The organism is Mesorhizobium sp. USDA 4132 (assembly GCF_056279545.1).
Genome location: NZ_JBWCCP010000002.1, coordinates 1,194,812 through 1,250,461 on the forward strand (window position 1 = coordinate 1,194,812; position 55,650 = coordinate 1,250,461).

The 55,650-nt window shown below is 60.9% G+C and carries 56 protein-coding genes, 3 tRNA genes and 3 pseudogenes (2 of these 62 only partly in view); 27 read left to right on the forward strand and 35 right to left on the reverse strand.

All coding sequences use genetic code 11. From position 1 onward, the window contains the following. The 9 genes from ACZ9IU_RS28315 to ACZ9IU_RS28355 form a co-directional block, all read right to left on the reverse strand. Positions 1-552: the start of an MFS transporter gene (locus tag ACZ9IU_RS28315; protein ID WP_040124558.1), read on the reverse strand. It extends 672 nt beyond the left edge of the window; only the first 552 of its 1,224 coding nucleotides appear in the window; it begins with the start codon at positions 550-552; its stop codon lies off the left edge, out of view. A gap of 227 nt (positions 553-779) precedes the next feature. Then, positions 780-2,291: a tripartite tricarboxylate transporter permease gene (locus ACZ9IU_RS28320; protein ID WP_040124557.1), complete on the reverse strand. Its 1,512-nt coding sequence runs from the start codon at positions 2,289-2,291 to the stop codon at positions 780-782. A gap of 7 nt (positions 2,292-2,298) precedes the next feature. Beyond that, on the reverse strand, positions 2,299-2,778 hold the full coding sequence (locus ACZ9IU_RS28325; RefSeq protein WP_040124556.1) for a tripartite tricarboxylate transporter TctB family protein: 480 nt from the start codon (positions 2,776-2,778) through the stop codon (positions 2,299-2,301). A 44-nt stretch (positions 2,779-2,822) separates the two neighbouring features. Continuing rightward, on the reverse strand, positions 2,823-3,320 hold the full coding sequence (locus ACZ9IU_RS28330; protein WP_040124555.1) for a nuclear transport factor 2 family protein: 498 nt from the start codon (positions 3,318-3,320) through the stop codon (positions 2,823-2,825). A gap of 15 nt (positions 3,321-3,335) precedes the next feature. Beyond that, entirely contained in the window at positions 3,336-4,169 is an 834-nt protein-coding gene (locus ACZ9IU_RS28335) for an amidohydrolase family protein (RefSeq protein ID WP_051900403.1), read from the reverse strand. Between the two features lie 65 nt (positions 4,170-4,234). Beyond that, positions 4,235-5,215, reverse strand: a complete 981-nt coding sequence (locus ACZ9IU_RS28340) for a Bug family tripartite tricarboxylate transporter substrate binding protein (protein ID WP_040124553.1) — start codon at positions 5,213-5,215, stop codon at positions 4,235-4,237. 346 nt (positions 5,216-5,561) lie between these two features. Continuing rightward, positions 5,562-5,631 (reverse strand) — tRNA-Phe (locus ACZ9IU_RS28345). A 58-nt stretch (positions 5,632-5,689) separates the two neighbouring features. Then, positions 5,690-6,007 (reverse strand): BrnA antitoxin family protein, encoded by a 318-nt coding sequence (locus tag ACZ9IU_RS28350; protein WP_040124550.1) that lies wholly within the window; start codon positions 6,005-6,007, stop codon positions 5,690-5,692. Continuing rightward, positions 5,983-6,267 (reverse strand): BrnT family toxin, encoded by a 285-nt coding sequence (locus tag ACZ9IU_RS28355; protein ID WP_040124548.1) that lies wholly within the window; start codon positions 6,265-6,267, stop codon positions 5,983-5,985. The genes ACZ9IU_RS28350 and ACZ9IU_RS28355 overlap by 25 nt, the downstream gene beginning before the upstream one ends. Positions 6,268-6,385: 118 nt before the next feature. Between ACZ9IU_RS28355 and ACZ9IU_RS28360 the strand changes: the two genes are divergently transcribed. Beyond that, positions 6,386-6,982, forward strand: a complete 597-nt coding sequence (locus ACZ9IU_RS28360; protein WP_437179072.1) for an IS30 family transposase — start codon at positions 6,386-6,388, stop codon at positions 6,980-6,982. 280 nt (positions 6,983-7,262) lie between these two features. On the opposite strand, the pseudogene ACZ9IU_RS28365 reads toward ACZ9IU_RS28360, so the two are convergent. The 4 genes and pseudogenes from ACZ9IU_RS28365 to ACZ9IU_RS28380 form a co-directional block, all read right to left on the reverse strand. Beyond that, positions 7,263-7,394, reverse strand: a pseudogene (locus ACZ9IU_RS28365) (NAD-dependent epimerase/dehydratase family protein); the annotation flags it as partial. 22 nt (positions 7,395-7,416) lie between these two features. Beyond that, the gene (gene rffA / locus ACZ9IU_RS28370) at positions 7,417-8,190 is read right to left on the reverse strand and encodes a dTDP-4-amino-4,6-dideoxygalactose transaminase (protein ID WP_498957828.1); all 774 of its coding nucleotides are present in this window, start codon (positions 8,188-8,190) and stop codon (positions 7,417-7,419) included. Positions 8,191-8,332: 142 nt separating this feature from the next. Then, a complete protein-coding gene (locus tag ACZ9IU_RS28375; protein ID WP_040124547.1) occupies positions 8,333-9,178 on the reverse strand; it encodes a hypothetical protein in 846 nt (281 codons plus the stop codon). Between the two features lie 89 nt (positions 9,179-9,267). Continuing rightward, positions 9,268-9,477, reverse strand: a pseudogene (locus tag ACZ9IU_RS28380) (CatB-related O-acetyltransferase); the annotation flags it as partial. A gap of 637 nt (positions 9,478-10,114) precedes the next feature. On the opposite strand from ACZ9IU_RS28380, the pseudogene ACZ9IU_RS28385 reads away from it, so the two are divergent. Next, positions 10,115-10,255, forward strand: a pseudogene (locus tag ACZ9IU_RS28385) (IS481 family transposase); the annotation flags it as partial. Positions 10,256-10,332: 77 nt separating this feature from the next. Here ACZ9IU_RS28385 and ACZ9IU_RS28390 read toward each other — a convergent pair. The 10 genes from ACZ9IU_RS28390 to ACZ9IU_RS28435 form a co-directional block, all read right to left on the reverse strand. Further along, positions 10,333-10,408 (reverse strand) — tRNA-Phe (locus tag ACZ9IU_RS28390). A gap of 166 nt (positions 10,409-10,574) precedes the next feature. Further along, positions 10,575-10,784 (reverse strand): DNA gyrase inhibitor YacG, encoded by a 210-nt coding sequence (yacG, locus tag ACZ9IU_RS28395; RefSeq protein WP_040124545.1) that lies wholly within the window; start codon positions 10,782-10,784, stop codon positions 10,575-10,577. 130 nt (positions 10,785-10,914) lie between these two features. Beyond that, positions 10,915-11,535 (reverse strand): Maf-like protein, encoded by a 621-nt coding sequence (locus ACZ9IU_RS28400; protein WP_040124544.1) that lies wholly within the window; start codon positions 11,533-11,535, stop codon positions 10,915-10,917. A gap of 26 nt (positions 11,536-11,561) precedes the next feature. Continuing rightward, positions 11,562-11,780 (reverse strand): translation initiation factor IF-1, encoded by a 219-nt coding sequence (infA, locus tag ACZ9IU_RS28405; RefSeq protein ID WP_004435948.1) that lies wholly within the window; start codon positions 11,778-11,780, stop codon positions 11,562-11,564. Positions 11,781-11,932: 152 nt separating this feature from the next. Further along, positions 11,933-12,526 (reverse strand): arsenate-mycothiol transferase ArsC, encoded by a 594-nt coding sequence (locus ACZ9IU_RS28410; RefSeq protein ID WP_498957829.1) that lies wholly within the window; start codon positions 12,524-12,526, stop codon positions 11,933-11,935. A 2-nt stretch (positions 12,527-12,528) separates the two neighbouring features. Then, positions 12,529-13,002 (reverse strand): UPF0262 family protein, encoded by a 474-nt coding sequence (locus ACZ9IU_RS28415; RefSeq protein WP_040124541.1) that lies wholly within the window; start codon positions 13,000-13,002, stop codon positions 12,529-12,531. Between the two features lie 3 nt (positions 13,003-13,005). Further along, positions 13,006-14,319 carry a histidinol dehydrogenase gene (gene hisD, locus ACZ9IU_RS28420; RefSeq protein ID WP_040124539.1) on the reverse strand — a complete coding sequence of 438 codons (1,314 nt, stop codon included), beginning with the start codon at positions 14,317-14,319 and terminating at the stop codon, positions 13,006-13,008. 67 nt (positions 14,320-14,386) lie between these two features. Next, positions 14,387-14,821, reverse strand: coding sequence for a DUF2948 family protein (locus tag ACZ9IU_RS28425; RefSeq protein ID WP_040125739.1), 435 nt, complete (start codon positions 14,819-14,821; stop codon positions 14,387-14,389). Positions 14,822-15,308: 487 nt separating this feature from the next. After that, complete coding sequence (locus ACZ9IU_RS28430) at positions 15,309-15,488, reverse strand: hypothetical protein (RefSeq protein WP_197569354.1); 180 nt, start codon at positions 15,486-15,488, stop codon at positions 15,309-15,311. A gap of 140 nt (positions 15,489-15,628) precedes the next feature. Further along, positions 15,629-16,153, reverse strand: a complete 525-nt coding sequence (locus tag ACZ9IU_RS28435; protein WP_051900397.1) for an NAD(P)/FAD-dependent oxidoreductase — start codon at positions 16,151-16,153, stop codon at positions 15,629-15,631. A 26-nt stretch (positions 16,154-16,179) separates the two neighbouring features. On the opposite strand from ACZ9IU_RS28435, the gene ACZ9IU_RS28440 reads away from it, so the two are divergent. Continuing rightward, positions 16,180-17,079 carry a helix-turn-helix transcriptional regulator gene (locus ACZ9IU_RS28440; RefSeq protein WP_040124538.1) on the forward strand — a complete coding sequence of 300 codons (900 nt, stop codon included), beginning with the start codon at positions 16,180-16,182 and terminating at the stop codon, positions 17,077-17,079. Positions 17,080-17,141: 62 nt separating this feature from the next. Beyond that, positions 17,142-18,020, forward strand: coding sequence for an NmrA family NAD(P)-binding protein (locus ACZ9IU_RS28445; protein ID WP_040124536.1), 879 nt, complete (start codon positions 17,142-17,144; stop codon positions 18,018-18,020). A 104-nt stretch (positions 18,021-18,124) separates the two neighbouring features. Here ACZ9IU_RS28445 and ACZ9IU_RS28450 read toward each other — a convergent pair whose 3' ends face one another. From ACZ9IU_RS28450 to ACZ9IU_RS28460, 3 genes are all read right to left on the reverse strand, one after another. After that, positions 18,125-18,967, reverse strand: a complete 843-nt coding sequence (locus ACZ9IU_RS28450) for an oxidoreductase (RefSeq protein WP_040124534.1) — start codon at positions 18,965-18,967, stop codon at positions 18,125-18,127. A gap of 138 nt (positions 18,968-19,105) precedes the next feature. Beyond that, positions 19,106-20,398, reverse strand: coding sequence for a UDP-N-acetylglucosamine 1-carboxyvinyltransferase (gene murA, locus ACZ9IU_RS28455; RefSeq protein WP_040124532.1), 1,293 nt, complete (start codon positions 20,396-20,398; stop codon positions 19,106-19,108). A 113-nt stretch (positions 20,399-20,511) separates the two neighbouring features. Further along, on the reverse strand, positions 20,512-20,763 hold the full coding sequence (locus tag ACZ9IU_RS28460) for a hypothetical protein (protein ID WP_040124531.1): 252 nt from the start codon (positions 20,761-20,763) through the stop codon (positions 20,512-20,514). Between the two features lie 152 nt (positions 20,764-20,915). On the opposite strand from ACZ9IU_RS28460, the gene ACZ9IU_RS28465 reads away from it, so the two are divergent. The 9 genes from ACZ9IU_RS28465 (at position 20,916) to ACZ9IU_RS28505 (ending at position 31,194) form a co-directional block, all read left to right on the forward strand. Beyond that, a tRNA-Thr gene (locus ACZ9IU_RS28465) sits at positions 20,916-20,990 on the forward strand. Between the two features lie 1,073 nt (positions 20,991-22,063). After that, positions 22,064-23,854 (forward strand): ABC transporter ATP-binding protein, encoded by a 1,791-nt coding sequence (locus ACZ9IU_RS28470; RefSeq protein WP_040124530.1) that lies wholly within the window; start codon positions 22,064-22,066, stop codon positions 23,852-23,854. Between the two features lie 88 nt (positions 23,855-23,942). Beyond that, on the forward strand, positions 23,943-25,190 hold the full coding sequence (locus tag ACZ9IU_RS28475; RefSeq protein WP_040124529.1) for a glycosyltransferase family protein: 1,248 nt from the start codon (positions 23,943-23,945) through the stop codon (positions 25,188-25,190). Positions 25,191-25,358: 168 nt separating this feature from the next. Then, on the forward strand, positions 25,359-25,835 hold the full coding sequence (locus tag ACZ9IU_RS28480) for a cupin domain-containing protein (protein WP_051900395.1): 477 nt from the start codon (positions 25,359-25,361) through the stop codon (positions 25,833-25,835). After that, the gene (locus ACZ9IU_RS28485) at positions 25,832-26,941 is read left to right on the forward strand and encodes a DegT/DnrJ/EryC1/StrS family aminotransferase (protein ID WP_040124528.1); all 1,110 of its coding nucleotides are present in this window, start codon (positions 25,832-25,834) and stop codon (positions 26,939-26,941) included. The genes ACZ9IU_RS28480 and ACZ9IU_RS28485 overlap by 4 nt, the downstream gene beginning before the upstream one ends. Next, positions 26,938-27,711: a class I SAM-dependent DNA methyltransferase gene (locus ACZ9IU_RS28490; protein WP_040124526.1), complete on the forward strand. Its 774-nt coding sequence runs from the start codon at positions 26,938-26,940 to the stop codon at positions 27,709-27,711. The genes ACZ9IU_RS28485 and ACZ9IU_RS28490 overlap by 4 nt, the downstream gene beginning before the upstream one ends. Positions 27,712-27,713: 2 nt before the next feature. Then, positions 27,714-28,940: a glycosyltransferase gene (locus ACZ9IU_RS28495; RefSeq protein ID WP_498957831.1), complete on the forward strand. Its 1,227-nt coding sequence runs from the start codon at positions 27,714-27,716 to the stop codon at positions 28,938-28,940. A gap of 182 nt (positions 28,941-29,122) precedes the next feature. Continuing rightward, entirely contained in the window at positions 29,123-30,523 is a 1,401-nt protein-coding gene (locus ACZ9IU_RS28500) for a sensor histidine kinase (protein WP_040125736.1), read from the forward strand. After that, positions 30,520-31,194, forward strand: a complete 675-nt coding sequence (locus ACZ9IU_RS28505; RefSeq protein ID WP_157885292.1) for a response regulator — start codon at positions 30,520-30,522, stop codon at positions 31,192-31,194. Before ACZ9IU_RS28500 ends, ACZ9IU_RS28505 begins: the two co-directional genes overlap by 4 nt. Here ACZ9IU_RS28505 and ACZ9IU_RS28510 read toward each other — a convergent pair. Next, a complete protein-coding gene (locus ACZ9IU_RS28510; RefSeq protein WP_080719324.1) occupies positions 31,168-31,758 on the reverse strand; it encodes a hypothetical protein in 591 nt (196 codons plus the stop codon). The genes ACZ9IU_RS28505 and ACZ9IU_RS28510 overlap by 27 nt on opposite strands. Positions 31,759-32,293: 535 nt before the next feature. Between ACZ9IU_RS28510 and ACZ9IU_RS28515 the strand changes: the two genes are divergently transcribed. The 3 genes from ACZ9IU_RS28515 (at position 32,294) to ACZ9IU_RS28525 (ending at position 33,797) form a co-directional block, all read left to right on the forward strand. Then, on the forward strand, positions 32,294-33,115 hold the full coding sequence (locus ACZ9IU_RS28515; protein ID WP_051900389.1) for a DUF1236 domain-containing protein: 822 nt from the start codon (positions 32,294-32,296) through the stop codon (positions 33,113-33,115). A 22-nt stretch (positions 33,116-33,137) separates the two neighbouring features. Then, on the forward strand, positions 33,138-33,326 hold the full coding sequence (locus tag ACZ9IU_RS28520) for a hypothetical protein (RefSeq protein WP_040124522.1): 189 nt from the start codon (positions 33,138-33,140) through the stop codon (positions 33,324-33,326). A gap of 72 nt (positions 33,327-33,398) precedes the next feature. Next, a complete protein-coding gene (locus tag ACZ9IU_RS28525) occupies positions 33,399-33,797 on the forward strand; it encodes a DUF1236 domain-containing protein (protein ID WP_040124521.1) in 399 nt (132 codons plus the stop codon). A 97-nt stretch (positions 33,798-33,894) separates the two neighbouring features. Here ACZ9IU_RS28525 and ACZ9IU_RS28530 read toward each other — a convergent pair whose 3' ends face one another. From ACZ9IU_RS28530 to mscL, 5 genes are all read right to left on the reverse strand, one after another. Next, on the reverse strand, positions 33,895-34,686 hold the full coding sequence (locus ACZ9IU_RS28530) for a polysaccharide deacetylase family protein (RefSeq protein WP_040125734.1): 792 nt from the start codon (positions 34,684-34,686) through the stop codon (positions 33,895-33,897). Between the two features lie 125 nt (positions 34,687-34,811). Then, on the reverse strand, positions 34,812-35,144 hold the full coding sequence (locus ACZ9IU_RS28535) for a hypothetical protein (RefSeq protein WP_040124520.1): 333 nt from the start codon (positions 35,142-35,144) through the stop codon (positions 34,812-34,814). A 111-nt stretch (positions 35,145-35,255) separates the two neighbouring features. Beyond that, entirely contained in the window at positions 35,256-36,290 is a 1,035-nt protein-coding gene (gene galE, locus ACZ9IU_RS28540; protein ID WP_040124518.1) for a UDP-glucose 4-epimerase GalE, read from the reverse strand. A gap of 159 nt (positions 36,291-36,449) precedes the next feature. After that, positions 36,450-37,619 carry a pyridoxal phosphate-dependent aminotransferase gene (locus ACZ9IU_RS28545; protein ID WP_040124517.1) on the reverse strand — a complete coding sequence of 390 codons (1,170 nt, stop codon included), beginning with the start codon at positions 37,617-37,619 and terminating at the stop codon, positions 36,450-36,452. Positions 37,620-37,736: 117 nt separating this feature from the next. Continuing rightward, positions 37,737-38,162 carry a large conductance mechanosensitive channel protein MscL gene (mscL, locus tag ACZ9IU_RS28550; RefSeq protein WP_040125733.1) on the reverse strand — a complete coding sequence of 142 codons (426 nt, stop codon included), beginning with the start codon at positions 38,160-38,162 and terminating at the stop codon, positions 37,737-37,739. 197 nt (positions 38,163-38,359) lie between these two features. Here mscL and ACZ9IU_RS28555 point away from each other — a divergent pair, with 197 nt between their 5' ends. After that, the gene (locus ACZ9IU_RS28555) at positions 38,360-41,875 is read left to right on the forward strand and encodes a hybrid sensor histidine kinase/response regulator (RefSeq protein WP_040124516.1); all 3,516 of its coding nucleotides are present in this window, start codon (positions 38,360-38,362) and stop codon (positions 41,873-41,875) included. Between the two features lie 198 nt (positions 41,876-42,073). Continuing rightward, a complete protein-coding gene (locus tag ACZ9IU_RS28560; protein WP_040124515.1) occupies positions 42,074-43,309 on the forward strand; it encodes an OpgC family protein in 1,236 nt (411 codons plus the stop codon). Between the two features lie 159 nt (positions 43,310-43,468). Here ACZ9IU_RS28560 and ACZ9IU_RS28565 read toward each other — a convergent pair whose 3' ends face one another. Next, positions 43,469-45,001 (reverse strand): UxaA family hydrolase, encoded by a 1,533-nt coding sequence (locus ACZ9IU_RS28565; protein ID WP_040124513.1) that lies wholly within the window; start codon positions 44,999-45,001, stop codon positions 43,469-43,471. Between the two features lie 33 nt (positions 45,002-45,034). Further along, a complete protein-coding gene (locus tag ACZ9IU_RS28570) occupies positions 45,035-45,736 on the reverse strand; it encodes a FadR/GntR family transcriptional regulator (RefSeq protein WP_040124512.1) in 702 nt (233 codons plus the stop codon). 278 nt (positions 45,737-46,014) lie between these two features. On the opposite strand from ACZ9IU_RS28570, the gene ACZ9IU_RS28575 reads away from it, so the two are divergent. The 9 genes from ACZ9IU_RS28575 to ACZ9IU_RS28615 all read left to right on the forward strand — a co-directional run bounded on the left by ACZ9IU_RS28575 (position 46,015) and on the right by ACZ9IU_RS28615 (position 55,001). Beyond that, a complete protein-coding gene (locus ACZ9IU_RS28575) occupies positions 46,015-47,580 on the forward strand; it encodes a sugar ABC transporter ATP-binding protein (protein ID WP_040124511.1) in 1,566 nt (521 codons plus the stop codon). Between the two features lie 9 nt (positions 47,581-47,589). Then, positions 47,590-48,618, forward strand: a complete 1,029-nt coding sequence (locus tag ACZ9IU_RS28580) for an ABC transporter permease (protein WP_040124509.1) — start codon at positions 47,590-47,592, stop codon at positions 48,616-48,618. Between the two features lie 97 nt (positions 48,619-48,715). Next, positions 48,716-49,657 carry an ABC transporter substrate-binding protein gene (locus ACZ9IU_RS28585; protein ID WP_040124508.1) on the forward strand — a complete coding sequence of 314 codons (942 nt, stop codon included), beginning with the start codon at positions 48,716-48,718 and terminating at the stop codon, positions 49,655-49,657. Between the two features lie 75 nt (positions 49,658-49,732). Next, entirely contained in the window at positions 49,733-50,746 is a 1,014-nt protein-coding gene (locus tag ACZ9IU_RS28590) for an aldo/keto reductase (protein WP_040124507.1), read from the forward strand. A 3-nt stretch (positions 50,747-50,749) separates the two neighbouring features. Then, positions 50,750-51,568 (forward strand): amidohydrolase family protein, encoded by an 819-nt coding sequence (locus tag ACZ9IU_RS28595; protein ID WP_040124505.1) that lies wholly within the window; start codon positions 50,750-50,752, stop codon positions 51,566-51,568. 4 nt (positions 51,569-51,572) lie between these two features. Further along, positions 51,573-52,580 carry a zinc-binding alcohol dehydrogenase family protein gene (locus ACZ9IU_RS28600; protein ID WP_040124504.1) on the forward strand — a complete coding sequence of 336 codons (1,008 nt, stop codon included), beginning with the start codon at positions 51,573-51,575 and terminating at the stop codon, positions 52,578-52,580. A gap of 11 nt (positions 52,581-52,591) precedes the next feature. Continuing rightward, positions 52,592-52,921, forward strand: a complete 330-nt coding sequence (locus ACZ9IU_RS28605) for an L-rhamnose mutarotase (protein WP_040125732.1) — start codon at positions 52,592-52,594, stop codon at positions 52,919-52,921. A gap of 50 nt (positions 52,922-52,971) precedes the next feature. Beyond that, positions 52,972-53,706: an SDR family oxidoreductase gene (locus ACZ9IU_RS28610; protein ID WP_040124502.1), complete on the forward strand. Its 735-nt coding sequence runs from the start codon at positions 52,972-52,974 to the stop codon at positions 53,704-53,706. Positions 53,707-53,723: 17 nt separating this feature from the next. After that, positions 53,724-55,001 carry an L-fuconate dehydratase gene (locus ACZ9IU_RS28615; protein ID WP_040124501.1) on the forward strand — a complete coding sequence of 426 codons (1,278 nt, stop codon included), beginning with the start codon at positions 53,724-53,726 and terminating at the stop codon, positions 54,999-55,001. Here the strand turns inward: ACZ9IU_RS28615 and ACZ9IU_RS28620 are convergent. Then, on the reverse strand, positions 54,998-55,650 hold the 3' portion of the coding sequence (locus ACZ9IU_RS28620; RefSeq protein WP_244447604.1) for a mannitol dehydrogenase family protein. 781 nt of this gene lie beyond the right edge of the window; the window shows 653 of its 1,434 coding nt (coding positions 782-1,434); the start codon falls outside the window, past its right edge — the gene reads right to left on this strand; its stop codon occupies positions 54,998-55,000. The two genes, ACZ9IU_RS28615 and ACZ9IU_RS28620, sit on opposite strands and share 4 nt — an antisense overlap.

Below are 55,650 nucleotides of genomic sequence, written 5' to 3' on the forward strand. Positions count from 1 at the left end.
GGCACTCGCCGCAAAGGTTACGCCGACATTGACTTTACTGATCAACAGCCCGGCGATGATCGGGCCAACGAACCGGGCGAGGTTGAAACTCAGTGCATTGACCGCCACTGCCGCATGCAGATAGTCCGCAGGCACGATTTCCCGAATGAGCGATAACCGCGCCGGCTGTTCGAGACTGCTGGAAATTCCAAGGATCAGGGTGAGCCCGAGCAGCACTTCGACGGTGGTGAGCCCCAGCCACGAGAGCAGGGCCAGCGCCACGGACTGCAGGATGGCGACCGATTGGGCCGAACGCAGTACCTTGATCTTGTCATGCGCGTCGGCGAGCGAGCCGGCAAAGCTGCTGAGGAAGATCGACGGCAGCATGTCGGCGGCGGCAATCAACCCGAGCCAGAATGGCGACTTGCTGAGCTCCCATGCCAGCCATGCGACGCCGATCTTCTGCATCCACATGCCGAGGACGGAGATGATGCTCCCGATGGCGAAACGGCGGTAATGCGGGTCCTTCAGGGTAAGCAGAGGGTTGTAGCGTCCGACCTTGTCAGCGCTCATCAGCACAGCCGGAAAAAATGGAAACTCAGCAGATATTGCAAGTTTCACCTGTGAATATCGGGGTTGGTCGATGGGCGGGAAACGCCGTCCGGCTGTTTGCCGGATTTCGATGAGTTACAACCCGGACGGTCGAGGGGTCCACCTTCGCCGCGCGGCGATTTCACGACATGAAACACGATCGCGCCATAACACGTGGTAAAATCCGCCCGGCAACGATGGAGAAGCTCTCAATCCTCTTCTGCAAAAACGACCCTGCGGCGGTTGCGGATCGCCGGAAACAGCACCGCAAAGAGTGTCACTGCCGCGACAAACAGCAGGCCGGCGGTGAGCGGCCGCTGGAAAAACACCAGCGGATTGCCGTCCGCCAGCAGCATGGCACGCCGCAGGTATTCTTCCAGCAACGGTCCAAGCACAAAGCCCAGCAGCAGGGGCGCGGGTTCGCAATCGAGCTTGGTAAGGCCGTAGCCGACCACTCCGAAAATCGCCATCACGACCAGATCGAACGGATTGTTGCCGACACTGTAGACGCCAATCGCCGAGAAACCGATGATCGCCGGGAAAAGGTAATGGTTGCGCACCGAGAGCAGCTTTACCCACAGCCCGACAAGCGGCAGGTTGAGGATCACCAGCATCAGATTACCGATCCACATCGAGACGATCACACCCCAGAACAGAACCGGCTTCTCATTGACGAGATTGGGGCCCGGCGCCACGCCTTGCAGCATCAGCGCGCCGATCATCAGCGCCATGATCGCGTTCGAGGGGATACCGAGCGTCAGCATCGGGATGAAGGAGCTCTGGGCGCCGGCATTGTTGGCCGATTCCGGACCGGCAACACCGGCGATCGCGCCGTGGCCGAACAGTTCGGGATGGCGGGAAATCTTCTTTTCCAGCGCATAAGACGTGAAGGACGACAGCATCGCGCCACCACCCGGCAGGATTCCGAGAATGCAACCGAGCCCCGTCCCCCGCAGGATAGGCCAGGCTGACTCCTTGATATCCGCCCAGGTGGGCATGAGGCCGGTGACGCGCGTGGTCAGCACATCCCGCTCCTGCTCCTTTTCATCCTCGAGACCACGCAGGATTTCGGCGATCGCATAGACGCCGGAACCGAAGGCGATAATCGGAATGCCATCCGCAAGGTCAAGCGTGCCGAGCGTCAGGCGCATGCTGCCGGTATAGACATCGGTCCCGACGCAGCCGAGCAGCAGGCCCAGCACGATCATGACAAGTCCCTTCAGTACCGAACCGTGCGCCAGCGCGATCGAGGCCACGACCCCCAGCACCATTAGCGCAAAATAGTCCGAGGGACCGAAGCTGAGAGCAAGCGAGGTCAGCGGCAGCGCAAACAGCGCGATAACGAGCGTCGCGACGCAGCCGGCGAAGAACGAGCCGAGCGCGGCGATGGCGAGCGCTGCCCCTGCCCTGCCCTGGCGCGCCATCTGGTAACCGTCGATGGCGGTCACCGCCGATGTCGCCTCGCCAGGCAGGTTGATGAGGATCGCGGTGGTGGAACCGCCATATTGGGCGCCGTAATAGATGCCGGCCAGCATGATCATCGAGGCCTCCGGCGCAAAGCCGAACGTCACCGGCAGCAGGATGGCGATCGTACCGAGTGGACCGATGCCCGGCAGCACACCGACGGCCGTGCCGAGCAGGCAGCCGATGAAGCAGAACATCAGATTGGAAGGCTCAAGAACCGCCCCGAAGCCGAGCGCGAGATTGGCAAAGATATCCATGGCGTTTCTAACCCGTGATCAGGTCGCCCCAGAGGGCGATTGGCAGGTTCAGGAGATAATGGAACACCGCCACGCAAAAGACGGTGAAACCGACGGACAGCAGAAGGGATTGGCGCAGGGTGGCAAACCGGCTGGCAAAACTGGAAAAGAAGATCGTCAACGCCACTGCGGCCACCAGACCCAGCGACTGGATGGACGCTGCAAAGACCAGGGGGGACCCCATGATCAGAATGGACGCCTTGACCGGGGCGAACCGCAACGGCTGGGCGCCTGCGGGGATCGGCGTGAAAGCCACGGCCAGGGACAGGAACCCGAGCACGATCGAGAGCATGACGGGAAAGAACCCGGCCCCCATCTCGGCCGCCGTACCGATCTTCAACGTTTCATAAGCGTAGATGCCGACAGCCACGCTGAAACCTACGAAAATGGCGGCGAAAGTGACATTTCGGCGACTGAGCGGGCGGTGCTGTCGCGTTGCGATGGCCATGCTGTTTTCCTCCTCAACGGCATTCGATCGGTACGATATGGAAATTAGCTCTGAGCCTGCGAGCTGCCCTCCGGCAGCAGGGCCTCCCGCAGATCTGCCGGCATCGTCGTCGTCGGCTCCTGCCCCTTGAACAAATGGGTAAACACCTTCGACTGGATCTTCCAACCATCCGGCCAATCGCGCACGACAACTTCGAGAACGTCCGAAATGCTGTTTGGCCCGTTGATGGGCAGGACCGGCAAGCCATCGACCGCATAGATGGTCATGATATATCGGATCGTCGCCCGATCTCGGCTCTCGATCGAAACGATCGGGTTGTTGATCAGATGGCGCGCAACACGTTCGCCCCGGCTGCGGCGCCAGTCGTAAAACGCCTTTATCTGCTCCCGGCCGACAAAAGCGGAAGGGCCTGACCCGAACACGCCATCCTCGGTGAACATCATATGTGCACCGGCACCCCAATTGGTGTCGACATCGTTCCAGTACTCGGTGACGAGGGACAGGATTTCGGCCTTGGCAGTCAATTCCGCGAGTGCATCCATTTCCGGTTCCAGCTTTTACATGAAGTAGAGTTCGAGGGCATTTCGACCGCCGATGCGTCGCCGCATGACCGGGTCAGGCACCCATTCGGAAAGCGCCGCCACGGTCTCTCCGTAGGTCACGTTGTTTTCGTAGGCGGCAAAGGGCCAGTCGCTCGCCCAGACCAGCCGCTCCCCGCCCGTCCGCTTCACCAGCTCCCGCGCGCAATCCACGGCGGCCGAGGGCGGCTTGAACCGATAACCCGCCGAAAGCTTGACCCAGGTATTGCCACGATCGATCGCGTTGAGGACGAGGCGAAATCCGGGATCGTCCACACCCTTGCCCGCCTCCGGCATGCCCATATGATCGATCACCACGCGCGCGCCCGCTGCCTCGATCTCCTCTATCATCCGCGGCAGTCGATCCGCCCGTTCGATCAGGTGCACGTGCCAGCCGAGATCGGCGACCCGCCGCAGCAGCCGGCGATAGTCCGGCGAGGTGATATCCGGCGCCTCCGCAAGCGTTCTCCACATCAGCCGGATGCCGACGAAGCCGTCGTCGCGCATCCGCTCCAGCTCGTAGATGCCGATGGACGGAGAGACGATTGCCGTTGCCCGCAGGCGGCGATATCTGCGCAAAGCATCACGAACGTAGTCGTTGTATTCGCCATGCAAGCTGGCGGCAGCCACCACCCCGAGCGAGATGCCATGGTCGTCGAGCAGCTTGATCAGCCGCTCGGTGCCTGCATCTTCCGGCGGTCGGTGCCAGGCGTCAGGCGCCAGCGGCAGGTCCGTCGTATAGATGTGAAAATGTGCATCCACCAGCGGCGCGTCGGCGGGCCGATGTGACCGGACAAGGGTATCACTCGACATCGGATGCGCTCCCGGATTTCGTCAATCTGCCGGCCGCCGCTCTCGGTCTCGGAGAGACCGAAGGACTATTCGCTCCGGATCTTGTATTTGGTGATGATGTTCCGCCACAGCGCTTCTTCATCGACGACGATCCTGTGGAACTCCTCGGGTGTGGTCGGCGCCGGGACCTGGCCCGCAACGGCGAATTTCCGGATGGCGTCGTCCGACTTCAGATATTCCGTGAGCACGTCGTTGATCTTCTTGACGACCGCCGGGGGCGTACCCTTGGGCGCCATGATGCCGCCCCACGGTACGGCAACGAGATCGAGCCCCGCCTCCTTCAGGGTCGGAACGTTCGGCAGTATCTTGACCCGGTTGGCGGAGATCACCGCGAGCGGCTTTAGAGTGCCCGCCTCGATGTGTTTGATATAGGCATCACCGAGATAATCCACGGAGAGATCCAGGCTCGCCGACAGCATGTCGGTCACGATCGGCGGGCTGCCCTTATAACTGACAAGCTTGATGTCGATCCCGGCCATATCCATGATCGCGGTCTCGATCATGTGACCGTAGGAGCCGATGCCGTTGTTGCCGGCGCTCACCTGCGAGGGGTGCTCCTTCACATAGGTGATCAACTCGCTGAAATTGTTGGCCGGAAAATCCTTGCGGGCCACCAGCACCATGTCGCCCACGGAAAACTGGATGATGTGTTCGAAATCCTGCAGCGGCTTATAGGCCAGCCCGGGCATGGTGTTGGTGAAATTGGCAGCCGGTCCCGGATAGGCGGTGACCAGCGTATAGCCGTCCGGCTTCTGGCGGGCCACGTAGCCCGTGCCGATCGCACCGCCAGCCCCCGGCTTGTTTTCGACAATGACCGTTTGCCCGATGCCCTTTTCCAGCGCCGCGGCCACCAGCCGCGCCAGATAATCGCTGCCTGCCGAAAAGGCGTGAACCAGAGTGACCGGCTTGTCCTTCGGCCATTCCGCCGCCAGCCCGGCACTGCTCGCTGCGTTCACACCCGCGAACGCCAGCAAGGCAAGACCGATGGATGTCAGTATCCTGCGCATTGTTTCTCCTCCCTCAACCCGGATCGGCGCTTGATGCTTCTTGTTCCGGTGGATTTGGATCATAGACAAAAGCCGAGCCTCGGCTATTGCAGCGGGGCATCTGTTTCAAAGGTTGAAATAGGGATCTGCAATCGGTGGAGGCCAGGGCGAGCCTTTTCGAGTTCGTCAACGTGGGTGACGTGGGAGAAATGGTCCCGGCAATGACCTTGAGGAGGATGAGGACTTGCGTCGATCAGCTCACCGGCGGAGAGCCGTCTTCGTTGAAGCTCTGCCAGATCTCGGAAGCACATGAGCGCGACAGGCAAATCGCAAACCGCGATAGTGACTTGATTGAGCTTTGAAATAATGGTGCTCGGAGGCGGATTTGAACCACCGACACGCGGATTTTCAATCCGCTGACACACCCGATAAGCTATTGAGGAACTTAAAGTGAATACCGCGCTGCGCTAAAAATGCGCTAGTTTTATGAGCCGGCTATACACCTGAAGCTTTTCGCAAAGCTTCGTTTATCCGACCCTGCCAACCTTTTCCGCTTGCGCGAAATTTAGCGATTACATCTTCGTCCAATCGGAGAGTGATTTGCTTTTTGGGATGCTCCAACGATGGGCGCCCACGCGATTTGCGATGCTCCTCCATCGCCTTGAAGAACTTTGCCGGTAGCACGTCCATCGCGGGGCGCATGTTGTCGAGCTCTTCCGCGGTTAGCTCGGGAAAATCGACAGCATCCCAATCTTCCTTCGTGTAACCACGACCCGGTTCAAAACTCTTCATTTTTTGATTTTTGGTGGCCATGGGAGCTTCCTTCTTTCCTTTTCACTTGCTGGGCGAAAGTTGATAATCGATATTGCTTCAGTTCCGAGTGTCGCAAAAATGGCTGCGGCTGTCCCATCGCGAAAGTAACCGATGGCCTTCAAGCGTCTTTTGCCAAGAGCATCTGGTTTGCCTTCCTCTGTGACGGCGCTCGCCCAATCGAGATCGCTTACGTCAGCAAAATCGAAACCATGCTTTTCGAGGTTGGCCAGCCGCTTGGGCTCGTCCCACATTTTCTTCATAATTTAATGTAGCTAGGGATATCAAGCCGCACTTAACAGCACGCACAGCGGCTCCATATCGCTTGGCGCCTTCATATAACTGCTAAGAAAACGCCTTAAAAATCAACCTGATCCAGCTTTGCACAGCAAGCCAGCGCGACGTCTCCGACGCCTGCCGCGTGGATCCCGCAAGCCGCGTGACGGGCTCATCCCGTTTGAGTGCCGGATCTCGCAACGGCCTGATTTTGTTGATGATAGGTCCGAGTTCGGCCACTGGGAAGGCGATCTGCTGATCTTCAAACGCGAACTTGGCGAGGCCAACATCACTTCGCTTGTCGAGCGCAAGAGCCGTTACACGGTGTTGATCAAGAACCGCAGTCGCCACTCGCGGCCGATCATGGACAAGATCATCGACGCGTTCTCGCCCCTGCCATCTTTTGCCCGTCGCAGCTTTACCTTCGACCGCGGTACCGAATTTGCCGGCTTCCGGGCTTTGGAAGACGGGATCGGCGCCAGGAGCTGGTTCCGCGACCAAACTCACCCTGGCAGAAAGATGCCGTGGAAAACGCCAACAAGCAGGATCCGCCGCTTCCTGCCCGGTAACACCGACCTATCGAACATCACACAGCAACAGCTCGTCGACCTCGACCATCACCTGAATGCGCAACCGCGCAAACGCCTCGGCTATAAAACACCGGCCGAAGTGTTTATCGCCCATTTGCGCGAAGGTGGCTGATCCCCTACCCTGCAATCGGCAATGACGCACTTGGTGTAGATTCTCCAAAAAATCGCTCCGGTCGAGAGGGCGGCGTGATCACCTCGGCCTGGTCGGTCACCCCAGAGGACAAGCGCTTCGCAGAAGGTCAGCTGAGCCATATCCGCTCGGAAGCCGAAGCCTATCGTAAGGCCTGTGGTGTGGCTGGATCCGCTGGCGCGCTTAGCCCTCGGCGAGTGGAGTGCGCACAGGTCTAGCCCTGGGCTCTAGACGCTCGTCGTCGGACGATTTGATCGCGTCACCGCCACTCTGCGAGGTTTCCGGCATAGGTCAGCTTATCGACATTGACGACCAAGTCGCCGGTATTCTGGATGATGTGACGGACAACCGCCGAACCGATAAAGCCGGCTCCGCCGGTAACCAGAATTTTCATTCCCGTCGACCCTCCTGGTGGGTCAGCCGATGGCATTATTCAAAACCTTGACGACATGTTCCTGCTGCTCCGCGGTCAGGTCAACCCACAACGGCAAACGCACAAGCCTCTCCGACTGCATCGTGGTCATCTCCAACCCGCCCTGCGTGCGGCCATACCGTTTCCCGGCAGGCGACGAATGCAAGGGCACATAATGGAAGACCGAGAAAATCTCATTCCTCTTCAACTCATTCAGCACGTTTTGACGATCAATCTCCGGCGCCAGCAATACGTAGTACATGTGGGCATTGTGCTGGCAATCATCCGGCACGATGGGCCGGCGAAGCAATCCCTTGGCCTCAAGCGGTTCCAGAAGCGCGTGGTAACGTTGCCAAATGTCCAAACGGTGATTGGTGATGCGCTCGGCTTCTTCAAGCTGGGCACATAGAAAAGCCGCGATCAGCTCACCCGGCAAGAATGAAGAACCCACCTCCTGCCACGTGTATTTATCGACCTCGCCTCGAAAAAAACGACCACGATCCGTGCCTTTTTCGCGGATGATTTCAGCGCGCACCGCCAAAGCGGGGTCGTTCACCAGCAGGGCTCCGCCTTCCCCTGAAATTACATTCTTGGTTTCGTGAAAGCTGTACGCCCCGAGATTACCAATGCTGCCTAGCGCCCGGCCTTTATAAGCCGCCATCACGCCCTGTGCCGCATCCTCCACGACCTTGAGACCATGTCGTTTGGCAATGTCCATGATGGCGTCCATCTCGCAGGCTACACCCGCATAGTTTTGGGCGCTATGCGATGCTGTCACTCCTGTGCCCGGATTGAAGGACTCTCCACTTTGAGCGTGGTATGCATGATGATTACCCAGTCTGAAGGGTTCAGATCAATCCGTATCGCACTGTTTCTCCGCTGCGCCTCGTCGCCACTATCGCCATTCCGCTTCAGTCCCACTATTGCCTCAGGAAAACCTCGTCGAAATCAACTTTCGGGAACACGTCCATGTAATGAGATGGATTTTCATTGGCATTGTAGATGTTTTTTCTAATGGAATAAAGATATTTATACTTCCTGAAAATGTCCGCGTGTCTACGCATCTGGAATTCAGCGTCAGCAAAGTCGAGGTTTGCTTGATCTGGCTTCATCGCGTGCTCTTTGGTATGGTCGAAGAAGTATACGAGCTTGCCATTGAACCAGTCATGGTCGAAGCCAATTAAGTATATCTCGCTGAAGCCCAAGTAAACTGCCAGCGTAACAGCGGTTTCGGAAACCGACCAGATTTTCGGTATCTGCGAAAGATCAACAGGGAGATTGAAGTTGCCATTCCACGAGATATAATCAACCCAGTGGACACTTCGATTACGAAACAGTCCATTTTGATCAATCATGTTTCGGTCACCGATATGCAGCACCATTGCAGCGTCGGAAGTCTTTTGTTCCATCTCACGGAGCCACGACACGAACTTTTCCGTCGAGTACAGCTCACCATGACTTGAAAGCAGTGGCGGCAAAACGTGGTAGCGGGGTCTGATGGTCTCGAAAAGCGGGTGGACGAAAGTGTTACTCACACTGATGACGGTCTCACCCTGCAGTTTATTTAGATCCTGTCGCGAAATCGATGATCCCGCTCCAAGGACGAAGCAGCGTTGCCCCGAGTGGAGGTTCTCGAGATCTCGTGTCGACAGCAGTGCTGTACGCTCTTCTCCCGGCTTCTTGAGCCAATTCTTCCGCCGGCGGATGCGATCCTTAAGCTCCGCTCGCTCAGCGCGATTGAATAGCAATCTCAAAACATTTGTCACGCGAGCTTGTTCTCAAACAACGGATGACTTTCCCCATTTGCCGGCATGCGCAACTGGGCGGCTCGCCGCCGCAGCTCTGCTTCCGGCCAATCCCACCACCTGAGCTTTAGGAAGCGCTCGATGACTGACGAGGAAAATCGATGGCGAATGAGCTTCGCCGGCACGCCCCCAACAATGGAATAGGGATCAACGTCATGGTTTACAACTGCTCCCGCGGCGATGATTGCCCCGTCTCCGATCCTCACACCGTCCATAATAAGAACGTTCGCTCCAATCCAAACATCGTTCCCAATCTCTACCGGTTCGGCATCTTCTTCAAAGTAGTCAGTCTCGACGAAGCTAACTCCAGCCTGTTTCTTGGTTGAGTAAAATACCGGATGGGTTGTCGCCCAATCGACTGGGTGCCGACCAAAGCCGCCAATTTTTGTTTCAGGCCCAATAGAACAGAATTGGCCGATGGACGCATTAGAGATTGAAGCTCCTGCAATGTAGGTGAAGCGTCCGAGCTTCGTTCGCGATAAAATCGTATTTTTATGTAAGACGTTATACTCAGAGAAGGAAGTGTATTTATCAAACCGACTTTGTTTAGAGACCGACAATCCTTTGTGAGCCGACAAGATTGATTTTCGCCAATTTCGACGTGACAACCAATCGTGTAAAAACATCCTTGAAACTCCAATCTAACGCAGGTGAAAATGTGGAAGCTACCCCGATTGGATAGCCGCTTAGCTTAGCTTTTGTCAAATTATGTTTTCCTAAAACACACAAGAAGCTAGCTGGATGCCATATGAGTTATGGCGCGTGAATGCATAGGGCTTAACCGTCGATGCCGACGATTGGAATCTCCAAAAACCTTAACTGTCGGCGTGGATGCGCTCTGCGCCTTTACCGCCGACTTCAAAGGCGAGTTCAAGCTTGGCGGCCAATACTGTTACCCGCAGCGACAACGGCTTGCCATTCGCGAGCCCAAACGGGCTCTATAATCTGTCCAAGCTGTCGGTGTGGTGACTGAGGCTCGGCATCGCCTTCGAACGCGTCAGGCCGGGCCGTCCCCGACGAAACGGGCGGCGTGAGCAACCCCTTCGGCACGAGGTTGTCACCCATGTCTTAGGAACGAACTGTTACCTATGTATCCAGGTCGGACAAGAAAAAAATGGTGCCCGGAGGCGGATTTGAACCACCGACACGCGGATTTTCAATCCGCTGCTCTACCAACTGAGCTATCCGGGCATCGAGGCCTGAGGCCTTCCGGCCGAGGCCGGCGGGGGGTCGTGTCCCCCGGAGCGAGCGGGGTTATAACATCTTGTTCGGCCATGTCCAGCGCCAGAACCCACTTTTTTGACAGGTTTGCGAAAATCGCCAATTCCTGAACAAAAACAGGCACGACCTGCCCGGCTCAGTCGTCCGAGCCGTCGGCCTTGGCCTCATCGTCCGAGACCGGAATGGCGTAGGAACCCGTCAGCCAGCGCGACAGGTCCAGCGTGCGGCAGCGGTCGGAGCAGAAGGGATAGTGGTCGCGGGCGGACGGCTTGCCGCATTCCGGGCAGGGCCTCGTCTTCCTGAGCGGCTCGACCTTGCCGCCGGTCTTGATCGGTTCTGATGTCATCTCTGAATACTCCTTTCTACAGGGGGCATGGCGCATTCGGCAGCCTTCCAGCGCCGATGACACCCCACGGGCGCAGCCGGAGCATCTTTCGGCTTGCTCCATCGGCCTGCACCGTCTGAACCCGCCTCTATCAGCCTTCCGGCCAGGCCGCGGCCACGTCGAAGCCTTCGCCGGCCAGAAGTCCGGTCACCTCGAAAAGCGGCAGGCCGACGACGTTGGTGTAGGAGCCGACCAGCTTCTGCACGAACGATCCGGCAATACCTTGGATCGCGTAGGCACCCGCCTTGCCGCGCCATTGCCCGGAGGCGATATAGTTGTCGATCTCGCGGGTGGAAAGCCGCTTGAAGCGCACCTTGGTCTGCACCACCTTCTGGCGGAACTGGCCGCCGGGGGTGATCAGGCAGATGCCGGTATAGACCCAGTGTCCGCGCCCGGAGAGCAGGTGCAGGGCAGACGAGGCCTGCTCCGTATATTCGGTCTTTTCGAGAATGCGGCGACCGACGGCGACCACCGTGTCGGCCGACAGGATATAGCTGTGCCTCCAGGCCGGATCGTTGCGGATGGCGCCGAGCGCCGCTTCGGCCTTTTCCGTCGAAAGCCGGCGGGCGAGCGAGCGCGGATGTTCGGATTTCTTCGGCGTCTCGTCGATATCCATCGGCATCAGCCGCGCCGGCGCGATGCCGGCCTGGTTGAGGAGGTCGAGACGGCGCGGAGAACCGGAGGCCAATATCAGCTTTTGTTCCAGCGCCATGAGAGCCCGCCGCGAATGAAGGGATTTTACTTGAAGCGGTAGGTGATACGGCCCTTGGTCAGGTCGTAGGGCGTCATTTCGACAAGCACCTTGTCACCGGCGAGAACGCGGATGCGGTTCTTGCGCATGCGGCCGGCGGTATGGGCGATGATCTCGTGTTCGTTTTCGAGCTTCACGCGGAACGTCGCGTTGGGCAGGAGTTCGGTCACGACGCCCGGGAATTCGAGGACTTCTTCTTTAGCCATCTATAGTTTTTCTTCCTGTGTTGGGTTGGGCCGGCAACGCTTTTCGCGCCCGCCCGGAAATTTGCGCGGAAACTACACAATCGTGTCCGCTTTGTGAACCTCGCTTGCGCGCTATTCTCAATGTCGTTTCAAGTCACATCCGGCAGGCCGTTTCAGGCGGTCTCGGCGGGGTGCCGACTGATGCCGGAAAGCCGCTCGTCGATCAGCCGCCAGAGGTGGTCTCGAACCTCACGATAGGCATCGAGCATCTGGTCGCGGGTGCCGGTCGCAGCGGTCGGATCCATGGTCGGCCAGTAGACCACGTCGACGGCATTGGCCCGGGTCAGTTCCAGCGCGGCATGGTGGGCTTCCGGCGTCAGCGTGACGATCAGGTCGAAAAAATCGTCCTCGAGCTCTTCGAGCGTACGCGGCTGGTGGCGGCCGATCGAAAGGCCGACCTCCTCCAGCACCGCATCCACGAAGGGATCGCGCTCTCCGGAGCGCACGCCCGCCGACTGGACGTAGATATCGGGTGGCAGCAGCCGCTTTGCATGGCCGATCGAAAGGCCGACCTCCTCCAGCACCGCATCCACGAAGGGATCGCGCTCTCCGGAGCGCACGCCCGCCGACTGGACGTAGATATCGGGTGGCAGCAGCCGCTTTGCAATGGCCTCCGCCATCGGCGAACGGATGATGTTGAAGCCGCACATAAAAAGGATGGCGCCCGGTCTCTTGGTTTTGGTCTCCGGCGCGAGCACTGCTTCCATGCTCAACCGCGCCAGTAAAGCACGCAGACCAGCGTGAAAAGCCGGCGGGCCGTGTTGAAATCGACGCGGATCTTGCCGTCCAGCCGGTCCATCAACGTCTGCGAGCCTTCGTTGTGGACGCCGCGCCGGCCCATGTCGATCGCCTCGATGCGGCTTGGGGTCGAGGAACGGATTGCCTCATAATAGCTTTCGCAGATCATGAAGTAATCCTTGATGATCCGCCGGAAGGGCGTCAGCGACAGGATATGGGTCGCGACCTCGTCGCCCCTGTCGGTGGTGATGCCAAGCACCAGCTTGGCATCGACGAGCGAGAGCTTCAGCTTGTAGGGCCCGCCGGCATGGCCGAACGGCTCGAAGGAGTTTTCCTCGACCAGGTCAAAGATGGCGACTGCCCGCTCGTGCTCCACATCGGGCGTCGAACGCCCGATAGAATCGTCCAGGACGACATCGTAGAGCCGGAAGTCGCCTCGCCCCATCCGTCAGCCCTCGTCGTCGAGGGGCAGGCCGTTCAGGCGGATTGCGACGGAACGGGCGTGCGCATCGAGCCCTTCGGAATGCGCAAGCGTGATCGCCGCCGGCGCGAGCTGGCGGAGCTGATCAGGCCCAAGCCGCAGGATGGAGGTGCGCTTGACGAAATCCAGCACCGAAAGGCCGGAGGAAAAACGGGCCGAGCGGGCGGTCGGCAGCACGTGATTGGAGCCGCCGACATAATCGCCGATCACTTCCGGCGTATGGCGGCCGACGAAGATCGCACCGGCATTGCGGATGCCCGGCAGCAGCGCGTCGGGATCGGCAACGGCAAGCTCCAGGTGCTCGGCGGCAATGCGGTTGGCGAGCGGCAGCGCCGCCTGCAGGTCCGGCACCAGGATAACGGCGCCGAAATCGCGCCAGCTTGCCGCGGCGGTCTGCGAACGAGACAGGGTCTTCAGCTGGCGCTCGACGGCCGCCTCCACCGCCTTGCCGAGCCGGGCGTCATCGGTGACGAGGATCGACTGGGCGCCGGCATCGTGTTCGGCCTGGGCGAGCAGGTCGGCGGCCAGCCAGTCCGGATCGTTCTCAGCGTCGGCGATGACCAGGACTTCCGAAGGGCCGGCGATCATGTCGATGCCGACCGTGCCGAAGACATGCCGCTTGGCGGCCGCCACATAGGCATTGCCGGGGCCGACGATCTTGGCGACCGGGGCGATCGTCTCTGTGCCGTAGGCGAGCGCTGCCACGGCCTGGGCGCCGCCAACGCGGTAGATCTCGGTGACGCCGGCGATGCGGGCAGCGGCGAGCACCGCCGGATTGATCTTGCCGCTGCTTGCAGGCACGACCATGACCACGCGCGGCACGCCGGCGACCTTTGCCGGCACCGCATTCATCAGCACCGAGCTCGGATAGCTGGCGGTGCCGCCGGGAACATAGAGGCCGACCGCCTCGATCGCCGTCCAGCGGGAGCCCAAGCCGACGCCGATCGCGTCCTCGTAGATGTCGTCCTTCGGCATCTGGCGGGCATGGTGGCGCTCGATACGCTCGGCGGCGAACTTCAGGGCGCCGACGACCTTCCGGTCGGTCTCGGCGAAGGCGGCGTCGATCTCGGCCTCGGTCACCTTTATTCCGACCGTGGCGAGGTCGATACCGTCGAAACGGGCGGAATAATCGATCAGTGCCTGGTCGCCGCGGGCGCGCACATCGTCGATGATGGCGCGTACCACCGTATTCACATCTTCCGAGACCTCCCGCTTGGTCGAGAGAAATGCGGAAAACTTCGCCTCAAAATCCTGCGACGCCTGATCCAACCAGATTGCCAAGCGGATATCCCTTCCAGCTCAAAAAACGATGTTATCCCGCTCAGACCGTTCGGGCAAAGGGGCCAGATCAGGGATGACGGGGCTTCGACGCCGTTTCCCATGCGCCGCCGACATCCGCAAGAGCAACTTCGATGCATTCGACATCGAGCGCAATCGTCGATTTGCCGGAAAGCACCAGTTCGATCGTCCCTTCCGGGCCGTCGCCCTTCTGCGAGAAGGTGATCGCCAAAAGCGACAGGACCTCGTCGTTCCGGCCGCGATTGACGCCCGTCGAGCGTACTGCCTCGACCCGCTTGAAAACGATCGCCGAGCGGCGGCGTTCGAAACTTTTACGTTTTTTCTCGCCGGCATTTTCCCAGACGAAGCGGTTGGCCGCGAGCGAGAAGTTTCGTTCGGGCTGCGACCAGCGCACGTCACCCACCTTGAAGACCGCATCCTGCATATGGGCGGAAATGACACCCAGGTCGTCCGGGTCGAGGGCCAGCAGCTTCAAGTCGGTCATCGCTTCCAATATCCATCCAGAGGCGCGCGTTCACGCGAATGTTCCTGGGACTTGAGATAGGATGTGACGAGCCAAGAAGCAACGGCGGCGAACAAGACAGCATGCAGCTTTATCCGCAGCCGACAGATGGTGCCGGCACGGTTCAAAGACGGGAATGGGGCAGGCAGGGCATTGGGGTATTGATGTGAGGTAGGTTTCCACCTGCCCCGATCGTCTTTTGCGGTTCAGGGAGGATTTCCGAGCCCTCCCCTCGCCGCTTTTGACGACCGTCACCAGAACCGGGCACTTTCGAACCTTGGTGAAGGCAGCCGGTTCGCGAACCCGGTTCCCATCCGATGACGCGGCCATTATTGCCCGGTGTCCTCATCGCGGGGATGTCGATGGAGCGAAAAATCTGCCAAGCCGTTGAAGAAGCAGGAACGCAACCGCCATCCGGCCGCATTTCGTCCCCCGGGGTTATCGGGGGATATCGCCTTGGCATGCGTAGTTACGAATGCGCTACGATGGGATTAACAAGGCGAGGCGCTTCCTCGGCAACCGCCAATATGATGCCTGACTTTCGGGTCGAGGCGAAATCCAATCCGGCGAAATAGAGGCCCGGCAGGGCGGTCACGCCGTCCTCGTGAACCGGTTGCCCCAAGCTGTCGAGCACACCGGGAAGTCTCACCCAACTAAAATCACCCTTGAAGCCTGTGCACCACACCACGCTGTTTATTCCGGACCGGGATAAGTCAAGCGAACAGACAGGCGGGTTCGGCCGACGCAGCGCGACCGTCTCCGCCGGGTCGGGCTGCGCAGCGGGCACATCTATTCCAGCGCGGCTGATATATATTCGTCGACATGGCGTTTGACGCTGTCCGAGGATTGATCCGCAAAGCTGACATTCGCTTCGAGATCGTCGGCGAACGAGAGGCGACCGCCATCCTCGACCCCGGTCAATCGCCCAAGAAGCGTGACACCCTGGGCGCCGAGCGCCTGAAGGCTGATCGTGTGCAGCGAGCCAAGCACGCCACGAGCCGGGATTCGCCCCGCAAGCCGAAGAACTTCCTCTCGCCGCACGTCCAGAAACCCACTTTCCTCAAGCCAGACCATGATGTCACGACCCCGGTAGCGCCGTGGCAAGCGTCCGACGCGGCTGGTAGCGAGGAAGACCGTTCGGCCTGATTCGGCCAATTCCTCCGCGATCTGGACGCCCGATTGGCCGCCTCCGACCACCAGCACCGGTCCGTAGGGCAGATCGGCATCGCCGCGGTAACCGGCCGACGGCAGACCCCTACTCCGCTCGAATTGGCGCGTTGTTGCGAAGGCGAATGAGGGGTAGCATCGTTCCAAACGTTGAGATCCGAGCACATCCGACCATGACACTTTCCTCGCCGCAACCGTCACCCCGGATCCTCTTTTCCAGTGAGGGAAGAGCCTGGAATGCGCTCGATGCCGCTCTCGTGCATATCCCGGGCGGAATGTCCTCGCATGCGCGGGGGAGCGAACTGCATCGACTGGGCATGCATTTCGGTCCGCCCGTCCAGGCGGATTGCACGGTCGGCGACAGGCGGATGCGGCGTTTGCAGAAGCCCGGCGATATCGATTTCGTTCCGGCGGGCGTGGATGGATCCTGGGAGGACGATGCGGATTGCCAGATCCTGCGGCTGAGCCTTCGCCCCTCGCTTCTGGAACAGGTTGCCGAAGAGCTTGGAAGGGGCACAGCAAGGATCGAATTCATCCCGCGGCTCCAGCTTCGCGATGCCCGTATCGAGGCGATCGGCTGGGCCATCAAGGCGGATCTCGAGGCGGAAATGCCGTCCGATCCGCTCTACATCGATCTTCTGGCAAACGCGCTGGCCGTCCGACTGATCGAAACCACGACCGACGGCAGTCCATACCCAGCAGCCTCCGGCGCGCTGAGAATGTCCGCGCGCCAGCTCAGAATGCTGATCGACTTCATCGAGACGAACTTGGACCAGAAACTCCATCTCGCCGATCTGGCGACGGTCGCGGGCGTCAGCGTCACCCGGCTCAAGACGCTGTTTCGCCACAGCACCGGAACGTCCGTGCATCAATATGTGATGCGCCGCCGCATCGAATACGCAAGGGCCCTGATGGCCACGACGAGGATGCCGGCCAGCGAGATCGCCCTGGCCGCCGGCTTCGCTCACCAGAGCCACATGGCCTCGACGATGCAGCGTATCCTCGGGCAGACCCCGAGCGAGATCGCTCGTCCGGCACCCGAAATCCGCCCGAAACTGCAAAGATCCGTCTGAATCTGCGCGATGCGGCCTGCCCTATTCCTTAGCTCTATACCTCGCAACTCAAGGAATTGGACATGCTTGCAATCGTCGGAGCGGCCGGAAAGGTCGGTTATTCAACATCATTGGCATTGCGCAAGGCGGGCGTGCCCGTCAGGGCGATCCTGCGCGATCCGGCAAAGGCGGAACAGCTGAGCGAGATCGGCTGCGAGATCGCAATCGCCGACCTTCTGGATGCCGAAGCCCTCGCCAGATCGATCGCCGACGCGGATGCCGTACAGATCATCCTCCCGGCCTCGCCGCAGGCGAAAGACACCGCCGACGAGATGCTGCGGGCGATAGAAAGCCTTGCCGGAGCGCTCGAACAGGCGCGCACCAAGCAGGTGCTGGCGATTTCCGACTACGGCGCTCACGTCGCCGACGACATCGGGATGCCCAGCATGTTCCGCATATTCGAGGACAGGCTCGGCCGGCTCGATAGCCACACGTTGCTGCTGCGATCGGCGGAGCATATGGAAGGATGGGGGCGCGTCATCCCGACCGCCCTCGCATCCGGCATCCTGCCGACCTTTCACGACCCGGTCGGCAGGAAGTTTCCAACGATTTCGGCTTCGGACCTCGGCCCGATTGCCGCCGGCCTTCTGTTGCAGCCTGCCACCGGCAAAGGACTCGAGGTCATCCATGCCGAAGGGCCAGACCGATACAGTGCCAGCGACGTTGCGGAGGCGCTGGGCCAGCTCGTTGGTCGGACCGTTTCCGCACAAACCATACCCCGTCCGCAATGGAAGGAACGTTTCGAGCGGATCATGAACGCGAGTGCTGCCGGACTGCTGATTAAGGTCTATGATGCCCATAACAAGGGCGGCCTGATCGATAGCGAACCGGGCGCCAGCAATATTCGTTACGGCACGACCGGACTGATCGATGCTTTGCGGCCGCTGCTTCCGCCGCAGTGAAGGCCGACCGGAGCGGTTGCGGTCCGGTCGGCTGCAGGACGGTTCACCACTCGCCGGGAGCGAATGACCGCCCTCACCAGCCGGCTGGCCCCACCGTGCCATCCTCAGCTGGGAAAATCGGCGGAAAGGCTGATTTCCTCCCAGAGTTCGATCTGGGCCAGGCGCTCCTTCAGCTTCTGGGTGACGGCATTATAGGCGATGGCGCCCAAAACCAGGTGGCGGGGCGCCTGATCCGCGTCGGTCGCGGCGATCATCGCCTCGCCGGCGCGCACCGGATCGCCCGGCTGGCGGCCGCTATAGCCGGCTGTCGCGCCCATGCGGGCGGCCGCCGTCTCGGAATAATCGGCGATCGTGCTCGGCGTCTGCTTCAGGGATCGGCCGGCCCAGTCGGTGCGGAACGGACCGGGCTCAACGCAGGTGACCTTGATGCCAAGCGGCGCGCCTTCATGAGCGAGCGCATCGGAAAAACCTTCGACCGCATGTTTGCTCGCCGCATAATAGCCGGAACTCGGAAGGCCCATGAAGCCGGCCATCGAGGTGATGTTGAGGATATGGCCCTTGCGCTTCGCGCGCATGCCCGGCAGCACGGCGCGGGTCATCGCGAACAGGCCGAAGACATTGGCGTCGAACATGGCGCGGATCTCGTCCTCCTCGCCCTCCTCGATCGAGGCCTGGTAACCGTAGCCGGCGTTGTTGACCAGCACGTCGATGCGTCCGAACTTCCGCTCAGCAGCCGAAACCGCATCAGAAACCTGCTTCATGTCCGTCACGTCGAGATCGAGCGCCAAAACATGGTCCCTGCCCTCGGCCAGATCGGCGACGCGATCCTTGCCGCGGGCGGTGACGACGGTCGGCCAGCCGCGCTCGATGGTCAGTTTGGCAAGTTCGCGGCCGAAGCCGGTGGAGCAGCCGGTGATGAACCAGACGGGGGCTTGAACATCGGTCATGGGAAAATCTCCGTGGGGTGCCGGATCAAACAATATGAGGCGGGATTAAGAAGGGCGTATGCAAAACATAGACATGCAAAAAAAGACGGCAAGGGCAATGCCCTGACCGTCCTTCAAAATCTCGATCTTTCGAATCGATCAGTCGCTGACGCGCTCGACCATCGCACCGCAGCGGGTGAGCTTCTCTTCCAGCCGCTCGAAACCGCGGTCCAGGTGGTAAACGCGGCTGACCATGGTTTCCCCTTCGGCGGCAAGGCCGGCGATCACCAGCGAGACGGAAGCGCGCAGGTCGGTCGCCATGACCGGAGCGCCCTTCAGCCGGGTCACGCCTTCAATCCGGGCCTTCTGGCCGGACAGCGAAATCCTGGCGCCGAGGCGGGCAAGCTCCTGCACGTGCATGAAGCGGTTCTCAAAAATCGTTTCGGTAATGTTCGAAACGCCTGAAGACCGGGTCATCAGCGCCATGAACTGTGCCTGCAGGTCGGTGGGGAAGCCGGGGAACGGCTCGGTGGTGATATCGACCGGCTGGATGCCGTTGCCGTTGCGCACCACGCGCAGGCCGGTCTCGGTCTCGGTGATGTGGGCACCGGCCAAACGCAGCGTGTCGAGGGCGTTGTCGAGCAACGACGCTTCCGTGCCCTCGAGCACGACGTCGCCGCCGGCCATCGCCACAGCCATGGCATAGGTGCCGGTTTCGATGCGATCCGGCAGGACCCGGTGGCGGGCGCCGGAGAGCGACGTGACGCCCTCGATGGTGATCGTCCGGGTGCCGGCGCCGGAAATCCTGGCGCCCATGGCGGTCAGGCATTTTGCGAGATCGACGACCTCCGGCTCACGGGCGGCGTTTTCGATCACCGTCGTGCCGCGCGCAAGCGTCGCCGCCATCATCATCACGTGGGTCGCGCCGACCGACACTTTCGGAAAGACGTAAGTGGCGCCGATCAGGCCGCCCTTGGGGGCCGTGGCGTTCACATAACCGCCGTCCACCTCCAGGGTGGCGCCGAGCGTCTGCAGGCCTTCGAGGAAGAGATCGACCGGACGGGTGCCGATCGCGCAGCCGCCCGGCAGCGAAACACGCGCCTGGCCTTCGCGGGCAAGCAGCGGCCCGATGACCCAGAAGCTCGCCCGCATCTTGGAGACCAGCTCATAAGGAGCGGTCGTATCGACGATGGTGCGGCAGGTGAAATTGATGGTGCGCGAATAGCTCTCTTCCTGGCGCTCGCGGCGGCCGTTGACGGCGACGTCGACCCCATGATTGCCGAGAATGCGCAGCAGCTGTTCCACATCGGCCAGATGCGGCACGTTTTCGAGCGTCAGCGTGTCGCTCGTCAGAAGGGAGGCGATCATCAGCGGCAGAGCGGCATTTTTCGCTCCCGAGATCGGAATGGTGCCCTTGAGTTCGTTGCCGCCTACAATTCTGATGCGATCCATAAGTTGTAACTCTTCCTTCTGAGAGCGCGAAAGGAGGCGTCCTTAAACGAAATCCGCCGCTGCTTCAATGATTGCTAAAATGGCCTGCCCGAATAGCCCGTCTGGCGCATAAGCTACGATGATTCGTCCGTTTTTGCGGCAGGCAGTCCCGGTTCTGCGGCGGGAAGTCCCTGGGTCAGATCCTCCTCGCCCGCCCGGCGGGCCCGCGCCTGGGTCTTGCGGCGCATCAGATTCTCGCGAAGCTTGGCCGCAGCCTTCGCCTTGCGCTGCGCTTCGCGGGCTTCCATCGCCTTGCGGTGCCGGTCGCCACGGCCTTCGCCGGTATCCCCACCTTCGGAATCGTGCCGTTCGTCATCATTCGCCATGGCCCTCCATACCGAAAAAGCGGGATTCTTGAAAGCGGAAGCGACGTTTTCCCCACCCGTTGGCAAAGAACTTGGAATTTGCGGCTTGCGCTGCCGGTGAACCTATGGCAATAGGCCGCTGCCGACGACGCGGGTCTTTCGCGCCGGCTGACGCTGCTATAGCTCAGGGGTAGAGCACTCCCTTGGTAAGGGAGAGGCCGAGAGTTCAAATCTCTCTAGCAGCACCATTTTACATCCCAATAGAATCTTCAGCGCCAATAGTTCACGTTTGAAGCGGTTCGCTCGCAAGGCCGTTCAAAACCGGTCATGAATCGGAGCGCGCGCCGTGTCTTCGTGGAATCATTTTTGCCGGACCGCAAAGTTCCCCGATCAGATCTTTGCCTCACGGGCGACGATCGGGGATGCCGGGGAACTTGTTATGCTGCCGTTCATTTTAAGTCTGCTAATTTGGCTCATTACCATTGCTGGAGAAAAACAATGAGAGCGAAACTAATCGGGCTGTTGGCCGGTATATCGACCGTGCTTGTCGGGGTCGGCATTCAACCGGCGCCTGCCGCAGCCCAAGGATTCGAATTCGAATTCGGAGATCGTAGCCCCCGGATAGAGCGCCGTTACTATGATGACCGGCGGTACTATGATGACCGGCGATACGATCGCCGCGAGGAACGCCGCTATGAGCGTTCAGGCTGCGGCCGGCGTGAAGCTGTGGCCGCCGCCTCACGATACCTGAACGATCCGTACATTAACGCCGAGAACCGCAGTTATTATTATATCGACGGATACGGCAAGCGCGGCGGAGCCCGCAATCGTCCGGATTCCGTCATAATATCCAAGGCCCCTGGCTGCCCGCGCGTATAATAACACTGCCAGCAACTTAGTCAGGTTAGGCCAAGGGCGATGAGCCAGTGTTTGGCTTGTACCAGATTTCGCCGATTGGTTCGACATCAGATATGCTGGGGGAATGGGACCGCGGCAGCGGCTCCATTCTCCCAGGTTCGGGTGTCTTTGTATTGGCAGCGTGCTCAGAGGTACTGGACGATGTATGCAAGCGCGCCAAAAACTGGCGGCGCCTCGCGGCCATTCCCTGCCCTTGCTTCTTCCTCTGCGAATTGATTGAATAACTCACGCCCGGACGCATCCAGGATGCCAGCGGGCGGCGGCGAATGGCCTCGTCCAGCTCATGCGCGCGTGCAACGGCCATGCAAAATCGTATTTGCGCGGTTGGCAAAGTATGCGCCAAGCGTTTAATACCCCGCAAATGTGAAAACTCATCGTCGGTGCGACGAGCGGGGAAGCCCAATTGAACGGCAAAAAGAACAAGAAGACCCATTTGGATTCGGGCACCGTTGCCAGCGTCCTGAAACGGGTGATCGCCGAGAACGGCAGGGATCACGTCCGCGGATATGCTTTTGCGATCTCCTGTCTGGTGGCGACAGCCATGTCTACCGCCTTCACCGCGTGGATTATGGAGTCGGTTGTCAACGAGGCTTTTGCCAACAAACGGGCCGACATGGTCCTTGTCATTTGCCTTGGGATCTTTGCGGCCTTCGTGGTTCGCGGTTTCGCGACCTATGGACAAGCGGTGACGCTGTCTAAGATCGGCAACAATATCGTCGCCCGCTATCAGAGGCGCCTTTATTCGCATCTCATGAAGCTTTCGGTCGGTTTTTTTGCGGAAGCAAGGTCCGCCCAACTGACGGCGCAAGTCAATCAGAATATCGGGGGCATAAAAGACGTTCTTAACCTGACGGTCACATCGACAGCTCGCGATTTGCTGACGCTGGCGTCGCTGATTGTCGTGATGGTCTCGAAGGACTGGGTTCTCTCGCTGATCGTGTTCACCGTTGCTCCGCCCCTCATTCTTGCGATCCGTTACCTATCGCAGCGGCTGCGTAGCGTGACGCGCGAATCCGTCGAAGTGAGCAGCAAAGTACTTGGCGCCATGCAGGAAACGATCCAGGGAATCACGATCGTCAAGGCCTTCACCATGGAACGGCAGCTGGAGCGGAAGGTCCGGCGCATTATCGAAACATCCGAAAGACAGAACAATCGAATTGCGCGTCTTTCTGAACGCACGGCACCGCTCACCGACACGTTTGCAGGCGTTGCGATCGCCAGCGTGATCGGTTACGCATCCTTCCGCTCCATCTATGACAACGTTGCGCCCGGCGCCTTCTTCGCATTCATCACAGCGCTGCTGATGGCTTACGACCCCGCCCGCCGGCTTGCCAGAATGCAGGTGGAGCTTGAGCGAGCAGTTGTTAACGCCAAAATGATCTACAGCTTGCTGGATATGCAGCCATTGCAGCGGGAAAATCCAACGGCACTCGACCTTGTCGTCACCAATGCGCAAATCGAGCTCAAGCGTGTCGTGTTCGCGTATGGCAATGGGGAGCCGATTCTGCGGGGCGTGGATCTCATCGCAGAAGGCGGCAAGACAACCGCCCTGGTCGGTCCTTCGGGCGCCGGCAAATCGACGATCATCTCGCTGATCCCCCGCTTCTACGATCCGGCCGAAGGCCAGATCCTGATCGACGGACAAGACATAGCCCATGTGACCAAGGCGTCGCTGCGCCACAGCCTCGCCTATGTCACGCAGCAACCCTACCTGTTCGAAGGAACGATCCGCGACAACATCCGCTATGGACGGCCGGAAGCGACCGATGCCGAAGTGGAGGAAGCCGCCCGCCTCGCCCATGCCCATGAGTTCATACTCACGCAGCCGGCGGGTTACGAAACACCGGTCGGCGAAAACGGCATGACGCTCTCCGGCGGCCAACGGCAACGCCTGTCGATCGCACGCGCGCTCGTGCGCAACGCACCGATCCTACTTCTCGACGAAGCCACCTCCGCACTCGACAACGAATCCGAAGCCGCCGTGCAAAGGGCGCTCGATTCGGCTATGCATGGGCGAACGGTCGTCGTTATTGCCCATCGCCTGTCGACGGTCGTCAATGCCGACAAGATCATCGTGATGCATGAAGGACGCGCAGTCGAAGAAGGCACGCACCAGGAACTTGCCAAACGCGATGATGGCCTTTACGCCCGTCTCAACAATCTGCAGGCGTCTGAAAAGACCGAATCTGAATGAAATACACCGCTCCCATCCATGGCGGGCGCAGTTGCGCATGCGTTCTGCTGCTTCTGAACCAGAGCGTTATTCAAGAGAGTATGGGTCGATGAACGACGCGGGAAAGCGTAAAAAGCTTCTGATTGTAGAGCGAAAGCTCGTCCACAATCGCGGACATCATCATACTCAGATTTCTGCGCTGCGTACGTATCTGCCGGATCATGAGACAAGCCTCGTCGCAGGGGAAACCTATGACGGCTTCTTGGGAGCGGCGGCCGGAGAGCTTACCGCCAAGTCGGTTAAACTGGCTAAATTGCGATCACGTTTGCTGCACGGAAATGTATTCGAACGACTGGAAGCGGGATTCGGCGCCCTCAAATCCGTGCGAACTATCAAGTTGCCTCCTTCGGCATTCGGAGCGCAATTGGCTGAGATATGCCAAGGCCTTCAACTGGGGGCCGACGATCTTGTCATCGTGCCGACCGCAGAACTCGATACCCTTGAGTCAGCCGTTGAGCTGACAGCTATATTGGGAGATGCGGCGCCTAGGATTTGTCTTCGCTTTCTGAATTCGGAACTGGGTGACCGAAACGAGCGGCTCCGTTCAAAGCGGCTCGAGGCGATCCTTACGAACCTGCCCGCAAATGTTTTCCTATTCACCGAGACCGAGGAACTGTCAGTCCATTTCCGCGAGACTTTTGGCATGCCTGTAGAAGGCGGGTTCTACCTGCCCTGCAGCATGAATGCCACAATTATTCCCGGTGCCAGGATCGATCGAGGTGATAGGTTTCGGATAGGTGTTTTCGGAGAACCGAGACCCGAGAAGGGAAGCCGGCGGCTTACGGGTATCATCGCAGCTCTTGCCAAATTGGCCGAGACCCGAGCGGCGCCACCGTTGGATTTCCTTATTCAGGGTTCGACAGCTGATTTTCGTGAGGGCGGCGTTTATGGAGACCTGCGAAAATTTCAGGAGGGCGAATGGAATATCTTCGTTTCTCCGCAAGACAATCGCATTTCGCCTGAGGAGTTCGAACAGCTTTTTCATTCTGTAGATGTGGTCCTGCTGCCATACGAAACGGCTATCTACAGCCTTCAGGGGTCCGGTGTCGTTCAAGATGCCGTCGCCGCCCACAAACCCGTCATCCATACTCGATATATGTCGATGATGGCATTTCTTTCCCACGGAAATGGCGTCCCTGCGACGACCGACCAGGAATTCGCGGAAGCTATTCTGCGCGTTGCGGCTGATCCTTTGAGCCTTCAAGAAGGTACCGCTCGTGCAGCCGTTTATTTTCGGAATGCCCTCGCTGGTAATCCGCTTCTGCGCGTATTGCAGACATCGCTGCGTGACCGGTAGCAGAGTTCATAAGTCGGCCAGATCGAACCGGGGAGACCGGATCGGTTTTTCTTTAGGCCAGTATCCGGTTTGGGCCACGAAATCTTCTGAATGTCCACGACAGGTGCTAGATAGACTGCAACGGTAGAGGTATAGGCTTCCGATGGGCCATAAATCCTGGGATGAAAAATGATTAAGCGGATAAGTTTCAACGGGACAGAGATTGCGATCATCATATCCAGCAAATTCACGTCACCGGGTGTGACATTCGTGACGGATGGAAGCTATTCGCAGCAATTGGCCTACATGAAACGCCCCGAGGGCGAATATATCCGGCCCCATTATCACAATCTCAACGAGCGGGCGGTCCAGCTCACCCAGGAAGTGCTCGTCATCAAGAGTGGTCGCCTGCGGGCCGATTTCTATACATCGGAACAGCAATATATCGGATCAGAAGAGCTCGGCGCGGGCGACGTGCTGATGCTGACATCTGGCGGACACGCTTTCAAGATGCTGGAGCCCGTCGAGATGCTGGAGGTCAAGCAAGGCCCCTACGCCGGAAATGAAGACAAAACCATCTTCGAAGGGGCTTCCGAGCAGGAAATCGTCTCCTTGCCATCCGCCCATTTTTCGATCGATCCAGACCAGAAGGTGAAGGCTCCATGATCCCCGTCAACACACCGTCATTCAAGGGGCGGGAAGCCGAGTACCTCGCGGAATGCATCGAAAGCGGCTGGGTCTCATCCGAAGGCCCGTTCGTTCGCCGATTTGAGCTAGCCTTTGCCGCCAAGGTTTCGCGCGCTGACGGCGTCGCGGTCGCGAACGGGACATGCGCCCTGGACGTCGCTGTCAAGGCTCTGAAGATCGGAGAAGGCGACGAGGTCATCATTCCGACATTCACCATCATTTCCTGTGCCGCGGCCGTCGTTCGCGCCGGCGCGACGCCGGTCGTGGTCGATTGTGATCCCATCACCTGGAACATGACGGCAGAGGCGATCGAGCAGCGCATCACGCCCCGCACCAAAGCGATCATGGTCGTGCATATCTATGGGTTGCCCGTCGATATGGACCCGATCCTCGATCTGGCCAGGCGTCATGGCTTGAAGATCATCGAAGACGCCGCCGAGATGCATGGGCAGACCTACAAGGGAAAACCCTGCGGCAGCTTCGGCGATATCAGCATATTCAGCTTCTATCCCAACAAGCATGTCACGACGGGCGAAGGCGGCATGGTCCTGTCGGACGACCCCGAACTGCTCGAGCGGTCGCGCTCGCTTCGAAATCTCTGCTTCATCGAGGAACAGCGATTCGTGCATCACGAATTGGGGTGGAACTACCGGATGTCCAACCTGCAGGCGGCGCTGGGGCTGGCGCAGGTCGAACAACTGGATGACGTCGTTTCGCGCAAGCGAGCGATCGGCGCGGCCTATGAAGAGCGCCTGGGCGATCTCGACTGCTTCGACAGGGCGCCGCGCTCGACCAACTATGCCGACAATATCTATTGGGTTTTCGGTCTCGTGGTCCGCCCCTCGGCGAAAAAGACCCGCGCCGAGATCGTTTCGGCCTTGTCCAGCCGAAAGATCGGCACGCGCCCATTCTTCTGGCCGATGCATCGCCAGCCGGTCTTCGAGAAGATGGGGCTTTTCGCAGGTGAACATCACCCGGTCTCGGAGCATATCGGCGCCAACGGCTTCTATCTTCCAAGCGGTCTCGGGCTGTCGGATGCGGATATCGACGAGGTCGCCAGCGCCGTCCGCGAGATCGTTCGATGAGCGTGTTCGCGAATTACGCGGAAATCTACGACACCCTCAATGCCGGCAAAGACTATGCGAAAGAGGCTGAATTCGTCGCGCAACTGCTGCGGGAGATTGCGCCGGGCGCCCGAACGCTGGTGAATTTCGGATGCGGCACCGGTCAGCACGATCTGATGCTGGCCAAAAGCGGATTCGAAACTCTGGGCGTGGAATTGAGCCCTCACATGCTCGCGCAGGCGCAGGCAAGAGGCATGGCAGCCGATATCCCTGAGGGACACGCGCACTTCACACAGGGCGATTTCCGGAACTTCGACGCTGGACGGTCCTTCGATGCGGTTGTCTCGCTGTTCCATGTCATGAGCTATCAAACGAATGAAGCGGACGTGGCGGCCGCATTCGCGACATTGAGCGCCCACATGTCGAACGGATCCGTCGCTCTCTTCGACCTGTGGCACGGGCCGGCGGTAGAGCATGAGCTCCCCGAAACCCGAGTCCGCCGGGCTGAAAACGACAGTTTCAAGATTGTCCGGATCGCGGAGCCGCAGCACGACAGCAGCGCGCATGTCGTGACCGTCAAATTCACCTTCTTCGTCGAAGACAAGAAGACGGGCGCGATTTCAAGTTTCGAGGAACTCCATCCGATGCGGTATTTCTTTCCGGCGGAAATCCAAAGCCACATAGAGGCCGCCGGCTTGAAGCTGAAAGAGACCGGCGAATGGCTGACACGGAATTCTCCTTCGCGAGATACCTGGAGTGTCTACTATCTCGTTGAAAAAACCGGGCACTGACGATGGCGACAGCGGATGCAGTGGCGAAGTCCCGGCTAAAACTTGCCGTGATTCTGGAAAAGAAGATCTCTGTCGGAGGCGGCTTCAACCAATCGATCACCGCGGCCCTGCAGATGCTCCGCATCGCCCCGGAGCCCTATGACGTCGAAATCTACACCACTATCAGGAGCAATATCGAGACCCTCGCCGCCAGCGGCTTGAAGGCCAAGCATTTCGTCAAGCCGAAGCGCAAACTGTCCAAGAAGATCGTGCAGGCCTTCCAGTCCGCGCGCAGGCGGCGTGAAGAGATGACGGAATTCGAGCTTGAGATAAAGCGGCAGGGAATAGATCTCGTCTACTTCACCGCCCCGAGCGGATATGCGCTCGACCTCCAGGCGACGCCTTACATTTTCACGATCTGGGACCTCTGCCATCTGGAACATCCCGAGTTTCCCGAGGTCACCGAAAACCGCGAATTCGAGAAGCGCGAAGAGCTTTATTCGCGCGCGGTCGTCAAGGCCGCTACAACATTGACGGACGGGCTCCACACCAGCCAACTGGCATCACAGCGCTACGGCGTCGCAAGTGATCGTTTCATAGAGATGCCTTTTTCTCCCGCTCCGCTGCTGCGGGAGGAGACGTCGGCCCCGGACGCACTCGCTGCGATGTTCGAGCGTTACGGTCTTGCCCCCGGCTACCTCTTTTACCCGGCGCAATTCTGGGCACACAAAAATCATGTCAGGCTGCTGGAGGCCTGTTCGCTTCTGGCCAAGCGGAACGGCGCCGCACCCAGCATCGTCTTCGCGGGCGGCGACCAGGGCCATGCCAGGGCGATCAGGAGCATGTCGGAACGCCTCGGCGTATCGGGCAGCACACACTTCCTCGGCTTCGTGCCATCGGAGGACATGAGCCTGTTATATCAGGGCGCAAGTGCGCTGGTCATGCCAAGCTATTTCGGCCCCTCCAATCTTCCGCCCATGGAGGCATGGGTGCTGGGCAAACCGGTGCTTTATCCGCAGCGATTTGCCGATTTCGTAGGTGACGCCGCACTTCTTTTCGACCCCCGACGACGCGCATTCGCTTGCCGACTGCATCGAACGACTTGCTCAGGGACCGGGCGATGGCCACTGGCAAGAACTGGGACGGCAGCGCCTGGAGCATTTCGAACGCGAAAGACACGCCGCCGAAAACCGGTTGAGGCTGCGGCTGTCCCGCCTGGCGTCGAGGATGCCTACTTCGGCCTAAGTTAGGGCAAGGCAGGATGCCCGATCGTCATCTGCGGCCTTGGCAAGTCGGCTGTCTCCCTCGCTTCTCAAAGGAGATATCCTGGTGGGACCGGATCGGATAAACCACTCCCGATGCAACGGATCAGCCCCTTTCCGCGTTGCGAGGCATCGGCTCGCGTTGTGCGGGTTATCGGAACGGCATGCTGATGCGGCTCGGTGGAATTCTTGATCGCTGGAACGACCAATCCCTCGCCCGGCAATTTCTGCTTGCGGGTGGGCTGGTCGCTTTCGCGGCGATGCTTCTGGTCGGCGCCTATGTGACGAGCGTTATCGAGGCGACGGTCACCCGCAACTCCGCCGCGTCCACGGCCCTTTATGTCGACAGTATCATCGCCCCGCTGCTTCCCGACATGAAGACCAACCAGACGCTTGATGACGTCACCACGCGCGCGCTCGACGAGACCTTCGGCCAGGGTGCTCTCGGGGGGCAGGTCATATCCTTCAAACTCTGGCGCCGCGACGGCACGGTCCTTTATGCGACCGACAAAAGCATGATCGGGCAGAAATATGGGCCGAGCGACAATCTCAGAACCGCATTTTCCGGACAGATGGTGGCACGGTTCGGGCCTGCCGAAGACCCCGAAAGCAATTTTGAGCGGTCGACCGGCCTGTCGCTTCTCGAAATCTACAATCCCATCCTGCAGCCCTGGTCGGGAGAGGTCGTCGCGGTCTCGGAGTTCTACGAGGTCGCGGGCGATTTCCAGCGCAGCCTTTATCAGGCGCAGCTTCGAAGCTGGGGGGCGGTCGCCGGCGTCACGCTCGCCTTCTTCCTCATTCTTTCGGCGATCGTTTTCCGCGGCAGCCGGACGATCGACCACCAGCGACAGGCGCTGACGCAGCGGGTGGCGGAACTGTCCGATCTGCTGTCGCAGAACGAGGCTCTTCACGCGCGGGCGCAGCGGGCCTCGCGGCGCGCCACCGCCCTTAACGAGAGTTATCTGCGCCGGCTCGGCGCCGACCTGCATGACGGGCCAGCCCAACTCGTGGCCTATGCCGCGCTTCGGGTGGACAGCCGGCTCCTGACCGATCCTGCGACGTCGCCGACCGCGCGCGAAGAGGAGGTCACCACCATCAAGGCCCGGCTCGACGAGGCGATGGACGAGATCCGCAGCATCTGCAGCGGTCTTGTCCTGCCGCAGATCGAGGCCGCCGAGCTGCCCAACGTGCTGCGGCGCGCCGTCAATGCTCATCGGCAGCGGACCGGTGTCGATGTCGCGCTCAAGACGTCGAGCCGATCGAGGCCGCTTTCGCCTTCGGCCAAGATCTGCATCTATCGTTTCGTCCAGGAAGCGCTCAACAACGGCTTCCGGCATGGCGGCGGCCTGGATCAAAGCGTTCGCCAGAGTTTTGACAACGGCAATGTCGTCGTCGAAGTCGGCGATCGCGGCCCGGGTTTCGACCCCCAGCGCATACGCCCAGAAGGTCTCGGGCTGGCAGGCTTGAGAGAGCGCATCGAAAGCCTCGGCGGAACATTTGCAATCACCTCATCGAAAGACGGCACCACGGTCAGGATGTCGCTGAACACGCATGAAATGGAGCAGGCTTGATGGCAGGAATAAAGATAGCGGTTGTCGACGATCATCCGTTGTTCCGAGAGGGAGTGACGCGCAGCTTGGGGGAGATCGAGGATTTCGAAATGGTCGGCGAAGGCGGTTCCCGGGAGGACGCATTGCGCATCGTGCGGGAATTGTGCCCAGATGTGATGCTGATGGATATTTCGATGCCCGGCAACGGCCTCGAGGCCATAACCGAAGCGCTCGATTTTTGCCCTGACCTCAAGATCGTCATGCTGACCGTTTCGGAGGCGAGCGAAGACATCGCCGCCGCCCTGAAACTCGGCGCAAAAGGCTATGTTCTCAAGGGTGTCGGTTCGAGAGGCCTGGCAGACGTGGTCAGAACGGTGGCGTCCGGCGAGAGCTATGTTTCGCCCAGCTTGTCGGCGCGGTTGATTGCCGGCCTATCCGCTCCCACCGAGGTCCAGGCAAAGCCTGATCTCTTGTCGGAACTGACCGACCGCGAACAGGAGGTTCTGAGCCTCGTTGCATCCGGGCTCAGCAACAAGCGGGTGGCGCGGCAGCTCGATCTTCACGAGAAGACCGTCAAGCATCACATGACCCGCATCCTCTCGAAGCTGAAGGTGACCAACCGGACGGAGGCGGCACTCGCCCTTCGCGATGCGACCGATCAACGGTCAACGGCCGAACGATCGCAGTCTTGACGTATCCGATGGGGTTGCGGTCCGATTGACGATGGTGCGGGATTGCGAATCCCGCATCTCGTAACGCCCTTGAGAGATTCGTTCCGTCGCGCCGTTGTGATGTCTGACTGTTATCGACGTTCCACGAACATCGACCTCGACGCCGGCTTTCGAGGGAGCCGCCGGGACAGAAGGTGCCGGGGCTGCGGGCTGGGCTGGGGACGCGGCGGCTTTGCCGGGATTTACAGCTTCGCCTGCCGGAGCCGATCCCGCTCCGGGACCAGGTCCGGTTCCCGAGCCGGTACTGCCGGTATCGGTTCCACCGGCGTTACCGTTACCGCCGCTATTGCCGTTGCTGGAACCATTGCCGTTATTGCCGGAACTGCCGCCATTATCGCTGCCATTCCCGCTGGAGCTGCCGCCGCCGTTTCCGCTGCCACCATCACCATTGCCGTCCTTAGCGGCAACGGTCGACAGAGCGATACGCGGCAGGCCGTCCGCGCCGGCGACAACCTTCCACGGTAGCACCGCTGCAATGACTGCGGTGAGCGCTCCGCTCAGGACAAGCATTCTACGCGTCGGCATCTCTCGCTCCTCGTGTGGCCATCTCCTGCGTGAGGCATTTTTGAACTGTTTTGCAAGGTCTAAACCGGACGCCCGCCCTTATGGTTCCGTGCTCTGTCGCCGGTCAAAGAGCCCGCCGACCCATAAACACGGCAGCCGGCGGGCAAGGTTCTGCGCTGAAAAGGACCGATGATCGCGCAGGAACCGGGGTCTGCATCCGTCAGACGGCAAGCGCTTCCAAAGTGGCGATGAAGATAAAAAGCCCTGCGACGGGGATCAATAGCCATCTGGCCTGGGAAACGCCGTTGTCCATGACGGGACCTCCTGAAAAACCTCCAGGATTAACGGCACTTTAACAGCGCAATTCCTCGATTTCATCCCCCCTTGGACCTTTAGCCTGCCCCATCAGACCAAAGGCCCAGAAAGGGTCGGCCTGAAGTCCGGTCGCGTCAGACTGAAGCCCAAAACCCGGAACGAGCCGTGGCAGCCGCAGTTCGAGGTGTGAGTGCGGCCCATCAGCGGGCTCGCCGGTGAACCAGAAAATGGAGGAAACATCATGAAACTCTCGATGAAACAGACGCTCGCGATTGCGCTTCTCGCCGGATCGACCCTTTCGGTAGCGCCGGCAATCGCTCAAACCCAAGATAATCAGACCGGACAGGACGGCAGCAATCAGGTCTTGCCCCGCAAGGTCAAGCCAGGCTCGGACAATTCGTCCGGCGCCAAACAGGCTCAGCCGCAGCAGAATATGGGCGCGGCGACACAACAGCCACAGGGCTCGGCCGGCGGCAATGACAAAACGAGCGCCCAGGCCCAAGGCGGCGACCAGCAGCGCCTGAAGCCCCTGAAGCCCAAGAACGGTGACAACGCTGCTCAGGGAAAATCGACCGATTCCATGAAGGCACAAACGGGCGACACACAGCCAGGCGCCAAGGACAATACGGCGCAGCAGAAGCCCGCCGGCCAGAACGACAGTTCCACGACCGCCAATTCCGGTTCAGGCTCGGGAACTGATCCGCGCAAACCGGCAACCGATGACACTGCCCGACAGAACAATGGCGCGCAGCAGCCGGGTTCGAACCAGGCCACCACCAATAAACCTTCCAACGAGACCACGGGCAGCATCAATATCTCGGCCGAACAGAAGACCGAGGTGCGCAACATTCTCGTCCAGAACAAGGTCGAGCCCGCCGATGTCAATTTCGACGTCAACGTCGGCGTCGCCGTTCCGACGACCGTGAGACTGCATCCGTTGCCGCCGCGCATCGTCGAGATCGTGCCCGCCTATCGCGGTTATGAATACTTCGTCCTGGCGGATGGGCGGATCATCATCGTCGACCCCTCGACCCACGAGGTTGTTTACATCCTGGTCGGCTGAGCGCTGAACACAGGAGAAAACCATGAGTGACCGAGAACCGATAGTGATCCGTACGAGCGGCAGCGGCGGCTGGGCCGTTGCCGTCATCCTGCTGGTGGCCGTCATCGCAGGTGGGTTCTTCCTCTTCGAAGCTGGTTATCTCGGAAACCATGACGTCGATATCGGCGTCACCCTGCCGAAGATCGAGCCGCCTGCGCCAGTCACGCGATAGACGGCCTCGATCCCGTTCGAAGGGCGCGGCGCAAATCACCCGCCCGCTCACAACATGTAGAAGGAGACTATCATGAAGACCCAGATCATCGTTCTTTCCGCCGTGGCCCTTGGCGCCCTCGCGCCTGCTGCTTCCGCCCAGCAAGGCACCGTCAACGGAGCCGCCGGCGGCGCCGTTACCGGCGCCATCATCGGCGGCCCGGCGGGTGCCGCCGTCGGCGGGGTCGCCGGTGCAGCTGTCGGTACCGTCATCGACCCGCCGCCGCAACGCGTCGTCACCTATGTCGAACAGGCCCCTGCCCCGGCATCACCGGTCGTCGTCAAGGAAAAGATCGTCGTCGGCAAGCCGCTTCCTTCAAGCGTCGTGCTGACCCCGGTTCCCGACAGCCCGAAATATGCCTACGCGGTCGTGAACAAACAGCGCATCATCGTCGACCCGCGGACCCGCACGGTCGTGCAGGTCGTCCGGTAAATATGCCCCCTTCTGCCGAAACAAGATCGGGGAGAGGCGGGATCCCGTCTCTCCCCGATCTGCGTTCAAAGAGAAAATGGTTGGGAAGACTGCCGGCTCACTGCGTCGTGTCGTCGTCGCCGATGCCATCGACATCGGAAAGACGCACGAATTCGACGCCCCGGCCTTTCAGGGCCAGGAGAGCGCGGGCGACGCCCTCGCCGGCCGCATGGGTCGGCTGGTTGATATGCGCGAGGACGACATCGCCGTCCTTGGCGGCAGCGATGCGTTTTTCGGTGACGCCGGCGCCGAGCAGCGAGCCGCCGTCGCCATTCAGCGAATAACCGGCGACCCGGTATCCCATGTCGCGGATCTGGCGGATCGCCGAAGGATCGTATTTGGCCGTTGAGCCCCGAAACCAGCGCGGTGCGGCGATGCCCGCCGCCAGCATCGCATCGGCGCCACCTGCCACTTCCTGGCGAACGGCTTCCGGTGATCCGGCCGCGGCGATGCCATAGATCAGGACCGGAGCATCGACCGCCGGCACATGGTTCTGGCCGTGGTTCTCCAGTTCAAACAGATCGAGGTTGTTTAGAAAGACCGCGACCGCCTGCGGGTTCTTTTTCAGCCAGCGGGCGGTGACGAAAATGGTCGCGGGAATGCGTTCTCGGACAAGCGTCGAAAGGATGCGTTCGTCGGCCTGCCCCATGCAGGCATCGAAGGTCAGCGCCACCCGAGGGCGGCTGACATTGCCGGAACGGCTGACATGCAGATGCGGCTCGACCAGTTTGGGCGTGCCGGCGGCATGCTGCGTGACAGGCGGGCTTGAAGGCTGCTTTGCAGGCAAATTCTGGGCGCCCGCCGTCAGAGGCAGCAGCAGGAAGATGGTGGAAAGCAAAGCGCGTCGCATCATGGATACCGATGTTGAGAAGGCCCCTCTTTATCGGCAAACGCTTAAAAACGCCATGCGACGGAATCTCCGGACGCAAAAAAGGCCGGACAATGCCGGCCTTTCTTCGCTAAAATGCATCTGCGTCAGCAGTCCGTAGCCTGACCGTTGGTGTTGGTGCCGGCCTGGCCCGAAGGAACCGATGCGGTGCCCGTCGTGTCAGGCGTGGTGGCCGAGCCCCTGGTCTGCAGGTTCGGAGCGCAGTTGGTCCGCGTGTCCTTGGTGCCTGCAGCGTTGCCCATGGCGCCGCCTGTGGTGCTGTTGGTGGCGCTGGGGTCGATTTTCTTCTGGCCGTCGCTGCTATCGCTGGCCGACGTCCCGGTGGAGCTTGCATTTCCCTTGCCGCTGGTCTGGGCAAGAGCGCCACCGGCCGCGAGGCTGAGAGAAAGAAGCGAGACGGTAATCAGCTTGAAAGTCATGGGAATTTCCTCCGTTGAAATACCGGCAGAACCGGCGGATTCGATTTGCCCGCGTAGTTCAAACCCCAGACAACCGAGGATGTTCCATAAAAACTGTTCCGATCCGGAACCCTAGAATCGTGCCGAGGCCAACCTGCTCTGCAGCGACTTGAGATCTTCGGCCTTGCGGGAGGCGAGGCCTTTCTCCCAGGTAATCGCGGTCTCGACGATAAAATCCAGATCGTCGTGGCGCGGCTTCCAGTCGAGCAACCGGCGCGCCAGCGTCGAATTGGCGACCACGCTTGCCGCGTCACCCGGCCGGCGGGGTCCATAGCGGATTTCGAACTTGCGGCCACCGACGCGCATCACCGCGTCCAGAACCTCCAGGACCGAATAGCCGCGGCCATAACCGCAATTGGCAATCAACGGCTCGCCGCCACGGCGCAGGTAGCTCAACGCTTTCAGATGCGCGTTCACGAGGTCGGTGACGTGAATGTAGTCACGGATGCCGGTGCCGTCAGGCGTCGAATAATCCGTCCCGTAGATATCGACGCCACGGCGTTTGCCGAGTTCGGCCTCGCAGGCGATCTTGATCAGATGGGTGGCGCCTTCAGTCGACAGGCCGGTGCGGCCGAGCGGGTCGGCGCCGGCGACGTTGAAATAACGCAAAGCCACGAAGCGGAAATCATGGGCGGCGGCGGCATCGCGCAGCATCATCTCCGACATTAGTTTCGACTGGCCGTAGGGGTTCTTCGGATGCAGGTCGGCGTTTTCGAAGACGGGCGTGTCGTCCTTCTGGTCTCCATAGACGGCAGCCGTCGACGAGAAGACAAAATGGCGGATACCGGCGGCGATCGCGGCGGCCGCCAGCAACCGGGTGTTGCCGGTATTATTCTCATAATAGTCCAGCGGATTGGCGACCGATTGCGGCACGACGATCGAGCCTGCGAAATGCAGGATGGCGTCGATGTCGTTTTCGGCAAATACCTGCGAGAGAATGGCGCGATCACCGACGTCGCCCAGATAAAACCGCGCCTCGGCCGGCACGGCCCAGCGAAAACCGGTCGAAAGCCTGTCGAGGACGACGACTTCCTCACCCGCATCGAGCAAAGCCCAGATCATGTGGCTGCCGATGTAACCCGCGCCGCCTGTCACCAGAACTGCCATGTCTATACTTCCCTGCTTTCTTATCGTTGGCAGGACGAAAACACGGGCGGTCTTCAACAATGCTTACCCGACGCAGGTTGCGCCGGGTTTATCTCGGGTCAAGGCAAACAGGCTGTTGAGCAAATCGCTCGAATTTTAGCGTTTGCGTGCCGAATCGGGTCAGAGCCGCTTGATGTAATCGGAGAGGCGGCCGGCGGCCTCTTCGATCTGTTTCGGATCGCGCAGGAAACAGGCGCGCAGGAAAAGCTCGCCGCCCTTGCCGAAAGCCGAGCCGGGCGCCAGCGCCACGCCGATCTTGTCGACGATATCGAGCGCCGCGCTGCGGCTGTCGGTAATGCCATCGACCTTGACGAAAGCGTAAAGCGCGCCGTCGGGTTTGAGCGTTTCGACGCGGTTGGTAGCAATCAGCGCGTCGCAGAGGATGTCGCGCGCTGCGGTCGCCCGGGCGATATTCGTATTCACGAAGTCGTCGCCCTGGTTGAGCGCCACCACGGCACCGCGCTGCAGGAACTGCGCCACGCCGGAATTGGAATACTGCACCAGGTTTTCGATAACCTGTCCCATTTCCGGCGGCGCAACGATCCAGCCGACCCGCCAGCCGGTCATCGACCAGTTCTTGGAGAAGGAATTGGCGAAGATGATCCGGTCGCCTTCCTCCATGATGTCGAGGAAGGACGGGGCCCTTGCGGCGCCACCATAATAATAACGGGCATAAATCTCGTCGGCGATGATCCAGATACCGTGCTTGCGGGCGAGCGCCAGGATGTTCTTCAGGTCTTCGAGCGTCGCCGTCCAGCCGGTCGGGTTGGCCGGGGTGTTGATGAACAGGCCTTTGGTCTTCGGCGTGATCTTCGCTTCCAGCTTGGCGAGATCGAGCGACCAGCGGCCGCCGATGAAATCAAGCGGCAGGCCGACGGAATGGGCGCCGGAAATCTCGATCGCCGAGATGATGTTCGGCCAGGTCGGCGACAGATAGATCATCTCGTCGCCCGGCGAGGTCACGGCCTGCACCGCCAGCATGATCGCATGCATGCCGGAGCCGGTCACATAAAAATGCTCGACCGGCAGCGAGACGGAGAAATGCCGCGCGTAATAATCCGACAGCGCCTGGCGCAGCTCGGGGATGCCGCGCTGCCAGGTGTAGAAGGTCTCGCCGCCGAGCAGCGCCTCGGTTGCAGCGCGGTTGATGAAATCCGGGCTCGGCAGATCCCCTTCACCGGCCCAGAGCGGGATCAATCCCTCTCGCCCGCGGGCGTAATTCAGGACCTCGACAATGCCGCTTTCGGGCGCCGCGACGGCGCGGGGGCTGAGACTGGAGATGATCGACATGGAATTCCCTCGGGGCTGTTTCCCACTTCTTTAGCGCAGGAAAGCCTCGGAATCCCATGATAATCCGTGACGCAGGGATCGATTCCGCTGATGAATTCGCCGGGCGTGATCAAAAGATCACTTTGCCTTCAGCAGGTCGCGTATTTCGGTCAGCAGCTGGATATCTGCCGGTGGCGGAGCCGGCGTCTCGTCGGCCGACTTCTTCTCGTCGGCCAGGCGCATCTTGTTCACGGCCTTCACCATCAGGAAGATGATGAACGCCAGGATCACGAAATTGATGAGAACGGTGATGAAGTTGCCATAGGCAAAGACCGCACCCTGTTCTCGGGCAGCGGCGAGTGACGACGCTGTGACCGCGCTCGACAGCGGCAGGAAGTAATTCGAGAAATCGAAGCCGCCGCCGGTGATCGCGCCGACGATCGGCATCACGATGTCATCGACCAACGATTTTACGATACCCGTGAAAGCGGCGCCGATGATGATACCGACCGCAAGATCGACGACATTGCCCTTGGCAATAAAAGAACGGAATTCGCTGATCATCGACATCGCCAATATCCCCCATGGCTTTTCAGTTTCGGTAAAACGCAACATAGCGCTTTCTGCGGATGTGAAAAGACGGCGCCCGCCGCAGGCTTAAATACGATCGTCTATTGGACTTTTTGCCGAGAGGCCCCCTGATTTCCAACCGCATGCTTTTCCCCTAATGTTTGAGCCCTGAAGCTCTTTGCGGAGGAGCAATGCTTCCTGGCTGGGTCATTTTCGTTTCGGCTTTCGCCTATATCCTGCTGCTGTTTGCGGTGGCGAGTTATGGCGACCGGCGAAGCCGTGTCTTCGGCGTGCCGAAGAACGGCCGGCCGATCGTCTATGCGCTGAGCCTTGCGATCTACTGCACCTCCTGGACCTATTTCGGCGGCGTCGGGCTCGCCTCGCAGAAGGGGCTGGAGTTTACCGGCATCTATATCGGCCCTATCCTCGCCTTCACGCTCGGCATGCCGATCATCCGGCGGATCGTCGAGCTTGCCAAGGCCGAGAAGCTGACATCGGTCGCCGATTTCATCGCAGCCCGCTACGGCAAGAATTCCACCGTCGCGATGATCGTCGCGATCATCGCCCTGGTCGGCGCCATTCCCTATATCGCGCTGCAGCTCAAAGCCGTGTCGAGCTCGGTCGCCGCCATGGTCAATCCGTCGGACTACGGGATTGGCAGCGGCAACCTCTATTTCATCGACCTGGCGCTGATCGTCACGCTGATGATGGCCTGTTTCGCGGTCATCTTCGGCACCCGCCACACGGATGCGACGGAACACCAGGACGGGCTGATCCTGGCCGTCGCCATGGAATCGGTGGTCAAGCTGTTCGCCTTTGCGACGGTCGGCTTTTCGGTGTTCTTCATCCTGTTCGACGGGCCGTCCGATCTGCTCGCCAAGGCATCGGAAAACATGCTTGTCGGTTCGGCGCTCGCCTACGAGACGCCCATCAGCCGCTGGCTGATCCTGATCGCGCTGTCAGCGTTTGCGATCATCATGCTGCCGCGGCAGTTCCATGTGACCGTGGTCGAGAACCGCACGACGAAGGAGCGCAAGGTGGCGAGCGCGCTTCTGCCGCTTTACCTGATCGCCATCAACATCTTCGTGCTGCCGGTCGCGATGGCCGGGCTGATCACCTTCGGCGGCACCGGCGACGCCGACCTTTACGTGCTGACGCTGCCGCTCGCCGGCGAGCTGAAAGTCGTTTCGCTGATTGCCTTCATCGGCGGCTTTTCCGCCGCCACCGCCATGGTCATCATGGAATCCGTGGCGCTTTCGATCATGGTGTCGAACGACATCATCATCCCGATATTCCTCAGACAACGGCTGATGGCGGCGCGCTCCGGCCAGCGCACCGATTTTACCCGCACGCTGCTGAACATCCGCCGGGTCGCGATCTTCGGCGTTCTGATCCTCGGTTATGCCTATTACCGCATGGCCGACAGCCAGTCCGGCCTTGCCTCCATCGGCCTGCTGGCGTTCGCGGCGATCGCGCAGGTGGCTCCTGCCCTCCTCGGCGGCCTCGTCTGGCGCCGTGCCAACGCCCGCGGCGCAATCCTCGGCATGTCCTTCGGCTTCCTTGCCTGGGCCTATCTGCTGTTCGTGCCAAGCCTTGGCGGGCCTGACAATTCCCATGTGGCGACGGCCGTCCTCAATTTCCTGTTCCCGGGCACCGGCATCTTCTCCGGGCCGCAGACGGACCCGCTGGTCAACGCGACGATCTTCAGCCTGACGCTCAACATTCTCGCCTTCGTGCTGGGATCGCTGTCGCGCAATCCGCGTCCGGTCGAGCGAATCCAGGCCGGCATCTTCGTCAAAAGGCACCTGCGCTCGCAGTTTGCCACCCGCGGCTGGAAAACCCGCGTCGGCGTCGGCGACCTGAAGACGGCGATCGCCCGGTATCTCGGCGAGGAACGCATGCGTCGCTCCTTCTCCAACTACGAGAAGACGGCCGGCCGCAAGTTCGGCGACGACCAGCCCGCCGACATGGCGATGATCCATTTTTCCGAACAGCTGCTCGGCAGCGCGATCGGCTCGTCCTCGGCCCGGCTGGTGCTGTCGCTGATCTTGCAGAAGGCAGAGGACACCAATTCCGACACCGCCTGGCTGCTCGACCAGGCAAGCGAGGCGCTGCAATATAACCAGGACATGCTGCAGACGGCGCTTTCGCAGATGGACCAGGGCATTGCCGTGTTCGACAGTTCCGAACGCCTGACCATCTGGAACCGGCGTTTCCGCAATCTGCTGGACCTGCCGGAACAGGTCGGCCAGGTCGGCTTTCCGCTGGCCGACATGGTTGCCATCCTTTCGGAACGCGGCGATCTCGCGGCCGTCGAGCAGGCGGAGGTGATCCGTAAGTTCCAGACGCTCGACGCCCCCTTCTCGCTGGTGCTGAACGGCGGCGAGCGGATCATCGAGGTTCGCTCCAACGCCATGCCCGACAAGGGCATCGTCGCGACCTTTACCGACATTTCCGATCGTGTCGCGGCAGACCAGGCGCTGAAGCAGGCAAACGAGACGCTCGAACAGCGGGTCGGCGAACGCACCGCCGAGCTCACCCGCGTCAATAAGGAGCTTGCCGAGGCCCAGGCATCCGCCGACGAGGCCAATATCGGCAAGACCCGGTTCTTCGCAGCCGCCGGCCACGACATCCTGCAGCCGCTCAACGCCGCCCGGCTTTATTCCTCGGCGCTGGTCGAGCGGCTCGGATCGTCTGACAACAACGGTTCGCTGGTGCGCAATATCGATTCCGCGCTGGAATCCGTCGAGGCGATCCTCGGCGCCGTCCTCGACATATCGAGGCTCGATACCGGGGCCATGAAGCCGCGTTTCACCTCGGTGCCGCTCGAAGACCTTCTGAAACGCATCGAGACCGACTACGCGCCGATGGCCCGTGAGAAGGACCTGGAATTCGTGGTCATGCCGACATCGCTGAAGGTGCGGTCCGATGCCAACCTGCTGCGCCGGCTGGTGCAGAACCTCGTCTCCAACGCCATCAAATACACGATCGACGGCAAGGTGCTGATCGGCGCGCGCCGGCGGGGCGACCAGGTGGTGATCGAGGTGCTCGATTCCGGTATCGGCATCCCGCCCTCGAAATTCCGCACCGTGTTCAAGGAATTCGCCCGGCTGGACGAGGGTGCCAAGACCGCGGCCGGCCTCGGTCTCGGCCTGTCGATCGTCGACCGCATTTCGCGGGTGCTCAACCATCCGGTCCAGCTCGCCTCCACGCCCGGGCGGGGCACCTCATTCCGGGTGCAGGTGCCGATGGACCTGACCGCATCGCAGACAGTCCATGCCGCTGACCAGTTGGAGCGCCGCAAGCGCTCGCAGCCGCTGAACGGGCTCCGGGTGCTCTGCATCGACAACGAACCGCGAATCCTCGAGGGCATGGCGCTGCTGATCACCGGCTGGGGCTGCACCGTCGGCCAGGCGGACTCGCTCGCCGCTCTCGACGACATCGTCGACCGCCACGAGCCGCCGCCGGAAATCATCATCGCCGATTACCATCTCGACGACGGCAACGGCATCGAGGCTGTCCTGAAACTGCGCGCCAGATATCAGGCGGATATCCCCGCGCTGATCATCACCGCCGATCGCACGCCCGAAGTCCGCGCTGAGGCGGAGCGCCACGACATCGGCGTGCAGCACAAGCCGGTAAAGCCTGCGGCCATGCGGGCGTACCTCACGCAGGTTGCAGGCCTCAAACGCGTCGCTGCTGAATAGTGTGAACCTCACCCAACCCAGCGTTCATCGCGGAGTCATCACGGACAGTTTACGGTAGATAAGGTCTAAACGCTCAAATAGGGCTGGAACTGTCCGGCTTTTTGCCGCGTTTAGCCGCGTACATCCTGGCCCGCAGAGGCCTTACGGACCGAAAGGCGAAAGCCCATCGGAACCGGCAAAAGACGGAGACCGCGACCGATGAAACGCTTTGATATTATTGATGGTATGCGAGGATATTTCCTCGTTTTCATGGTTCTCAACCATCTGATCTTTGCTGGCGGTTATCTTCTGGTGAAGATCAACCACAATCAGCTCGCCTTCGTTGAAGACGCCCAGGGCTTCGTTTTCCTGTCCGGCCTGCTGATCGGCATGGTCTATGCCAAGAAGATGCTGAAGAACGGTTATGCGGCCGGCCGCACGGCCATCTACAACCGCGCATTCGAGCTCTATCGTTATGCGATGGGCATCGTGCTGGTTGTGCTGGTCGCACAGATGCTTTTGCCGGGCGCCTATTCGATCTGGTTCAACTGGCTGGGTTACACGACCTTCGACGACCCGTTGCGCCTCGCTGCGATCGCGACCTTCCTCTACCAGCCGACCTTCATGGATATCCTGCCGCAGTATATCGTCTACATGCTCTTTGCGCCGATGCTGGTGAAGCTCGTGCTGGAGGACAAATGGCATTATGTGGTGGCCGGTTCGGTGATCCTGTGGATGGCGGCCCAGCTCGGTCTGCAGCAGATCGCCACGACGCCGCTCAACGATCTGGTCATGGGTGCGGACGATCAGGGCATCCGCGTGTCGTTCAACCTGCTCGGCTGGCAGGTGGTGTTCTACTCGGGCCTCGTGCTCGGCGCGCTGACGTCGGCCGGCAAGATCAAGTGGAGCAACATCCTGTCGCCAGACAATACGTTCATCCCGAAGGTGGCGCTGCTGATGGTTCTCTTCTTCCTGCCGCTGCGTCTGATCACCGCGCATGAGCTGATGCCGCCGCACATGATCGGCAAGTTCGCCTCGATGGAAATCCGTGCCGATTTCGGTCCGGTCTATCTCCTGAACTTTGCGGCCGTCGCCATGCTCGTCACCTGGCTGATCGTCGCCGGCCCGAAGCACAGAGACGAATGGGTGCGCCGCATTGCCGGTGCGGTTACCTGGGTGTTCTCGATCAAGTACCTGCAGCTGCTGGGCCGCCACTCGCTTTATGTCTATGTATGGCACGTCGCGATCGTCTATTTCGTCTATTATTTTGACGGACGGACGCCGGAGCTGAACGAGTTCACCAAGACGGCGATTGCGCTGGTCTCGATCGCGCTGCTGTCGCTGCCGGCCCTGTGGCGCGAACGCGACAAGCTGTTCGGCACAGCGGAACCGGCTCCGGTCAAGGTGCAACAGCCGGCAAAGCCTGGCGCACCGCAGCAGATGGTCATTCGGTAAGGCCGGGTCTAGGCAAAATAAGGGCAGTGGCCCAGGCCACTGCCCTAGAGTTTCGGCGCGTTGCAACATATCCGCCGTCGTCCTCGGGCTTGACCCGAGGATCCAGCATCCGCACCGCCAGCCCATGGATCTCGGGTCAATGACGGAGAGGGGGCATTTTCACGTCACCGCCCCGACCTGCCACGGCACGAATTCGTTGTCGCCGTAGTCGTAGATCTCGCTCAGCGTCTTTTTGCCCGAGGCCACCGCGATCACGTCCTCGAAAATCCGCAGTCCCGCCTGTTCGATCGTCTCCTCGCCGGTGACGATGCCGCCGCAGTTCAGGTCCATGTCTTCCTTCATGTGTTCGTACATTTCGGAATTGGTGGCGATCTTGATGCAGGGCGACGGCTTGAAGCCAGAAACCGAACCGCGGCCGGTGGTGAAACAGATGACGTTGCAGCCGCCCGCCACCTGCCCCGTCACAGCGACCGGATCGTAGCCGGGCGTATCCATGAACACGAAACCCGGTTCCGTGACCGTCTCGGCAAATTCGTAGACCGCCTTCAACGGCATCGAGCCGCCCTTGGCGACGGCCCCGAGCGATTTTTCGAGGATGGTGGTCAGGCCACCGAGCTTGTTGCCGTGGGACGGGTTGTTGTTCAGCTCGTCGCCGTTGCGGGCGGTATAGTCCCGCCACCAGTCGATCCGCTGCAGAAGTTTTTGGGCCACGTCCGGCGTCACGGCGCGGCGGGTGAGCAGATGTTCGGCTCCGTAAATCTCCGGCGTTTCGGACAGCACCGTGGTGCCGCCGTTGCGGACGATCAGGTCCGAGGCGTACCCCAGCGCCGGATTGGCGGAAATCCCGGAATAACCGTCCGAGCCGCCGCATTCGAGGGCCAGTTTCAGTTTCGACAGAGGCTGCGGTGTGCGCGTCGCGGAATTCACACCGGGCAACATTTCCTTGATGATCGCAATTGCCGCATCGATGGTCTTGCGGGTGCCGCCATGCTGCTGGATGTTCATGGTCCGCAGCCGTTCGCCCTCTTCCATGCGGTAATGTTCGAGGATCGGCGCGATCTGGTTGGTTTCGCAGCCGAGGCCGATCATCAGGATGCCGCCGAAATTCGGATGCCGTGCATATCCCTGGATGGTGCGGATCAGCAGCCGGTAACCTTCCGATTTGTTGTTGAGCGCGCAGCCGCCGCCGTGGGTGAGCGCCACGACGCCATCGATATTGTCGAAACCGTCCAACCCGCCCAGGCGGTTGAAATAGTCGGCGATGTAGCGGGACACCGTGGCGGAACAGTTCACCGACGAGATGACGCCGATATAGTTGCGGGTGCCGGCGCCGCCGAGGCCGCGGTCATAACCCATGAAGGTGCGCCGCTCGGCTTCCGGCAGCATGCCCTTTTCCTCGATATCGATGCTGAACTGGTGCTCGTGCTCCGAGGGCAGCATGGCAAGGTTATGCAGGTGCACATGGCTGCCGGGGGCGATGTCCTGCGTTGCGACGCCGATCACCTGGCCGTATTTCTTCACCTCGCCGCCGTTCGGTATCGCCCTGATCGCCACCTTGTGGCCACGGCCGATCAGCTCGCGGGCCGCAAGATCGCCGAAACCGGTCGGGGCGCCGGCCTGCATCGACCGCCGCGCGACGCCGACATCGTCGATCGGGTTCAAGATGATGATGGGTGAAGCCGCAAAGTCCATTTTTTGTTTCCTCCCGAAACAGCCGCAGGAATATCACCGTGTCTCGTGATTCATCCAGCGTTGTTTCGATTCTTCCAGATGTGCATGCATCATCGCCTGGGCGAGAAGCGGATTGCGCGCCTCCAGCGCCGCATAGATCGCCTCGTGTTCGGCCAGCGCAGCGCCCCAGGTCTGCGGGGTCTCGAACCGCACCCGGATCTGCGCCGACATCGGGCTGTGGCGCTCGTCGAACAGGTCGCCGACGATATGCGCCAGCACCGAATTGCCCGACTGGCTGGCGATCGTCAGATGGAAAAGCCGGTCGAGATCGAGCGCCTTGCGCCCTTCGGCGATCTCCGTGCGCATCTGGTCGAGCGTCTGGCGCAGCGATCGCAATGTCTCCGGCGTGACCCTTGCCGCTGCGAGCAGGATGACCGCGCCTTCGACGGCGGCCCTTGCCTGCATCAGCTCAAGCGGGCTTTCGCCCATGGAGCCGCTTTGCCAGGGCCGACGGTCCGGCTCGGCCGTCACGTAGATACCCGACCCCATTCGGATTTCGACGCTTCCGTCGATCTCAAGCGCGATCAGCGCTTCACGCAGGGAGGGCCGCGAAACGCCAAGCTGCTGGGCAAGCTCCCGCTCCGCCGGCAGGCGCGCGCCGGCCGGAAACTGGCCGCCCTGGATCAGCACCCGGATCTGGTCGGCTATCTGCTGATACAGCCGCCGCGGTTCTGCCGTCTTGATGGGTCCGTTCATAATTCGCCGTCCTGACAATGTGGCCTTACCATATCAGGAGGTGTGAGGAGAGCAACAATGAAATTTCTGTCGTTGATTTTTAACGTTTTTAATCGTTTTTGTCTCTTGTTCCTTTTGCCGCCACGGGTCTGCGGCTAGGTCCTGAAAAAATTGGCTTGACCACTTCCGCCCTCAGGTTTACCCATTATCAACGCCGGAGGGAGGAGCCGCCGGCGAATGGGCCAGACCGGCCCGGGGAGGCAAATGTGGAAAACCGTCCGGCCGAGCTTGGGCAGACTATGCATGGCGCCGCCATGTCGCCGGGCCGTGCCGCATTGGCTTCAACGAACCAGCCGCTGCTCCGCCTCGACAATATCAGCAAGGACTTCCCGGGCGTCAAAGCGCTTGCCAACGTCCATTTCGACCTCCGCCGCGGTGAAGTTCATGCGGTCTGCGGCGAAAACGGCGCCGGCAAATCGACGCTGATGAAGATCGTCAGCGGCGTCTACCAGCCGAGTTCAGGCACGATCACCTACAAGGGCGAGGAACGGCATTTCTCCTCGACGCGGGAATCCGAAGCCGCCGGCATCGCCATCATCCACCAGGAACTCAACCTCGTGCCCCACCTGACGGTGGCGGAAAACATCTATCTCGCCCGCGAGCCGCGCCGTGGTTTCCTCGGAGGAAGCTTTCTCGTCGACCGCAGGAAACTGCGGGCCGACGCCAAGCGCTGCCTCGACCGGCTCGGGGTCGACATCAATCCGGATCGTCCGGTGCGGGGCCTGTCCGTCGCCCAGTGCCAGATGGTCGAGATCGCCAAGGCGCTGTCGCTGGACGCCGAAGTGCTGATCATGGACGAACCGACCTCGTCGCTGACCGAGCAGGAGACGCGGCTGCTGTTCAAGGTCATTCGCGACCTGAAGGCATCGGGCGTCGGCATCGTCTATATCTCGCACAGGCTCGACGAAATGTCCGAGATCGTCGACCGCGTCACGGTGCTGCGCGACGGCCGCTACATCTCGACCGACGATTTTGCAGCCACCAGCATCGACGCGATCGTCTCGAAAATGGTCGGCCGGTCGCTGGAGGAGAAGTTTCCGGAGCGGACCTCGGTTCCGAGCGACGAGGTCATCTTCTCGGCGCAAGGCCTTTCGCGCGCCGGCGTCTTCCGCGACATTTCCTTCACGCTGCGCCGCGGCGAGATCCTCGGCTTTGCCGGCCTGATGGGCGCCGGACGCACGGAAGTAGCGCGCGCCGTCTTCGGCGCCGATCCGCTCGATACCGGCACGGTCACCCTGCATGGCCATACGCTCACCATCACCTCGCCGCGCGACGCGATCGCCGCCGGCATCGCCTATCTGTCCGAGGACCGGAAGGCGCAGGGGCTGGCGGTCAAGATGCCGGTCGACGCCAACATGACGCTCGCCAACATGGAAGCGGTCTCGAACCGTTTCGGGCTGATCGACTTTGCCAAACATGCCCGGGCGACGAAAGAATATATCGATCTCCTGAACATCCGGACGCCCTCGATCAAGCAGCCGGTGCGGCTGCTTTCGGGCGGCAACCAGCAGAAGATCATCATCGGCAAGTGGCTGTTCCGGAAGTCGAGAATACTGTTCTTCGACGAACCGACCCGGGGTATCGACGTGGGCGCCAAGCTCGCGATCTACCGGATCATGGACGAGCTTGCGGCAAACGGCATCGGCGTCGTGCTGATCAGTTCCGAGCTTCCGGAAATTCTCGGCATGACCGACCGCGTCGCCGTCTTCCACCAGGGCCGCATCACCGGCGTGCTGGAGACTGCGAAAACCGACCAGGAAGAGATCATGCGATACGCCTCCGGCTACGCTCGGTCGGCAGGATGAGGGCATAACATGGCTGAAATTATCGAAGTTGCGAAACAGAAGAGCGGCACGTTCAGCGACCGCCAGAAGGATATCATCCAGAAATTCGCCGCGCTCGGCAGCCTGTTCGTGCTGATTGGCGTCTTTTCGGCGACCAGCAGCGCCTTCTTCACCATCGACAACGGCATGACGGTGGCGCTGCAGGTGACCTCGATCGCCTTTCTCGGCATCGGCGCCACCTGCGTCATCATCACCGGCGGCATCGACCTGTCGGTCGGCTCGGTGCTGGCGCTTTCCGGGGTGGTCGCGGCGCTGGTGGTCAAGGATCTGGGAACGCCTGTCTGGCTCGGCATGATCTGCGGCATTCTCACCGGCTCGGCCTGTGGTTTGATCAACGCCATTCTCGTCACCAAGATGAAGCTGCCGCCGTTCATCGCCACGCTCGGCATGATGATGATCGCCCGCGGCGTGGCGTTGCAGATCACCGGGGCGCGGGCCGTCTCGGGGCTTGGCGAATCCTTCGGCGAGCTCGGCAACGGCTCGCTCTTCCGGGTCGTCAACATCGGCGCCGACGGTTTTCCGACCATCGTTTTTCCCGGCATCCCCTATCCGGTCATCCTGATGATCGCGATCGCGATTGCCGTCTCCTACATGCTCAACCGCTCGGTGCTTGGCCGGCATATCTATGCGGTCGGCTCGAACGCCGATGCGGCGCGGCTTTCCGGCGTCAACGTCACCCGCATCGTCAGCTTCACCTATGTTCTCTCCGGCACGCTCGCCGGCCTGACCGGCTGCGTGCTGATGTCGCGCCTCGTCACCGCCCAGCCGAACGAAGGCGTGATGTACGAGCTCGACGCGATCGCCAGCGCCGTCATCGGCGGCACCTCGCTGATCGGCGGCGTCGGCACCATTTCCGGAACCGCGATCGGCGCCTTCGTGATCGGCATCCTTCGCAACGGCCTCAACATGAACGGCGTCTCCGCCTTCACGCAGCAGATCATCATCGGCCTCGTCATCCTGGTCACCGTATGGATCGACCAGTTGCGCAACCGCCGCTGAGATAAGGGCACGCGGACCTTTACCCGCGAGACTTCATGGGAGTGAGGAGCTCTCTAAAAAACCGGCCGTTTCAGGCCAACGAAAAGAGGAGGAAGACATGAAAAAGCTTGCTGCCGCACTGCTGACATCCGTGATCGCACTGACCGCGTTCTCGGCTCAGGCTGGCGAAATCGCCGTTATCGTGAAGACCGTCAATTCCACCTTCTGGCAGAATGTCCAGAAGGGCGCCGATGCCGCCATGAAGGCCGGCGGGGGCAGCAACACCATGACTTTCCAGGGACCGGCTGCGGAATCCGCGATCGCCGACCAGGTCAACATGGTCGAGAACGCCGTCAACCGCAAGGTTTCCGGCATCGTGCTGGCACCGTCCGATCCGGACGCGCTGGTTCCGGCCGTCAAGAAGGCCTGGGAAGCCCGCATTCCGGTCGTCATCGTCGACTCGCTGCTCGCCAAGGGATCCGAGCAGTATTACCAGTCGTTCCTCGCCACCGATAACAAGAAGGCCGGCGAGCTTGCCGCCAAGGCACTGATCGACAAGGTCGGCAAGGAAGGCAAGATCGCCGTGATGTCCTACGTCGCGGGTGCCGGTTCGGAAATCGGCCGCGTCGGCGGATTTACCGACTACATCAAGGCGAACTCGAAGCTGACCATCGTCGGGCCGTTCTACTCGCAGTCCCAGATGGCGACCGCGCTCAACCAGACGACCGACGTGCTTGCCGCCAATTCCGACCTCAAGGGCATCTTCGGCGCCAACGAGCCGACGGCGATCGGCATGGGCCGCGCGCTGAAACAGTCCGGCAAGGCCGGCAAGGTGGTCGCGATCGGGTTTGACGGAAACCAGGACCTGCAGGAGTTCGTCAAGGACGGCACGCTCACCGCCATCGCGGTGCAGGGTTCATTCCAGATGGGTGAACTCGGCGTCAAGACCGTGCTCCAGTCGATCAACAAGGAGAAGGTCGAAAAGTTCGTCGATACCGGTGTCGTCGTCGTCACCAAGGACAATATCGACAAGCCGGAAGCCAAGAACGTTCTCTACTAACCTTACCCCCAGCGGGCGCGCATCGCGAATGATGCGCGTCCGTGATCCTATTCCCAAAGGACTTCGGACGATCTCATGAATGTCACTGAGCGCCGCAAACTGCCCCACGCCTCCGTCGAATTAACCCAAATGGGGCTCGGCTGCGCGCAGATGGGCAGTCTCTACCACAAGACCTCTTACGAAGAAGCGGCCGGCACCTTTGGAGCTGCCTGGGAGGCGGGTATCCGCTATTACGATACGGCGCCCTTCTACGGATACACGCGCTCCGAACGGCGGCTCGGCACCATGCTGACGGACCTGCCCCGCGGCGACTTCGTGCTCAGCACCAAGGTCGGCCGGCTCATGCAGCCGGACGAGACGGTCGGCTCGCAGGAAGACGGATATGTCGAGCCGCTACCTTTCCGGCCGGTCTTCGACTACAGCTACGACGGCATCATGTGGTCCTTCGAGGCAAGCCAGCAGCGGCTCGGCATCCTCAAGCCCGATATCCTCTACATCCACGATATCGGCAGCATGACCCATGGCGACCGGCATCAGCACTACTGGTACCAGCTCACCGCCGGCGGCGGATTTCGCGCGCTGAAGAAGCTGCGTGAGGAAGGGCTTACCAAGGCGGTCGGTCTCGGCGTCAACGAATGGGAGATCATCCGCGACGCGATGCAGGTCTTCGATATCGACGTCGCCATGCTCGCCGGCCGTTATACGCTGCTCGAACAGCAGAGCCTCTCGTTCATGGACGACTGCGCCAGCCAGGGCGTCGGCATCGTGGTGGCCGGACCGTTCAATTCCGGCCTGCTCGCCGGCAACCGCAAATTCAATTATACTGACGCTCCTGCCGATATTCTCGCCCGCGTCGACGTGTTGCGCGCGGCCTGCGAGGAAGAGGGCGTCAGCCTGCAGGCGGCGGCATTGCAATTCCCCCTCGCCCATCCAGCCGTGGTGACGGTCGTCTCCGGCGCACGCACCGCCGAACAGATCAAGTCGAATGTCGACTGGTTCGGAGAAGAGATCCCCGCCTCCTTCTGGTCACGCCTGAAAGCCCGCGGGCTGATCGCCGATGGCGCACCGCTGCCCAGTCAGGGGGGCTGAACCATGCGGATCGACGCGCATCAGCATTTCTGGCGGATTGCCGACCGGGTGGGTCAATGGCCGCCGGCCGAGCTTCAGGCAATTTACCGGGACTTCCTGCCCGACGACATGCGCCCGCTTCTTGAGGCCGCCGGCGTCGACGGCACGGTGCTGGTGCAGACCATGGAGAGCGAGGCGGACACGGCGTTCCTGCTCGATGTCGCCGACAGAACGCCCTTCATCCTCGGCGTGGTCGGCTGGACCGATATGAAGGCGCCCGGCGCGCCGGCAGCCATTGCCCGGCTGGCCCGGCATCCGAAGCTCAAAGGGCTGCGGCCGATGCTGCAGGATATCGCCGACGACCACTGGATCGGCGACCCTGCGCTCGATGCAGCCGTGGCAGCGATGGTCGAACACCATCTGGTCTTCGATGCACTTGTGCTGCCGCGCCATCTCGAACCGCTGCTTGGTTTCGCCCGGCGACACTCCGATCTGCCGATCGTGATCGACCACGGTGCCAAACCGCCGATCTCTGAGGGCCGTTTCATCGACTGGTATGCGCGCATGAAAGTGCTCGCCGAACTGCCGAACGTTCATTGCAAGCTTTCCGGCCTGCTGACCGAGGCCGGCGACCAGAAACCCCAGGCGGTGCGGCCTTATGCCGAAACCATATTCGACCTGTTCGGCCCCGAGCGGATCATCTGGGGCAGCGATTGGCCGGTGCTGAGGCTTGCCGGAGATTACCAAGCCTGGCTGGATCAATGCCTCGATATCGTGCCCGCCGACGCTCATGGCGAGGTCTTCGGCGGCAGTGCCCAGCGTTTCTATCGGCTCGGAGCGTAAAATTATGTTGACGATCATCTGCGATGCACCGGGAAAGCTCAGCGCCATCGACCGTCCCAAGCCTCTTCGCGGTGACGGCGAGGTGCTGGTCAAGCTGCGGCGCATCGGCGTCTGCGGTACCGACCTGCATATCTTCACCGGCAACCAGCCCTATCTCTCCTATCCGCGCGTCATGGGCCATGAACTCGCCGGTACGGTCGAAGAAGCGCCGACCGGTAGCCTGCTCGAGGCCGGCGATGTCGTCTCGATCATGCCCTACATCTCCTGCGGCCACTGCCATGCCTGCCTCAAGGGCCGGACCAATTGCTGCCGTAACCTCGGCGTGCTCGGGGTCCATCGCGACGGCGGCATGACCGAATATCTGAGCCTGCCGGAAGAATTCGTGTTGAAGGCCGAGGGCCTCTCGCTCGATCAGGCGGCGATGGTGGAGTTCCTGGCGATCGGCGCCCATGCGGTCGCCCGCGCCAGGATCGAGCCGGGACAGAGCATTTTGGTCACCGGCGCCGGTCCGATCGGACTGGCGGTCGCAATCTTCGCGACACTCGAGGGCGGAACGGTGACGCTTCTCGACGGCCGTGCGGACAGGCTGGATTTCGCCCGCGACCAGCTTGGGCTCACATCCACGGTTCAACTCGGTCCGGACGACCACGCGCAGCTTTCGGCGCTGACCGGTGGCGACTTTTTCGATGCCGTCTTCGATGCGACAGGCAATCCGAAAGCAATCGAACGCGGCTTCGGTTTCGTCGCCCATGGCGGCACCTACGTCCTGGTCTCGATCGTTTCCAGCGACATCACCTTCTCCGATCCGGAATTCCACAAGCGCGAGACGACGCTGCTCGGCAGCCGCAATGCGACGGCCGTGGATTTCGAGCGGGTGATGCAGGCCATGAGGGAAGGCAAGATTCCCGCGGCCCTGATCACTCATAGAATGATGCTGTCGGAGGTGCCGGAACGTTTTTCGGGACTGACCGATCCGGCGGCAGGCGTCGTCAAGGCGCTGGTGGAAGTCTGAAGGAGGCGATGATGCAGCGAATGGGCATGGTGATCGGCATAGAGCCGCAGATGATCGCGGAATACAAGCGCCTGCACGCGGCCGTCTGGCCGGAAGTGCTCGCCCTCATCAGCCGCGCCAACATCAGGAACTACACGATCTTTCTGCGCGAACCGGAAAACCTGCTGTTCGGCACCTGGGAATACCATGGTAGCGATTTCGATGCCGACATGGCGAAAATAGCCGCCGACCCTAAAAATCAGGAATGGTGGTCTTTCACCATCCCTTGCCAAAAGCCGCTCGATAGCCGCAAGCAAGGTGAGTGGTGGGCGATGATGGAAGAGGTCTTTCATCATGATTGAGGATTTCCTCAATCAGACTGACGGCCGGCCGGATAATTCGAGGATAAGACATGACGATCAGACTTGATGGAAAAACCGCATTCGTGACCGCCGCAGGCCAGGGCATCGGCCGGGCAGCGGCGCTCGCCTTTGCAGAAGCCGGCGCGACGGTCCATGCGACCGATATCAACGAAAGCCTGCTGGCTGCGTTGCCGAAACTCGACAATCTGAAGACGGCAAGGCTCGACGTGCTCGACAACGCGGCGATCGTCGCCTGTGTCGAGCGCATCGGCACGGTCGACATCCTCTTCAACTGCGCCGGCTTCGTCCATGGGGGCTCGATTCTGGAGATGAAGGACAGCGATTTCGATTTCGCACTCGACCTCAACGTCAGGGCGATGATCCGTACCATCCGGGCCGTGCTGCCTGGCATGCTTGCGAAGAAGGACGGCGCGATCATCAACATGTCGTCCGTCGCTTCCAGCATCAAGGGCGTGCCGAACCGCTTCGCCTATGGCGTCACCAAGGCCGCCGTGATCGGGCTCACCAAATCCGTCGCCGCCGATTATGTGACCGAGGGCATCCGCTGCAACGCCATCTGCCCCGGCACAGTCGAAAGCCCTTCGCTGCAGGACCGCATGCGGGCCCAGGGCAATTACGACGAGGCCCGCGCCGCTTTCATCGCCCGCCAGCCGATGGGCCGGCTCGGCACCCCGGAAGAAATCGCCGAGCTCGCCCTCTATCTCGCCGGCGCCACCTATACGTCAGGCCAGGCTTACGCCATCGACGGCGGCTGGACCATCTGAGGCAATACGAGAGAACCATGACCCGCATCACCGATCTCCGCGTCTTCGATCTTCGTTTCCCCACATCGCAGAGCCTTGACGGCTCCGACGCGATGAACCCGGACCCGGATTATTCGGCGGCCTATGTCATCCTCGATAGCGATAGCGGAGATCTTGCCGGCCACGGCCTGACCTTCACGATCGGGCGGGGCAACGACATCTGCTGCATGGCGATCAAGGCGATGCGGCATCTGGTCGTCGGACAGGAACTCGAAACCTTCGCCAAGGCGCCCGGAAAGTTCTGGCGGCACCTGACCAGCGACAGCCAGCTGCGCTGGATCGGGCCGGACAAAGGCGCCATCCACCTCGCCACCGGCGCGGTCGTCAACGCCTTCTGGGATCTTCTCGCCAAGCAGAAGGGCAAGCCGGTCTGGCAGCTGGTTGCGGAGATGTCGGCCGAAGAGATCGCCGATATTGTCGACTATCGCTACCTGACCGACGTGCTGTCGCGCGAGGATGCTCTGGCGATCCTGAAACGCGCCGAAGCGGGCAAGGCTGAGCGCATCGAGGTGCTGAAGCGCGAGGGTTATGCCTGCTACACGACATCGGCCGGTTGGCTCGGTTATCCGGAAGAGAAGCTCCGCCGGCTCTGCAAGCAAGCCGTCGACGCAGGCTTCAACCATGTGAAGATGAAGGTCGGCCGCGATCTCGAAGACGATATCAGGCGCCTGACCATCGCCCGTGAGGTAATCGGTCCCGACCGCTATCTGATGATCGATGCCAACCAGGTCTGGGAAGTCGGCCAGGCGATCGACTGGGTCAACAAACTCGCCTTTGCGAAGCCCTTCTTCATCGAGGAGCCGACCAGCCCCGACGACATTGCCGGCCACCGAAAAATCCGCGAGGCGATCGGTCCCGTAAAGGTCGCGACCGGCGAAATGTGCCAGAACCGCATCATGTTCAAGCAGTTCATCGCCGAAGGCGCGATCGACATCGTCCAGATCGATTCATGCCGCATGGGCGGGCTGAACGAGGTGCTGGCGGTGCTGCTGGTCGCCGCGAAATACGGTCTTCCCGTCTGGCCGCATGCCGGCGGCGTCGGTCTCTGCGAATATGTGCAGCATCTGTCGATGATCGACTACATCGCCGTTTCCGGCACCAAGGAAGGCCGCGTGATCGAATATGTCGATCATCTGCATGAGCATTTCGTCGAGCCCTGCATCATCGAAAACGCGGCCTATATGCCACCGGTGCGGCCCGGCTTCTCGATCGAGATGAAACCGCAATCGATCGCCGACTACACGTTTCGAGGCTAGAGTTTCTCAAGCTCCGCATTCACCCGCGCACGCCATGCGCTATTCTCCGTGAGAGCCGGGGGGAACAGGCCCGCAATTGCGAAGAAGGGTGCCGACGGATCGTCCGCCGTCATCCCCGCGGCGGCAACCTTCAGCTCGGTCGCGCGCGGATCGTTGATCTCCGCGGTCTTGCGAACATAGGCGATCCAGAGCGCCACAACGTAAGCTGCAGACGACGCATCTCCACCATTCGCCAAGGCTTCCACTGCACCTGCGAAAATACGCTGCGGCAGTTTCTGGGTACCATCCATGGCGATCTGCTGCGTCTTGTGGGCGATCGTCGGGTTCTCGAAGCGCTCGATCAGCTGGTCCATATAACCGTCGAGATCGATGCCCGGCACCGGATCGAGCGTCTTCACCGCCTCCGCCATGTGGCGGCGGACCAGTGCCCGGTATTCCGGCACGGCCATGACGTCGCGGACGAAGGTGAGGTCTTTCAGCTGGCCGAGATAGGCGACCAGCGAATGTGAGCCGTTGAGCAGCCGCAGCTTCATCTTTTCATAAGGCTCGACGTCGTCGACGAAAAGCGCCCCGCCGGCTTCCCATTTCGGCCGGCCGGCGAGAAAATGGTCTTCGACCACCCATTGCATGAAGGGTTCGGTGCTGAGCG

Bases quoted from the DNA above. Each gene is read 5' to 3' on its own strand.
- ACZ9IU_RS28320 (WP_040124557.1), bottom strand. From the start codon at position 2,291: ATGGATATCTTTGCCAATCTCGCGCTCGGCTTCGGGGCGGTTCTTGAG.
- ACZ9IU_RS28325 (WP_040124556.1), bottom strand. From the start codon at position 2,778: ATGGCCATCGCAACGCGACAGCACCGCCCGCTCAGTCGCCGAAATGTC.
- ACZ9IU_RS28330 (WP_040124555.1), bottom strand. From the start codon at position 3,320: ATGGATGCACTCGCGGAATTGACTGCCAAGGCCGAAATCCTGTCCCTC.
- ACZ9IU_RS28335 (WP_051900403.1), bottom strand. From the start codon at position 4,169: ATGTCGAGTGATACCCTTGTCCGGTCACATCGGCCCGCCGACGCGCCG.
- ACZ9IU_RS28340 (WP_040124553.1), bottom strand. From the start codon at position 5,215: ATGCGCAGGATACTGACATCCATCGGTCTTGCCTTGCTGGCGTTCGCG.
- ACZ9IU_RS28350 (WP_040124550.1), bottom strand. From the start codon at position 6,007: ATGGCCACCAAAAATCAAAAAATGAAGAGTTTTGAACCGGGTCGTGGT.
- ACZ9IU_RS28355 (WP_040124548.1), bottom strand. From the start codon at position 6,267: ATGAAGAAAATGTGGGACGAGCCCAAGCGGCTGGCCAACCTCGAAAAG.
- yacG (WP_040124545.1), bottom strand. From the start codon at position 10,784: ATGACATCAGAACCGATCAAGACCGGCGGCAAGGTCGAGCCGCTCAGG.
- ACZ9IU_RS28400 (WP_040124544.1), bottom strand. From the start codon at position 11,535: ATGGCGCTGGAACAAAAGCTGATATTGGCCTCCGGTTCTCCGCGCCGT.
- infA (WP_004435948.1), bottom strand. From the start codon at position 11,780: ATGGCTAAAGAAGAAGTCCTCGAATTCCCGGGCGTCGTGACCGAACTC.
- ACZ9IU_RS28410 (WP_498957829.1), bottom strand. From the start codon at position 12,526: ATGGAAGCAGTGCTCGCGCCGGAGACCAAAACCAAGAGACCGGGCGCC.
- ACZ9IU_RS28415 (WP_040124541.1), bottom strand. From the start codon at position 13,002: ATGGGGCGAGGCGACTTCCGGCTCTACGATGTCGTCCTGGACGATTCT.
- ACZ9IU_RS28425 (WP_040125739.1), bottom strand. From the start codon at position 14,821: ATGACCGACTTGAAGCTGCTGGCCCTCGACCCGGACGACCTGGGTGTC.
- ACZ9IU_RS28440 (WP_040124538.1), top strand. From the start codon at position 16,180: ATGACACTTTCCTCGCCGCAACCGTCACCCCGGATCCTCTTTTCCAGT.
- ACZ9IU_RS28445 (WP_040124536.1), top strand. From the start codon at position 17,142: ATGCTTGCAATCGTCGGAGCGGCCGGAAAGGTCGGTTATTCAACATCA.
- ACZ9IU_RS28450 (WP_040124534.1), bottom strand. From the start codon at position 18,967: ATGACCGATGTTCAAGCCCCCGTCTGGTTCATCACCGGCTGCTCCACC.
- murA (WP_040124532.1), bottom strand. From the start codon at position 20,398: ATGGATCGCATCAGAATTGTAGGCGGCAACGAACTCAAGGGCACCATT.
- ACZ9IU_RS28460 (WP_040124531.1), bottom strand. From the start codon at position 20,763: ATGGCGAATGATGACGAACGGCACGATTCCGAAGGTGGGGATACCGGC.
- ACZ9IU_RS28475 (WP_040124529.1), top strand. From the start codon at position 23,943: ATGAACGACGCGGGAAAGCGTAAAAAGCTTCTGATTGTAGAGCGAAAG.
- ACZ9IU_RS28480 (WP_051900395.1), top strand. From the start codon at position 25,359: ATGATTAAGCGGATAAGTTTCAACGGGACAGAGATTGCGATCATCATA.
- ACZ9IU_RS28485 (WP_040124528.1), top strand. From the start codon at position 25,832: ATGATCCCCGTCAACACACCGTCATTCAAGGGGCGGGAAGCCGAGTAC.
- ACZ9IU_RS28490 (WP_040124526.1), top strand. From the start codon at position 26,938: ATGAGCGTGTTCGCGAATTACGCGGAAATCTACGACACCCTCAATGCC.
- ACZ9IU_RS28495 (WP_498957831.1), top strand. From the start codon at position 27,714: ATGGCGACAGCGGATGCAGTGGCGAAGTCCCGGCTAAAACTTGCCGTG.
- ACZ9IU_RS28500 (WP_040125736.1), top strand. From the start codon at position 29,123: ATGCGGCTCGGTGGAATTCTTGATCGCTGGAACGACCAATCCCTCGCC.
- ACZ9IU_RS28510 (WP_080719324.1), bottom strand. From the start codon at position 31,758: ATGCCGACGCGTAGAATGCTTGTCCTGAGCGGAGCGCTCACCGCAGTC.
- ACZ9IU_RS28515 (WP_051900389.1), top strand. From the start codon at position 32,294: ATGAAACTCTCGATGAAACAGACGCTCGCGATTGCGCTTCTCGCCGGA.
- ACZ9IU_RS28520 (WP_040124522.1), top strand. From the start codon at position 33,138: ATGAGTGACCGAGAACCGATAGTGATCCGTACGAGCGGCAGCGGCGGC.
- ACZ9IU_RS28525 (WP_040124521.1), top strand. From the start codon at position 33,399: ATGAAGACCCAGATCATCGTTCTTTCCGCCGTGGCCCTTGGCGCCCTC.
- ACZ9IU_RS28530 (WP_040125734.1), bottom strand. From the start codon at position 34,686: ATGCGACGCGCTTTGCTTTCCACCATCTTCCTGCTGCTGCCTCTGACG.
- ACZ9IU_RS28535 (WP_040124520.1), bottom strand. From the start codon at position 35,144: ATGACTTTCAAGCTGATTACCGTCTCGCTTCTTTCTCTCAGCCTCGCG.
- galE (WP_040124518.1), bottom strand. From the start codon at position 36,290: ATGGCAGTTCTGGTGACAGGCGGCGCGGGTTACATCGGCAGCCACATG.
- ACZ9IU_RS28545 (WP_040124517.1), bottom strand. From the start codon at position 37,619: ATGTCGATCATCTCCAGTCTCAGCCCCCGCGCCGTCGCGGCGCCCGAA.
- mscL (WP_040125733.1), bottom strand. From the start codon at position 38,162: ATGATCAGCGAATTCCGTTCTTTTATTGCCAAGGGCAATGTCGTCGAT.
- ACZ9IU_RS28555 (WP_040124516.1), top strand. From the start codon at position 38,360: ATGCTTCCTGGCTGGGTCATTTTCGTTTCGGCTTTCGCCTATATCCTG.
- ACZ9IU_RS28560 (WP_040124515.1), top strand. From the start codon at position 42,074: ATGAAACGCTTTGATATTATTGATGGTATGCGAGGATATTTCCTCGTT.
- ACZ9IU_RS28565 (WP_040124513.1), bottom strand. From the start codon at position 45,001: ATGGACTTTGCGGCTTCACCCATCATCATCTTGAACCCGATCGACGAT.
- ACZ9IU_RS28570 (WP_040124512.1), bottom strand. From the start codon at position 45,736: ATGAACGGACCCATCAAGACGGCAGAACCGCGGCGGCTGTATCAGCAG.
- ACZ9IU_RS28575 (WP_040124511.1), top strand. From the start codon at position 46,015: ATGCATGGCGCCGCCATGTCGCCGGGCCGTGCCGCATTGGCTTCAACG.
- ACZ9IU_RS28580 (WP_040124509.1), top strand. From the start codon at position 47,590: ATGGCTGAAATTATCGAAGTTGCGAAACAGAAGAGCGGCACGTTCAGC.
- ACZ9IU_RS28585 (WP_040124508.1), top strand. From the start codon at position 48,716: ATGAAAAAGCTTGCTGCCGCACTGCTGACATCCGTGATCGCACTGACC.
- ACZ9IU_RS28590 (WP_040124507.1), top strand. From the start codon at position 49,733: ATGAATGTCACTGAGCGCCGCAAACTGCCCCACGCCTCCGTCGAATTA.
- ACZ9IU_RS28595 (WP_040124505.1), top strand. From the start codon at position 50,750: ATGCGGATCGACGCGCATCAGCATTTCTGGCGGATTGCCGACCGGGTG.
- ACZ9IU_RS28600 (WP_040124504.1), top strand. From the start codon at position 51,573: ATGTTGACGATCATCTGCGATGCACCGGGAAAGCTCAGCGCCATCGAC.
- ACZ9IU_RS28605 (WP_040125732.1), top strand. From the start codon at position 52,592: ATGCAGCGAATGGGCATGGTGATCGGCATAGAGCCGCAGATGATCGCG.
- ACZ9IU_RS28610 (WP_040124502.1), top strand. From the start codon at position 52,972: ATGACGATCAGACTTGATGGAAAAACCGCATTCGTGACCGCCGCAGGC.
- ACZ9IU_RS28615 (WP_040124501.1), top strand. From the start codon at position 53,724: ATGACCCGCATCACCGATCTCCGCGTCTTCGATCTTCGTTTCCCCACA.